Source organism: Streptomyces sp. NPDC047917, assembly GCF_043204345.1.
GTDB classification, from domain to species: Bacteria; Actinomycetota; Actinomycetes; order Streptomycetales; family Streptomycetaceae; genus Streptomyces; species Streptomyces sanglieri.
This window is the reverse complement of the sequence record NZ_JBIDCA010000001.1, coordinates 115343-173013: the sequence shown is the minus strand read 5'-3', so window position 1 is coordinate 173013 and position 57671 is coordinate 115343. Positions and strand designations below refer to the sequence as shown.

Here is a 57671-nt window from a genome sequence, read left to right as displayed (position 1 = left end):
CAGCGAGGATCAGTTTGCCGCGACGCCGGGGGCGGCGCATCCGGGGGTACTTGTCGCCCGTGATGCGGTACTTTCCGCCCATGCCGGGGGGAGTGAGCATGCTCATGGGCGCAGCGTAGTGCGGCCCGGTGATGATGCCTACTAAATGATCAATGGATCGCACCCGTCCGAGTGCGAAAGCACCCGAACGAACCCCGGTGCGGCCCGAAGGCCGCGCAAGGTCTCGTCGGTACCGGCAGAGTTGCCGGTGTTCCCGGTACTGCCGGTGCTGCCGGCAGTACCCGGCCCGTACCCGTGCCCGGTACTGCCGGTGCTGCCGGCAGTACCCGGCCCGTACCCGTGCCCGGTCCGTGGACGGGCCCGCTTCGGTCAGCCGAGTTCGAGCACGCGGGCGTGGAGAACCTGGCGCTGCTGAAGCGCGGCACGGACCGCTCGGTGCAGTCCGTCCTCCAGGTAGAGGTCGCCCTGCCACTTCACGACGTGCGCGAACAGGTCGCCGTAGAACGTCGAATCCTCGGCGAGGAGGGTTTCGAGATCCAGGTTGCCCTTGGTGGTCACCAGCTGATCGAGGCGGACCGGGCGCGGCGCGACATCCGCCCACTGCCGGGTGCTTTCCCGGCCGTGGTCGGGATAAGGCCGCCCATTTCCGATGCGCTTGAAGATCACACGGAAAGCCTACCGGGCAAGAGCCTCCGGGCGCAGCCACGGGTCCGTACTGCGATGCTGACAAGAACGCCACAAAAGCAGGCATTCCGGAATGGGGTCCCGATGGGCGACAGCGAGAGTACGGCCGAAAATGCCGGTGTGCTGCCGGAACCCGCGCGGGAGATCGCCGCCGGCTACGCCGTTTCCGGTGCCGCCCTCGATCTGGGCGCGCTGCTCTGGGACGGCGCCTGCCTGCCGGACGCGCAGATCCGCATTCCGCTGGCGATGCTCAACCGGCACGGACTCGTCGCGGGCGCCACCGGAACCGGGAAGACGAAGACCCTCCAGCTGATCGCCGAGCAGCTCTCCCAGGGCGGTGTTCCCGTCTTTCTCGCTGACATCAAGGGCGACGTCTCGGGCATCGCCGCCCCCGGCACACCGGGCGAGCGGGTCGCCGAACGGGCCGGGCAGGTGGGGCAGGAGTGGCGGGCCGAGTGCTTCCCGTGCGAGTTCTACGCGCTCGGCGGCATCGGCCCCGGCATCCCGCTGCGCGCGACGGTCACCAGCTTCGGCCCCGTGCTCCTGTCCAAGGTGCTGGAGCTCAACCAGACGCAGGAACAGTCGCTCGGCCTGATCTTCCATTACGCCGACTCCAAGGGCCTGGAGTTGGTGGATCTCAAGGATCTGCGGGCCGTGGTCGCGTTCCTCGTATCGGACACCGGAAAGGCCGAGCTCAAGGGGATCGGCGGTCTCTCCACGGCCACCGCGGGGGTGATCCTGCGGTCGCTCACCGCCTTCGAGCAGCAGGGCGCGGGCGACTTCTTCGGAGAACCGGAGTTCGACACGGCCGAGCTGCTGCGGCAGGCGCCGGACGGGCGCGGGCTCGTATCCGTACTGGAACTGGCGGCGGTGCAGGACGAGCCCCAGCTCTTCTCCACCTTCCTGATGTGGCTGCTCGCCGACCTCTTCCACGACCTGCCGGAGGTCGGCGACCTCGACCGGCCGAAGCTCGTCTTCTTCTTCGACGAGGCGCACCTGCTCTTCGACGGGGCCTCGAAGGCTTTCCTGGAATCGATCACCCGGACCGTGCGGCTGATCCGTTCCAAGGGCATCGGCATCTTCTTTGTCACGCAGACGCCCCGCGACGTGCCGGCGGAGGTGCTGGCGCAGCTCGGGAACCGGGTTCAGCACGCGTTGCGCGCTTTTACCCCGGACGATGCGAAGGCGTTGCGGTCGACGGTGAAGACATTCCCCAATTCGCCGTACGACCTGGAGGAGCTGTTGACGCGGCTGGGCATCGGCGAGGCCGTGATCACGGTGCTGAGCGAGAACGGTGCGCCGACACCGGTCGCCGCGACCCGGCTGCGGGCGCCGAGGTCGCTGATGGGGCCGTGTCCGGCGGCGGAACTCGACGCGGCCGTGAAGGGATCCGCGCTGTACGGGAGGTATGCGCAGGCGGTGGACCGGGAGTCGGCGTACGAGAAGCTGAGCGCCGGTCAGGAGGCGGAGCGGCGGGCAGCTGAGGCAGCCGAGGCGGAGGCGGCGGCCACGGCGGAGACGGCGGCCAAGGCCGTGAAAGCCGCGAAAGCTGCCAAAGCCGCGAAGGCTGCGGAGGCCGCGGACCGGGCGGCGGTGGAGGAGGCGGTTCGCGGGGAGCGGGAGCGGGAGCGAGGGCACGGGCCCGGCGGTGGAGGTGGGAAGGCGGCCGAGGAGGACGCCTCGCTGGTCGAGCAGGTGGTGCGGAGTGGGATGTTCCGGTCGCTGGCCCGGTCCGTCGGTACGCAGCTGGGCCGGGAGATCTCGCGTTCGCTCTTCGGTACGGCCCGCCGCAGGCGATAGGGGCGGGGGCGGAAGGGCGGACGGTAGGGCGGACGGGGCCGGGGTTACTTTTCGGCGGCGCGTTTGGCTGCTTTGGCCGCCTGCTTCGCGTGCTGCTTGAACGCGCGGACCTCGGCGAGTGATTCCGGGCCGGTGATGTCGGCGACCGACCGGTGCGAGCCGGCCTCCCCGTACGGACCCGCGGCCTCTCGCCAGCCCTTCGGCCGTACTCCGAACTGCTTGCCCAGCAGCGCCAGGAAGATCTGTGCCTTCTGGGTACCGAACCCGGGCAGCGCGTTCAGCCGTTCCCGCAGTTCGGAGCCATCGGGCACGTCGGCCCATACCGCGCTCGCGTCGCCGTCGTACTCCGCGACCAGGTACTGGCACAGCTGCTGGACCCGCTTGGCCATGGAGCCGGGGTAGCGGTGCAGGGCGGGCTTCGTGGTGAAGAGCTCGGCGAACGCCTCCGGGTCGTAGGCGGCGATCTCATGAGCGTCCAGATCGTCCCCGCCCATCCGCTGCGCCAGCGAGTACGGGCCGGAGAAGGCCCATTCCATCGGCACCTGCTGATCCAGCAGCATGCCCACCAGAGCGGCGAGCGGGCTGCGCGCGAGGAGCTCGTCCGCCTCCGGCTCCTGGGCGATCCGCAGGGTGATGCGCTGGTCCTTGTCGCTCTTGGTCATGCCATCGATCATCCCGACGGCGGTGGGGCGTGGCCACTCCACTGCCCGCCGGTGCAGCCGTTTGCCGTACGGACGGGGCGGGTGCCCGAAGGGGCAGCAGCGGCTGCCCCCGGCCGGCGGGGTCCGGGCTGGACGGGGCAGTGAGGCGTCGTGAAGGTGGAGTGGTGAGGTCATCACGGCGCGCCTTCGACCGGGGCGCGGGCAGGGGAGATGCGGTCAGGGGAGATGACGATGCGCGCATCGGAATGGGACCAGGAACACGACCACGACCACGATCATGAGCGGGACCATGGGCACCGGCATGAGCACGACGAGCCGGTGCACGTGTCGCGGGCGTCCGGAGGACGGGAGCCGGCGGACACCTCGCACCTCTACCGTGCGGCGGCCGCCGGGCGGCCCGATGTGGTCGGGGCCGGGGGCATGAGCGTGCTCCAACGGACGGTCGGGAACAGCGCCGTGGGGTCGATGCTCCAGCGCAAGGAGGAGGAAGAGCGCTCCCCCGTGCACGACGTGGTCTCGTCGGGCGGCGGGAAACCGCTGGACACCGACACCCGCGCCGACCTGGAGGGGCGGATGGGGGCGGACTTCTCCGACGTACGCATCCACACGGACTCCGCCGCCCACGAGTCCGCGAAGGGCGTGGGGGCGCACGCGTACACCGTCGGCAACAACGTGGTCTTCCAGCGGGACGCCTACGACCCGTCCTCTCCGCAGGGCCGCACCACGCTGGCCCATGAGCTGACCCATGTGATCCAGCAGCGCAACGGCCCGGTGGAGGGCACGGAGGCGGCGGGCGGGATCCGGGTGAGCGATCCGTCCGACCGGTTCGAGCGGGAGGCCGTCGCGAACGCCGACCGGGTGCTGTCGGATCCGGCTCCGGCGTCGGCCCCCGTTTCGGATCAGGCCCCCGCCCCGGCTTCGGCGGCGTCCGTGCAGCGGGCCGCGACGGAGGACGAGGACGAGCAACCCGCCGACGTGCAGGGCTCGTTCGTGCAGCGCGCGAAGGAAGGGGCCGAGGAGGAGGAAGAGGCTCCGCCGGAGTGAGGGACGGGGCGGGCCCCGACGCTGTTCCAGGGACGGGGCGGGCCCCGACGGTGTTCCTGGTCGGGCGGGGCTCCACCGGGAACACCGTCCCGCACGGCCCCGCCCCACCGCGTCAGTCCGCCGAGTCCGTCTTCATCGTGCCGCCCAGGAACAGCGACTCCGAGCAGCGCGAAGGCGTCGGCGCGTTCACCGGCTTGCCGACCTTCCGGCAGTCCACCGTCAGCGTGACCTGGCCGCCGCCGAGCACCAGGATCGGCGTGACGAAGTGGTAGTCGGAGTCGCGGAAGTTCTCCAGCGCCAGCCGGAGCACGGGCGCGTCCCGCCCCGAGGAGACCACGAGCGTTCCCGCGTCGCCCTGCGGGTTCTGGACCACGATGTCGGTCAGCTGGAACGTGTGACCGCCGGGCACCTGCAGGGCCGTCTCGGTGTTCGACCCGCCGCCCACCGAGTCCCTGACCTGCACCTGTGCACTGGTCGGCGCCGCGGCCGAGGCACCGGAGTCAGCGCCGGCGCTCGGTGAGGGGCTGGGCTTCGGCGAGCCCCCGTTCGCCCCGGAGGAGTCACCGCCGCCGGAGGCGCCAGCCGAGGTGCCGGCCGAGGACCCCTTCTCGGGCGCCTTGCTCTTGTCGGCCGCGGCGGCGGACCGTACCGCGTCCGGGGTGATCGCCTCCCGGGCCGCAGACTTCACGGCCGGGCGCAGCAGCGCGTACCAGAGTCCCACCAGCGCGATCAGCAGCACGGCCGCGGTGATCAGCGCGCGGGGCAGCCAGCGCGGCAGGATCGGTTCCTGCTGGTACGTGCCGTCCACGACCACCGGTGCGATCGGGGCCTGGCCCTCGGCCACGTCCGGGGTGGCGGCCAGCTGGAAGGGGTGCGTGACCGGGATGCCGCGCCACACGCGCTTGGCAGGCCGGATGCGCACCTTCCCGAAATCCGCCCGGCCGGGCGCGATCAACAGTGTGTCCTCGGCGAACGAGACCCGTGCCCGCTCCGTGCCCGACTGGGCCCCCAGCCGTACGGTGACCGGCGCGTTGCCCCGGTTGTCGACGGCGAGCTGGTGCTTGCCGCGCCAGGCCCCGTGCGAGCTGCGCGGCACCAGTTCGGCGGTCGTCTCGGTGAAGGGGAGTACGGTCACCCGCCCTTCGGGCACCACCGTGTCGCCCTGTTCGCTGGTCGGCACCACGCGTATCCCGAAGGGTGTGTCCCCCGCGAGTACGGTCGAGTCCCGGGGCGGACGCAGTACGAGGGAGACCGTCTGAGAGTCGCCCGGATACAGGGAGAGAGCCGCCGGCTCGACCGTCGACCAGGCGGCACAGGCGCCGACCACCTCGAAGCGGTACTCCTCGACGGTGCTGCCGGAGTTGAGGATCCGCAGAGGGAGGGCCGTCTCCTCGCCCGGTGCGGCAGTGACGGACGAATCGTCGAGGCTTGCCGTGAGACTCATAGGCGGCACCGTAGGTTCGCCGTTGAACGCCGACATCGGCCGTGGAGGAACACTTCCGGGCAGATTCTGTGCCCGGATCGGCCTTTTTGTTTCCCTGTAGGGATACGCGGGCATCTTTTGACCGCCTCAGACGAGTGAGGCATACGAAAACAGCCGTGTTGGTTGTGTTCGCTGCGACGCCATCGGCTGTTGCCCAGGGGGAGCATTGCCATGGAGCGCATCACTGTTGCATTACGGGCTCAGGATCCGATCTCGCAAGCGGGCGTGGCCAGTCAGTTACGGACCCGGCCCGAGGTCAGCGTGACGGAGTGGGGGGAGGGCGACGCCTCTCCCAGGATCGTGGTCGTCGTCGTGGACGCGGTCGACGAGGCGGTGTTGACGATGCTGCGTCACATCCAGCGCACCAGCACCTCACGCACCGTTCTGGTCACCACGGACATCGACGAGCAGAAGCTGGTGAGTGCCGCGGAGTGCGGTGTCGCCGGTGTGGTCAGGCGCTCCGAGGCGACTCCGGAGCATCTGGTGCAGGTCATCGGGACGGTGGCGCGGGGCGAGGGCCATCTCCCGTCCGACCTGCTGGGACGGCTGCTGGAGGAGGTGGGCCGCCTCCAGGGGCAGGTGCTCGGCCCGCGCGGTCTGCACTTCACGGGTCTCGCGGCACGCGAGGTGGATGTGCTGAGGCTGGTCGCGGAGGGGTACGACACCGCGGACATCGCGACGAAGCTGGCCTACTCCGAGCGCACCATAAAGAACGTGCTGCACTCGGTGATGACCAGGCTCCAGCTGCGCAACCGGTCGCACGCGGTGGCGTACGCGATGCGACAGGGGCTGATCTGAGCCTTTCCGCGTTGGTGGGTACGTTGCCTTGGCGGGGGCTGGGCTGAGTCTTTCCGTGGTGGTGGGTACGTCGCCTTGGCGGGGGCTGGGCTGAGTCTTTCCGCGTTGGTGGGTACGTTGCCTCGCCAGGGGCTGGGCTGAGTCTTTCCGCGGCGGTGTGTACGTCGCCTCGGTGGCCCCCGGATGCACTTTCGGGCAGCGGGGGCTTCCCGAGGGTGTGACTCCCGCACCGCTGTGCGTCCGCCGCCCGTGCAGGACCCTGACGTCCGGTGTGCCGATCGGCCTAGGGTGGGGGAGGACTTCCGTGCGCTGGTTCCAGCCGCTTCGGCGGGTGCCGTGGGTGGCGCGGGGTGCGCGGGTGCTGCGGTCGTGGCCGGCCGGGCCGGGCCGGGCGGTCCGCCCCCGTTCGTCCGCCTCGCGCCGCACCCTCACCGCGCTCCGGATCCCGGCCCTCGCCCTGCTTCTCGTGGTCAGTGGCGTGGCCCCCGGTTCAGCCGTCACGTCCGGTGCGCCGTCGGTGGCGGTGCCCGAACCCTGGGTCACTCCGGCCGAGTTCACCGACGCGGTCGACCCGGGTGGATCCACCGGCGTGGCCAAGCAGGTGCGTACGCCGGCGATCCCGCCCAGGCCGGACGTGATCCTGCTGGTGGACGGCACCGCCAGCATGGCCGACCCGATCAAGAGCGTGCAGGAGAACCTGCCCAAGATCACCGACAAGATCCTCGCGGAACAGCCCGACTCCCGGTTCGCCGTGGCCACGTTCGGTGACCAGGAGGGCGACGTCAATGCCGGTTTCAGCGTGCTCCAGGGGCTGACGGACGACCTCGAAGCGGTGCAGGCGGGTGTCGACAGACTGGACACTGCGTTGGGCGGCAAGAGCCGGGGCCCGTCCGAGGACTGGATCAACGGGCTGTGGCAGATCGCCAATGGGGCCGGTGGTCAGACGGTCTTCCGTGACGGGGCCAGTCCGGTCATCGTGTTGGTCGGCGACGCTTCCAGCCATGCCCCGAGCAATGGGCACAGCATCGACGACACGATCTTCGATCTTCAGGACCGGAGCGTCCGGGTGATCGGTGTCGATGTGGCGAGCAAGATCGGCGACGGTCTGAACGGCAATGGCGATGCCGGCGATCCCGAGTACGTGGAGGATCCGCTCACCACTCCCGACCAGGCCACCCGCATCATCAATGCCACCAACGGCCGGCTGCTGGAGGGGATCGACGGGGACAAGGTCGCGGAGGCGATCGCTGAGGGCTTCAACAACCTTCCCACCACGGTCGGTTACCGCCTGGACAATTGCGACCCGTCTCTGACCGTCGCCCTGGATCCCCCCACCCGCAGCGTGACGAGCGGCGACACCGCTTCGTTCGCGGAGAACATCGACGTGGCCGCGGATGCACCGCAAGGCACCACCCTGAACTGCACCGTTCAGTTCCTGATGGGTACCCAGGTTCCCGGAACGGACACGATCGGGCCGGCCGCGGCCGCCGATCCGGACTTCCAGGAGCAGATCCGCATCGATGTGAACGACATCGACGCGCCCGCCGTCACCGTGGATGATCTGACTGTCCGGGCCAAGGACAAGAAGGGCGCACGCGTGACATACGCCGCCACCGCCCAGGACGCCACCGACGGCACGCTCCCGGTGACCTGCACTCCTGCCTCCGGTTCGCTCTTCCCGGTCGGGCGCACCACGGTGACCTGCTCGGCGACCGACTCGGCGGGCAACACGGGGACGGACACGGCGGAGATCGAGGTCCTGGAGGCCCCCGTCCCGCCCTCGGCGGATGTGGCGATGAAGGTCGACGTCAGCCCCGACCGTACGTACACCGGCCGCCCGGCCCGTGCGCGGTTCACCGTCACCAACGCCGGTCCGGACCCGGCGACCGGAGTGGTCATCGGCTCCAGCTGGCCGAAACCGTCCAAGGGCAAGGACCGCAGCCTGCCCGCCCTGACCCGATGCACGACGGCGAAACCGTGCACCATTCCGGCCGGCGGCCGCATCGAGGTGACCCAGACCGGTACGTACCGCGCGGCGATCACCGGGGATGTACGGGCCACCGTGCGCGGCACGCTGCCGGACCGCCGGAGCACCAACAACCAGGACACCGACCGGCTGCGCGTGCTGAAGCCCTCGCTGACCGTCACTCCGCAGGTCGCCAAGCCGGGACAGCCGGTGCTGGCCCGCGGCAAGGACTATCCGCCGGGCGCGACCGTACGTTTCACGTGGAACATCGGGATCACCCCCGGCGGAGCGACGGCCACGGTGGGGCGCGACGGCACATTCGAGGTCCAGGTCCTGGTCCTGCGCAAGGACAAGCTGGGTCCGCGCGAGCTGCGAGCGGACTCGCGCGACCTCGCCCGGCTGAAGAAACCGGTCCTGGTGGTGCAGAGGAATCTCCAGCCACCGGACTTCGCGGGCCGCGCATGAGCACCGGTGGCCACAGGGCGGGTGACCGTACGGCCGGTGATCGCAGGGCGGGTGACCGTACGGCCGATGACCACACGGGAGTGATCGGGTGATCCACGAGGTCGACGACGTACTGCGGGCGTTGATCAGGGCGGAGGTACTCGAAGGCGGCCAGATCGCGGTGGTCTTCGACGCCCCGACCCGGGAATGGGCGGCGAAGGTCAACGCGCCCATGGTCAACCTGTATCTCTACGACATCCGCGAGGACATGCGCAGGCGCGAGCGGGGTCTGCACAACGACTACGACGAGCGGGGCACGATCATCGCGCGCCGCCGTCCGCCCCGTTTCTTCAAGCTGTCGTACCTGATCACGGCGTGGACGAAGCGCCCGGAGGACGAGCACCGGCTGCTCTCGTCGCTGCTCGGCTGTCTGCTGCGTTACGAGGCGCTGCCTCCGGAACGGCTGGCGGGCACCCTGGCCGAGATCGGGGCCCCGGTACCGATGTCGATCGCGCTGCCGCCGCCGGAGGACCGCTCGTTCGCCGATGTGTGGAGCGCGCTGGGCGGTGAGCTGAAGCCCTCGCTCGACCTGGTGATCAGCGTGCCGGTGACGGCCTCGCCGAGCTACGTGGTCGGCCCCCCGGTGGGGGACGAGGGGCTGCAGACCCGATTCGGGGACGTACCCGAGGGGTCCGAGCCCTTGTCCGAGACGATGCCGGGCCGCGGGGGCCTCCCGGTGTACGGCGGCCGCCCGGGACGGCCCGGCGGGAACGGCACCACCCGCGCCCCCGACACGGAACGACGGCGCGGCCTGTCCCTCCGCATCACGGAGACCCGGAGGGCCCGCACGGGCGCCGGGGAAGCCCGCGCAAGGACCGCAGAGAGCGCAAGGACCGCAGAGAGTGCGGAGACGACGGAGAGCGCAGAGACGACAGGAACCTCGGAGGCGACAGAAGCCGCGGAGGCCGCGGAGGTCGCGGAGACCGCGGAGTCCGCAGAGACCCGTACGGAGGACAGCGCCGAATGACCGACGCGGGCGACCCGAACCTGCGCCACCTTCTCGCCCGCGCGGTAGCGGTGGAGCAGCGCATCCGACGAGCGGTCGAGGCCCGGCAGCTCACCGATCCGGACCCGGACGACGCCTTCCGCGGCCTCTACCTCACGGACGAGAACATCGCCCGCCTGCTGGACGAGAGCGAGGCCCGCGCCTTCCCGAGCCCGGTGCCGGCCCCCATGCCGGAGGACTCCCTGCCGGACTCCGTGCCGGACCCCGGAGAGGCAACGGCGGAACACTCCCGACTCACGTCCCTGGCAGCCGAATTCGGACTCACCGCCCTCGACACCGAGATCCTCCTCATCGCACTCGTACCGGATCTCGACGACCGCTTCGAGGCGTTCTACGGCTACCTGAACGACGACGTCACCCGCCGCCGCCCGTCCGCCGGCCTGGCGCTGGGTCTGTGCGGGCTCTCCCCCGCCGACCAGGTGGCGCGTGGCCGGCTGTCGGCCCGTGCCCCGCTCCGCGAAGGCCGCCTCCTCCTGGTCGAGGACCTGGACCGCCCGTTCCTGAGCCGGGCACTGCGCGTTCCCGACCGGGTCACCGCGCACCTTCTGGGCGACGACACCCCCGATCCGCGACTGGCCGATCTCCTCGCCCCCTGGCACGCGGTGGCGGGCGTCGGAGACCCGGTGCCGCTCGCGGGGGCCCTCGCCCACGGCGCCCCGCTGGCCTACCTCCGCGAGGACCAGGGCGGTGCGGGCACCGCCCTCGCGGCCTCCGCGCTGACCCGTGCGGGCCACCGGGTCCTGGGCCTGGACCTGGCCCGCCTCGCCGAGGACCCGTCCCCGGCCGAGGCGGTCCGCTCCCTGGTCCGCGAGGCCCGGCTGACCGGTGCCGGCGTGGTCTGCGCCCCGATCGACGCGGTCTGCCGCGAACACCCGGAACTCCTCCGGCTGCTCACCGGCACCCCGGTCCCCACGATCCTGGTGGGCCGGGCCCCCTGGGACGCGGCCTGGTCCACCGCCCCGCCGCTCCTCCTGCACGCCCCACGCGTCGAACCCTCCACCAGGGCCGCCCTCTGGACCGACGCGTACGACGCCCCCGTCCCCGGAACCATCGACGTGGACCGCCTGCTCTCGCCGTTCCTCCTCACCCCGGAACAGATCACCCGCGCTGCCCGGGGCGCCGCCCAGACCACCCACCTGGACGGCGGCACCCTCACCCCCGACCACGTCCGCCAGGGCGCCCGCGCCCAGAACGCGGCGGGCCTGGACCGCCTGGCCCGGCGTATCGAACCCACCGTCACCTGGAACGACCTGGTGCTTCCCCCGGACACCCACGCCCAGCTCCGCGAACTGACCGCCCGCGCACGCCACCGCGACCGGGTCCTGGGGGAGTGGGGCATGCGTCCGGGCGGCGGCCGGGGCCGAGGCGTGTCCGCCCTGTTCGCCGGCGACTCCGGTACCGGCAAGACGATGTCGGCGGAGGTCATCGCCGCGGATCTGGGCCTGGACCTCTACACGGTGGATCTGGCGACGGTGATCGACAAGTACGTGGGCGAGACGGAGAAGAACCTGGAACGGATCTTCTCGGAGGCCGCGGGTGTGAACGGCGTCCTCCTCTTCGACGAGGCCGACGCGATCTTCGGCAAGCGCTCGGACGTGAAGGACGCCCACGACCGCTACGCGAACGTCGAGAGCGCCTACCTCCTCCAGCGCATGGAGTCCTTCGACGGCCTGGCCATCCTCGCCACCAACCTCCGGGCCAACCTCGACGACGCGTTCACCCGCCGCCTGGACCTGGTCATCGACTTCCCGGTCCCGGACCCCGAACAGCGCCTCGTCCTCTGGGAGCGCTGCCTGGGCCCCGTACTGCCCCGGGGCAAGGACCTGGACCTCGCCTTCTGCGCGGAGAACTTCGAGCTGGCCGGCGGCAACATCCGCTCGATCGCGGTCACGTCCGCGTACCTGGCGGCGGACACGGACGAGCCGGTGACGATGCCGACGCTGATCCACGCGATCCAGCGCGAGTACCAGAAGCTGGGCCGGCTGACGCTGGCGTCGGAGTTCGGCCCGTATCTGAAGCTGCTGGCGTGAGATGCGGCAGCTCGCAGCTACAGACGCGCAGACTTGAACTGGCGAGGAACGCTCTGCTCGCGCGCAGAGGCGGTGGCCCCACGGCCCGGTCCCCTTGTGCGGAGCGGTAGTTGGCGCGACCGTGGTCCGGGGCCGGCCGACGACGCGCTGGTCCTCTCCGTACGGCGACGGGAGTCAGCGTGACCGCATTGCCTGTTCTGCCCCACGAACTGCACGGCGACGGCCCGCACAAGGTGATCGCGGTGCACGGCTGGCTCGCGGACCGCTCCGCGTACGCCCCCGTGCTGCCGGACCTCGACCTCGGTTCGTTCCAGTACGCGGTGGTGGACCTGCGGGGATATGGCGAGGCGCGGGACGTGGCCGGCTCGTACACCACGGCCGAGGGGGCCGAGGACGTGCTCGCGCTGGCCGACCGGCTCGGCTGGGAACGGTTCTCGCTGATCGGTCACTCGATGGGCGGCTCCGTCATCCAGCGGACGCTGGCCGCCGCGCCGGAGCGGGTGCGCCGGATCGTCGGGGTCTCGCCCGTCCCCGCGTCAGGCCTGCCGCTCCCTCCCGACCAGTGGGAACTCTTCGCCGGGGCGGCACACACCCCGCAGAACCGCCGCGTCATCCTCGACACCACCACCGGGGGCCGCCGCCCCGCGGGCTGGCTGGACCGCATGGTGCGCCGCTCGGTCGACTGCAGCGACGCCAAGGCGTTCCGCGCCTGGCTGGACTCCTGGGCGGGCGAGGACTTCCACGACCGGGTCGAGGGTTCGCCGGTGCCGGCCCTGGCCGTGGTGGGCGCACTCGACCCGGCGCTATCCGCGGAGTTGCAGCGCGCCACCTGGATGCGCTGGTATCCGCGCGCCGAGCTGGTGGAGCTGCCGTCGTGCGGCCACTACGCGATGGACGAGACCCCGCTCGACCTGATCCGGGTGGTGGAGGACTTCCTGCGGGCGGACGCGGAGGCATGAGCGCGCACGCCGCCCCCGAAACGCCCGTGCCGGATGTCTTCGACCCCAGGCAGTACGGGCGTGGCGTCCCGCACGACCACTACCGCCTCCTGCGCGACCATCACCCCGTGGCATGGCAGGAGGAACCGGAGGTGCTCGGCTGGCCGGCGGGCCCGGGCTTCTGGGCGGTCACCCGGCACGAGGACGTGGTCCGGGTCCTGAAGGACTCCGCGACGTACTCCTCGTACCTGGGCGCCACCCAGATCCGCGACCCGGACCCGGCCGACCTGCCGTTCATCCGCCGCATGATGCTCAACCAGGACCCACCGCACCACCGGCGCCTGCGCGTACTCGTCAGCCGCGCTTTCACCCCGAAGCGCATCGACCGCTTCGAGACCGTCGTCCGCGAACGCGCCCGCTCCCTGCTCACCCGCGCGGTCACCGAGGCGCGGTCCGGCGACGGCACCTGCGACCTCGTCACCCAGGTCACCGACGACTACGCCCTGCTCAACCTCACCGACCTGCTCGGTGTACCGGACACCGACCGCGCGCTCCTCCTCCACTGGACCCGGCGTGTCATCGGCTACCAGGACCCCGACGAGGCCGGAGCCCCGGAGCCGGGCCCGGACGGCAGACCGCTCAACCCCCGCTCCCCGTCCGCGCTGCGCGACATGTTCGACTACGCGCACGCCCTGGCCGCCCACAAGCGCCGCCACCCCGCCGACGACGTCATGACGTCCCTGGCCACGGACCCCGAATTGACCGCCCCCGAGCTGGAGATGTTCTTCTTCCTCCTGGTGGTGGCGGGCAACGACACCGTACGCAGCGCGGCCCCCGGCGGCCTGCACCTCCTGGCGGAGCACCCCGAGGCGTACCGCCGCCTGTGCGAGGGCGAGGCGGGTCTCGCCACCACCGTCGACGAACTCCTCCGCCGCCACCCCCCGGTCCTCACGTTCCGCCGCACGGCGCGCGAGGACACGGTGCTGGCGGACACCCGCATCCGCGCCGGCGACAAGGTCGTCGTCTTCCACGCCTCCGCCAACCACGACGAACGCGTCTTCCGCGATCCGTACGCCTTGGACCTCACCCGATCCCCGAACCCCCATGTCTCCTTCGGCGACGGCCCGCATGTCTGCCTGGGCGCGCATTTCGCGCGCCTTCAGCTCCGGGTCCTGTACGAGGAGACGTGCCGTGTTCTTCCGGCACCGCCCGAACCTGTGGGTTCACCGAGGCGCCTGGTGTCGAACTTCATCAATGGGCTGAAGTCGCTGCCGGTGCGGGTGGCCGATGTCTGACGATCAGGTAGAAGTCGGACGCACGGCACGGTGACAACTACAGGCGCAATGCAGGTGTTCGACAGGAGCCTCGCCGGGCCTGACACGGATGACCTGCTCGCCGTGGCACAGCCGGTGTCCCTCAAGCCATTCGATGCCTGAGGTCCTGCACTCGGGGGATCTGTACGCGGCATGCGAGCCCAGTCGGGGCGCGGAACCGCTCATGGCCGACTGGTGCCTGAGATCCGCCCTGGCACGCCAAGGCGAGGTTTGTCTGCACTAGAGATGGTGAACGGCGCACATTCGGGATGGGCGTGGACATCAGGTCGTGCCCCGCTCATCGAGAAGCCGTCGCCAACTACCTCGGCCGCGCCTTCGATGAGTTCCTGGCAGTAGAAACAGATCTTCATGACGCCGCTCGCTTTCCGCAGGTGCTGCAGCAACGGGGGAACCAGACACCGGTGCCATCGCGGTTGTGCCGACCCCTCGGGCCGAGGTCGACCGCTGTGCTCGGGGTCAGGGCGACGTCACACCACACGCAGTGTGCGCCGCGTTGCTGGGGCTGCGAGAGGAAGTCAGGATCTGGAAGCATTCTGGATCCGTGCGCGTTGCAGTTCGCGTTGTAGGTGTCCACGCACTGACGGTCCCAAGCGTGGGAGCCTGATGGGAGACGACAACCTATGACACGGAGTTGATCATGCACGCCGTGGCGATCACGGGCACCAGGTCCACGGACCACCGCCCGCGAGACGAGTACATGGAGCTCTTCGCCACGTACCTCGGGGCATTCGCCCACAGCGCCTTCTACGTAGGCGGTGCGAAGGGCATTGATTCATTGACTCTGCTCTGGTTGGCGGACAGCACGCACGCGGACGTCACTGTCGTTGTTCCGGGCACGGTTGCCCAGCAACCGGAAGAGGCTCGGCAGGCCATCTCCCATGCCCGCAGCCTGAAGCGCATCAAGGAGATCGTCGAACTCGGAGTTCCTGATCTGTCCGCCGAGGCATACCACGCACGCAACCGTTGGATGGTCGATCGTTCCGCGTTGGTGATCGGGTTCCCGCACAGCGCTGTCCCGTCATCAGGTACGTGGCAAACCATCGGCTATGCAGCAGATCAGGGGAAGCCGCGGCTGATCGTCCCCGTGTAGCGCTGGTCTGCGTCACGATGACGGGATGGACAGCTCAACTGCGGGTGCGGCGGCGCTGAAGAGGCTGAGGACTCGACGCGGTCTGTCTCTGGCCGACACGGCACGCGCCTTGACACAGATCGCCCAGGAGCTGGGGATGCCCAGGCTGCCGCAGGTCGCGAGTGTCCAGCGCTCCATCGCACGCTGGGAGTCCAAGTCGGCAACGATGCCGGACGAGCGGTACCAACTCCTGCTCGCCCATCTGTACGCGACCACGCCTGGAGGAAGCCGTTCGCTCGGAGCGGGGTCGGACTTCGCGCAGTATCTCGATGCGCTGGGGGAACTCGGGGAGAGCGACCGTCGGATCGCGGAGTTGCGGAACACGCTGGTGCGGGCGGTGACGGATGACGGCGACGGTCTGCTGGCACTGCTCGCGCCCCAAGCCGGTGTCGGCTTGGCCCAGGCACTTGCCGAGGCGTCGCTCCTGGACGCGGAGACCGTCGCAGGACTCGCCTCAGTTGTTGCAGACGTCAACGCGCAGGTCGGAAGCCTCCCGTTCGTACGCCTGCAACTGATGCTCGCGCCTGCGTTGGAAGCGTGCCGTCGGCTGATGGCCGGTGGGCCGCCGGAGCCGGTGCGTGAGTGCTTGCGGAGTACCTGGGTGGAGGCAGCGGTGCTGGCCGGCCGTCTTGCGTTCGAGACGCGAGACGATGCCGCCAGTCGGGCTCTGTACGAGCAGGCGACCAGGGAAGCCGCCTGCTCGGGGCAACCTTGGCGACAGGCCTCGGTACACCTGAGCCATGCCCTCACCGTCCTCTATGCGTCGCCCGATATCGCGGACGCGGCTGCACTCGTTGGGAAGGCGGTCCGAGCAGCTGGTGGTGGGGAAAGCCGTCTGGTCCGCGCGCGAGCGCATGCACTGCAGGCGGAAGTCGCTGCTCGGTCGGGTCAGAGTCGGCAATCCGGCGCTGCGCTTGATCTGGCCCGGTACGACATTGAGCGGCATTCCCCCGACGACGACCCCCTCCCCGGCGCGTTCGCTGCGGAGTACTTGCGCGGCTTCGAGGGGGTGTGCCAGCTGTACGTGGGTGATCCGGCACTCGCACACGATCAGTTCGCGTCCTCGGCCAGATCACTCGGAGCGCCTCGGCAAAGGGTGCAGCGCATCATCGTCACGACGGATCAGGCACTGGCGAGGATTCAGCTCGGCGAACCACGTGCGGCGGCTGACCTGCTGCACGAATGCGTCATGGAGGCGGCTGCGACGGGCGGAAGGGTGCCATTGATCCGCTTGCGGAGAGCTCACTCGGAGCTTCGACCGTGGCGTCAGGAGGTCTTCGTGGCGGATTTGGAAGACCATCTCGTGGGTGTGCTTGGTCGGTAGCGTTGGGTATTGGATGCCGCTACGCACAGAGGACCTGGCTGATTAGCATCGACGTTCCAACCCGCCCCATCTACCTCATATCGAGCCAGGCTCCCCACAACTTGTGGCGAAATCGCAAGCAGACTTTCTCTATTGGCCATTCTGGTGATTGGGGCCGGAATAGCGTTTCTCTAGTTGCGTAAAAGCTATTGACCACCAGGATTCCGGGTCAGAAAATGCGTGCGCATCGATTTTTGTCAGCTTTCGTCTGAGATGTGTGATTCTTCTGGCCCCATCCATTCGATCAGTGTTGGCGTCGGAGAAATTCTTCAGGTGTGTCAGAAATTCAACGAATGTGAGCAGCGATGAGTTAACGCGTTCAATGGCAGGATCGTCGAGACTCAAGAGTGCCACGCCGCCGTCAGCCATATCAAGGCAGAAAAGAAGCCCGTTGTCGTGTGGTGCCGCCCCCAAGGTGACCAAATGTGAGGCATCCTCTTTGCCAACCTTGATTTCGATCAGACTGAATGACTTTGCTGGACCGTCAGTGCGCGTGGTGAAAACAGAAGGGAGTTCTGCTGGTACGGCGCCGCCCGGTGAAAGCAGACTGGCGTCGAACTTCGAAAATCGCCGATATTTTTCCAGCGGGATGTACACCAGCCCCTCTGAACCCCAACTGCTCGCCAAGTCGTGGTGATCGAGCAAGGTAACCCCCCTTAGTTGTTCTGGTTGAGGCTGCTAATAAACTCGTACCAGCGATCGCTCCTGCGTGACAAAATAAGATAGTCATCGCCCAGTGCGTATCTGGTGAAGAACTCGGGGACGCTCTCGCTCAGGCATTCGAGGCGATCGCTGATGCGCCATTCCTGCACGGGGTGCGGGAATTGGTAGACGTGCCCTGAAGTGCTTTCGATGAGAAGGGGGTTGTCCTCTACATGTCCGAAGCAGAACCACTTGTCGGCACCTCCTTCAAACTCTTCGCACAAGTACTGAATTCCTTGGACGAAGTCTGAGGGATAGATCATGATTGCCTGACAGCGTGGGCCGTCCGATGCCTCCAACAGTGCATCGAGGTTTCCGGGAAGCGAATTTCCAGAGGCAAGGTCGCGCCGTGCTCCGGGGGGAAAATCTGCGAACGCGATTCCGTCCGGGAGCTGATCCAGTCGCTCCCTGATGGATTCGATCTCGGTCTGCAATGCTGATTTCATTCGATTATCCTAATCTTTATTGGTGTGCCGTCCGGCAAGTCTTTAATCTGTAGCCGTATTTGCTGTGTACCTATGTGCCAGTTGGTGAACGTGTCTAAGAATTTGAGATTAGTTTTGACGTCGAGGCCGCCGAGCTGCAACTCGTGAACGTGGTCAGGTTGCATTCGGGTGGTAATCCGCCTGATGAGGCGTTTCGAGAATTCTGAATTGCGTTTCGAGAATTGTTTGTGAATGCGGTCTATCAGGTCTTGTCGATAGTCGCTCGCCGCGGAGCCGCGAGTAGGGCTTTTTGATTTGAAAAGCTTCCCCTGGTCTCCCAATTCCTTAAGTGCTGCCGCCTTGCGCCTGAATTCATGTTTCGGCATCGTGTGATATGTGCCGGGGGTTTTTTTATACTCGTAGTTCTCTATGTATCGGATTTCAATGGTGACTGCGGGGAGTGTAGCATTCTGCTCGTCCTCCGTACCTGAAATGTACCCTTCCGCCTCGCTGACGAGGGCCTCGTCTTGCGGGCTGCTCGGGATCGGTTCGGATCCCTCGGCCAGTGCGTCAGTGGCCCGTGTCCCTTCCGGATTGATTTTCCCTTTTACGCTCCATTTCTCTTCGGTCTTCAATGGTTTCAGTTCGGTCAGCCCGTATCGGATCCGAATGGCCGATAGGATAGAGCTGATAATTTGGCTGGAAATTGTGCGGCCGCGATATTTGTTGACGGCTCGAACCCCGGCTTCGAGCCCTTTGTTGAGCCTTTCTTGCTTTGCTTCTGGTGAGTCTCTATTGCCGCCCTTGTTCTTTCCGAGCTTCGCCCAGAGTTTCTTGCCTGCTTTGGCGATGAATCCGACGATTTTGTCGATGGCCCGGTTGACGGGTCTGGCGACGGCGTGGAAGACGGATTTGACCTTGTTGGCGAGGGAGCCGATGCCGAGGAGGGAGGCGAGGAAGCCGATCAGTAGCGGGACGCTGGCGGCGAGGGCGGTTTCGACCATCTTGGGGACGCCTGCCGAGCCGCCGTTGGCTATGGCGATGACCGCGTCCAGTACCGCGTTGACGAAATCGACTATCTGGGCGCCCTGGTTCACGATGAACGTGACGATGTCGATGATTCCCTTGACCGCGCGGACGAATGCGGAGGCGGGGTTGAGGAGGGAGATGATCCAGGTGATCCCGGCGATGATGACGGTGGGGATCAGGTAGCTGGTGAGTTTTTCGAGGATGGTGGCCTTGAGGTCGCCGGCCTCCTCGGTGATTTCCTTGATGGCGCCTGCGGGGCCCTCGGCGGCGAGTTTCTTCGCGACGGGGACGGAGGATTCGACGGCGGTCATGGCCTGGTCGGGGATGCCCTTGCGGGTGATGCGGGCGCGGATGTTGGCCCAGGTCAGGCCGAGGAGGGAGCCGATGAGCTGGATGATGCCCTTGAGGTCGAACTTCTGGGGGAGTTCGAGGCCGGCCTTGACGGCGGTGCCGAGGAGCCAGGAGACGACGCCGGTCTTCAGGTGTTCGGCGATGTTGGTGATGAAGAGGTTGAGGCCGGCGCCGACTGCCTTGACGAGATTGCCGAGGAACCCGATGGGGTCCTTGATGATCTTCATGATCGCGGAGGCGGCCTTGGCGAGGATGCCGAGGAGGAGGTTCTTCAGCTCGTTGATCGTCTTGATGACGCCGACGATCGCGTCCTTCGCCTTGTCCACCAGGCCCTTGTTGGCCTCCTGGAGCTTCTTGATCTCCTCGTCGACCTTGTTCAGGGCAGCGGTGTACTTCTGGGCGAGGTCCTGGACGAGCTGCTCGGACTTCTCGTTGACCGTCGTTTCCAGGTCGTCGAACTTGCCCGCGAAGTCGGTGGCGGCCTCCTGGCCGAACTCGCGGAGGTCTGCGGGGAGTCGGTCGACCTCGGCCTTGAGTTCTGTCCGGCCCTTGGCTATGCGGGCCTTCGCCCTGCCGAGTTCGGTGCCGATGATGTCGGCGACGGATGAGATGACCGTCTGCATCTTCGCGACGTAGAGCTTGCGGGCCTCCTGGAAGAGGTCGTTGGCCTCCTTCGGCATGCCCATGAGCTTGTCCTTGGCCCACTTCGCCGGGCCGAACATGCCTGAGTAGCGCTTGTCCTTGTACTTCTTCATGCGGCGCTTGTGATCAGCGGTGAAGGCGTCCCGGGCCGCCTTCTCGCCCTGTGTGAACGCGGTGTCGACCTTCTTGTCCAGGTCGGAGAGGGTGGTCTCGACGTCCTTCTTCGTGCCGTCGTAGACCTTCTGGAGCTTGGCCGTGACCTCGGCGCGCTTCTTCTCGTCCTTGGACTTCGTCTCGCCCTTGCCGCCGTCGACCTGTTTCCCGGCGGAGGAGCGGGTGGCGGTGAGGGTGTTCATGGCCTGTGCGCCGGAGGCCGCCGCTCCCGCCTTGGCCGTGGAGAGCTGCTGGGCCTCGGCCGCCCTGCCCTTTGCGGGGGCCTTCGCGGAGTCCGCTTCTGCGGTCTTCTTCGTGGACAGGGCCTGGTCGAACTCGGGCTCGTTGCCCTTGGCGAGCTGGTCCTCGGTGACCTCGGCGTCCGCCATCGCCTGATCATTGGCGGCCGGGCCCTGCGAGAAGTCCGTGACCGCCGCCGGCTGTTTCTCCGGTACCGCGTCGGCTGCCGGAGGGGCGCCGGGGTTGGCGGGTGGCTGGTCCGGGGACATCGGGGTGACCGGCTTGTCCTTGGCCGCCGATGTGTCCGGCGGGGCCTTCGTCGCCGTGTCGATGTCCTTGGCCGAGGAGTCCTTGCCGTCCTTGACCTTGCCGTCGACCTCGTCCTTGATCTTGTCGGCCTTGCCGGACTTGGAGAACTTGTCCGCCTGGTCGAGGTTCTTCGGGGCCTGGGCGTCGATCGCCTTGTTCACCGCGTCGATGAACGCCTGTTTGTTGAACTCGCCTGGCTTGGCGGCGTTCATCTTCTCGGCGTTGGCCGCCTTGCCCTGGGCCTCCTTGTCGTCGGGCGGGGCGACCGCCGCGTCCTGCGCCGACTTCGACTCGGTGGCCGCAGGCGCGTGATGCGCCAGGCGGATCCTCTTCGCCGCCACGTCGGACTTGACCTTGCGGAAGCCGGGGGCCTGGGCGGGGGACGGCTTCACCGGGGCCGTGTAGCGCTGCGCGACCAGGCGGGAGACGGCGCTGTTCCCCGCCGCGCGTTGCAGGCGTTGCAGGGTGCGGGGATCAGGGGCCGGGCGGTCTCCGGACGGCCGGTCGACGGGTGCGCGGTCCCCGGGCGGCCGGTTCCCGGGTGCGTGGTCCCCGGACGGGCGGTCGACGGGTGGCCGGTCGACGGACGGCCGGTCGACGGGTGGGCGTTCCGGTGCCGTCGTCGTACGGGAGACGTCTGTACGGGCAGCGGCGGGGTCCTTCTCCGGAACCGCCTTCATCCATCCGCCCTCCCCCGACCGCGCATGGCCCCGACCGCGCACGCTCCCGACCGCGCATGGCCCCGCCCCGGCATGGCCCCGGCCGCGCACGCTCCCGACCGCACACGTTCCCGGCCACGCATGGCCCCGGTCGCACACGCTCCCGGCCGCGCATGGCCCTGTCGCCGTCCCAGGGTGTGTGCGGGGGCCGCGCGGTACGCAGGGCAGGCGCACCGCGGTCGGGGGCAGCGCACGGCGGTACGTACAGCGCTGCGGCGTTGCCTGATCGGGCAGGGGCCGGTGCACGGGTGGGCGGCCGTGTGTCCGTTCCCGGTGATCGCCGGTCTCGCGAGAATTGCGGGCGTTCCCCGGCCAAGGAGAGACTCACATGCCGTCGTACCTGTCCCCGGGCGTCTACGTCGAAGAGATCGAGTCCGGATCCCGGCCGATCGAAGGGGTGGGCACCTCGGTCGCCGCCTTCGTCGGCTTCGCCCGCAAGGGCCCGTTCGACGAGCCGACGCTGATCACCAACTGGAGCCAGTTCGCCGGTACGTTCGGTGACTTCGTCGACGGTACGTATCTGGCGTCGGCCGTGTACGGGTTCTTCGCCAACGGCGGCGGCGTCTGTTACGTGGTGCGCATCGACGACGGCACCGAGCCGCAGGCAGAGGGGGACGACGGACGGAGCACCGGGCAGCTGCCCGCCGGTTCGGAGACGCAGCTCGGGCCGTACGCGGTGAAGCCCCGCCCCGGGGCGGCCGGCGAGATCACGGTCGAGGTCACCGAGGTGGAGGGGGACGATCCGCCCTCCGACGTCTTCCAGCTGATCGTGAAGCGGGACGGGCAGGTCGCGGAGACGTACCCGAGCGTGACGACCAAGCGCAGCAAGGAGAACGTCGCCACCCGGGTCAACGCCAAGTCCGAGCTCATCGAGATCCGCGAGACCGGGCGCGGCGCCGCCCCGGCCAGGCCCGGGCCGCAGAGCGTGACGCTGGCCCCCGCCGCGCCCGCCTCGCCCGACGCCGGGCCGCTGACCCCCGAGCTGTACGTGGGCGACCCCGACCGCCGCACCGGGCTCGGCGGGCTCGAAGCGGTCGAAGAGGTCACGACCATCGCCGTGCCGGACCTGATGAGCGCGTACGAACGCGGGCTGCTGGACCTGGAGTCGGTGATCGCCGTGCAGCAGGGGCTCATCAGCCACTGCGAGTTGATGGGCGACCGGGTGGCCATTCTCGACCCGCCGCCGGGACTCAGCCCGCAGCAGATCCGCGCCTGGCGCACCGACCGGGCCAACTTCGACTCCAAGTACGCCACGCTCTACTACCCCTGGATCCGGGTCGCCGACCCCTCGTCCGGGCGCGCCCGGCTCGTCCCGCCGAGCGGCCACATCGCGGGCGTCTGGGCCCGCAACGACGAGTCGCGCGGGGTGCACAAGGCCCCCGCCAACGAGGTCGTACGCGGTGCGGTCGCCCTGCAGACCCAGCTGACCAAGGGCGAACACGATCTGCTCAACCCGATCGGGCTGAACTGCATCCGGTCCTTCCCCGGGCGCGGCATCCGGGTCTGGGGCGCGCGCACGCTGGCCTCCGACCCGGCCTGGCGCTATCTGAACGTCCGGCGCCTCTTCAACTACCTGGAGGAGTCGATCCTCACCGGTACCCAGTGGGTCGTCTTCGAGCCGAACGACGACGCCCTGTGGGCCCGTATCCGGCGCACGGTGTCGGCGTTCCTGGTCAACGAGTGGCGCAAGGGGGCGCTGTTCGGGCTCACCCCGGAAGAGGCGTTCTACGTCAAGTGCGACCGCGAGACCAACCCACCGGAGAGCATCGACGCAGGTCAGGTCATCTGCGAGATCGGGGTGGCACCGGTCAGGCCGGCCGAGTTCGTCGTCTTCCGCCTCTCCCAGCTGACCGGGGGCACCGGCGGCGTCGACGAGTAGCGCGGCCCGGTCCCCTAGGTCCACCAAGCGGTAAGAGCCGTAAAGGAGCCTGTTGTGCCACTTCCCGATCTCGACAGCACCGTCGGGGCCTCCTTCGGCCTCGAATTCGACAGCGTCGTCATCAAGCAGATCACCGAGGTCAGTGGTCTGAAGATGGAGCAGGACGTCATCGAGCTGAAGCAGAACACCGCCGACGGCCGCTACGCCATCAAGAAGCTCCCCGGCAGGCCGAAGGCCGGTGAGGTGACCGTGACCCGCGGTCTCACCGAGGACAACAGCTTCGAACGGTGGATCAAGGACTCCCGGTTCGGCCGGATGACCGCGGCCCGCCGCAACGGCGCGGTCATCGTGTACGACCACGAGGGCATCGCCATCAAGCGCTACAAGCTCATCAACGCCTGGCCGAAGTCCCTGGAGATCGGCACCCTCAAGGCCGGTGACACCTCGGTCCTCACGGAGAAGCTCGCGATCACGTACGAGAGCATGGAACTCGACTGATGCGGCGTACGACATCGGCGGACGCCCCCGAGCGGCCGGATCCGGACGTCCCGGCCGCCGGGTCCGGGCGGACCGGTCGACGGGAGCCGCTGCGCACCGAGTTCACCTTCGAGCTGCCGCGCGGGTACGTCGACGAGACGGGTGCCGTGCACCACACGGGCGTCATGCGGCTCGCGACCGCGCGCGACGAACTCGTGCCGCTGCGGGACGACCGGGTGCGTGAGAACTCCGCGTACCTCTCGGTCGTGCTCATCGCCAGGGTCGTCACCCGGATCGGCACGATCGACGACATCCACCCCGGCGTCATCGAGGACCTCTTCGCCTCCGACCTGGCCTTCCTCCAGGACTTCTACCGGCGGATCAACGCCGAGGGACACACCCGCGCCGCCGTCTCCTGCCCGGCCTGCAAAGAGGAGTTCGCGGTGAATCTCGCCGGTGGCCGCCTGGGGGAATCGTGACGTACGCGGCCGACCTGCTCTACGAGGAGGTCGCGTACCTCGCCTATCACTTCCACTGGCCGCTCGATGAGCTGCTGGACCTGGAACACCCGGAACGACTGAGGTTCGTCGCACAGATCGCTCGCCTCAACGGGCAGTAGCGAACAGCGCGGGGAGGGCGGGAGAACCCATGGGCCTGATGTCCTGGCTGCGCGGCGGCAGCGGGCGTACGGAGACGAGTACGGGTACGGGGGCGAGTACGGGTACGGGGGCGGGCGGCACTGGAACCGCTCCGGCGGTGGCGCCGCGCGAGCGGCTCGATCCGGCCGAACTTCCGCCCATCCAGCGGATGCTGGGTGCCCAGGATCTGGTCATCGACCCGTCCGGCTTCCAGGGGTCGCTCGCCACCCGGCAGGACACCTCGCTCGGCACGCCCCTCGGGCATCTGGTCAGCCCGGACGCGCCCACCGGACTGGTGCACGGGATCACCGCCCCGGCTCCGGCGGAGCGCCCGTCGCCGGTGCAGCGGTCCGTGGAGCGGCCGGCACAGGCGCCGGTCCGGACCGGGTACGTGCCCCTGTCCGTGCCGATGCCCGTGGCCGTGCAGCGTGCCGCCGCGAGCGGTGCGCCCGCGATGACGTCGGCCGGGGAGTCGGCCGTGGCGGGGCTGCCGGTACGGCAGTTGGTGGGCGAACAGCCGCTCGTAGCGGCCTCGGCGCCAAAACCGGGGCCGGTGGCGGAGGCGCCCTCCGGCCCGCCTGTACAGCGTGCGGCGCTGCCGACCTCCCCTGACCGGCCCCGGCGGGTGCCCGGTCTCGGGGCGCCCATGTCCGCGCTGCCGCCCACCGCACAGCGGCAGGCCGCCCCCTCCACCCCGGAGGCGGAGGGGGCAGCGGGGGATGTTGCGGCCCCCGAGGTGCCCGGGGACTCCGAGGTGCCCGGGGACTCCGGGGTGTCCGAGGCGCCCGGGGACTCCAGGGTGTCCGGGGTTCCGGATTCCGTGCCCGACACCACTGGGTCCACCGCGCCGCTGCTCGGAGACTCCCCACTGCTCCCCGCCGCGTCGGAGCCCGTACCGGCGGCTCCCGCGCCGGCGGTGCAGCGGTCCGCCGCCGTGTCCTTTCCGGGTCCGCTCGCGCCTCCCCGGACAGCCGGTCCGGTCGCGCCGCTGCTCGCCGAGCGGCCCGTGGCGCTCCGGGCCGGGCCGGGCGGCGGTGCGGGCGCCGTACAGCGTTCGGCCGTGGACGGAGCGGAGGCGGCGGCAGCGGTTCCGTCGGCCGGTGCGGTTCCGTCGGCCGGTACGGGGGCGGTGCCCGGTCCGCCGTCGTACGCGCCGTCGTCCGTCTCACCAACCGCTCCGCCGGATTCCGTTCCGGTGCGCTGGACCTCGGACCGGGCGGGCATGCCCACGGTGACGCCGTCCGCATCCCTGCCGGCGGCTCTGCAACGTACGGCCACAGCCACGGCCACGGCTATGGCCACAGCTTCGGGGGAGGCGGCGCGTACGTCGTACCCGGCTCGTCCCGCCTTGCAACGTCGGGCAGTTGGCGGGCCGCCGGTGCCGCGTTCGTCGCCGGGTTCCGGTAGTCGTTCCGCACCGGTCACCGCTTCCGCCCCTGCCGTGACCTCCACCTCCTTCACCACGGCCGGTTCGGCCGCCGTGGCCGCCGGAGTGGCTCAGCGGATGGCGGACGGCAGCGTCGTCTTCGGGTCACCGCCGCCCTCGTACCCGGCGCGCGTCGTCCAGCGCGAGACGGAGAGCGAGGAGCCGCCGCCTCCGGATCCGCCCCAGGACACCGCGACGGAACCCGAGCCGGAACCGGAACCCGGGCCCACGGCCGAGGCCCACGGCGCGCCCGGCGCCTCCGGGGCCGCCCCCGCCCACGGGGGAGCGCCCGTCGTCACCGACGAACTGGTACGCGCCCTGTACACGCCGCTCAGCAGGCTCTTCAAGGCGGATCTGCGACTCGAACGCGAACGAGCGGGCTTCCTCATCAACACCAGGCACTGAAAGCCGGACAAGACCAGGCACTGAGATCGAGAGGTACGGACCATGGCCACCGCCCAGGAGAACGATCCCGCCGTCAGTGTCTGCTTCGTCGTCACGATCGACGACATCGAGCTCGGATCGTTCAACACATGCGACGGGCTGGGCTGCGAAGTGGTGCTCGAAACCCGTGAGGAGGGCGGCAACAACGGGCATCTGTGGCAGCTGCCGACCCGGCTGAAGTACTCGAACGTCAAGCTGTCCCGGCCGCTCACCAAGGAGACCGAGAAGGTGGCGCGCTGGTTCGCCACCATGACGACCGGGTTCAGCCGCAAGACGGCGCACATCGAGGCGCGGACCGGGGACGGGCAGAAGGTGGCCCAGTGGGGGCTGCTGGAGGTCGTCCCGGTCCGCTGGACCGGGCCCTCCTTCACCCCCGAATCGCCCAAGGTCGCGATGGAGACGATCGAGATCGCCCATCACGGCTATGTGATGGAGGGCTGAGCGTCGTGAGCGGTGCCGGTCCCATCGCCTTCAGCGCCGCCGGTACGTCCGGGGCGGCCGGAGCGAAGCCGGGCAGGGGCGGTTCGGCCCGGCCCAAGCTGGAGCACGCCTATCTGGAGCTGCGGACCCCGCCGACCGGCGGCGGACTCACCCCCGGTGGCCCGTGCGGGCGGATCGACTTCCAGTTCAACCCCAAGGAGCTGAGCCTCACCAAGGCCGCTTCCTGGAAACGGAGTCCGGCCAAGGGCGCGAAGAGCTCCGGCCCGCCGGAGTACCAGGGCTCGCAGCCCAGCAAGCTCACCGTGGAGATGTTCTTCGACGCCAGCGACACCCAGGACACCCGGGTGGTGACCTCCGTGGAGCAGCTCTTCGCCTGCTGCGTGCCGACGAACGAGACCCGTCAGCAGCAGCGGTCCTCGCCGCCGTGGGTGGTCTTCCACTGGGGCGGGCTGACCGGGTTCCCCGGCTACGTGAGCCAGGTGCAGGCGAAGTACACCCTGTTCACCACGTCGGGCGTGCCGATCAGGGCCGTCTGCCAGGTGACGATGGAGGAGATCAGCGGCGACACCCCGGGCCAGAACCCGACCTCGGGCGCCCTCGCCGCCCGCCGGGTGCACCAGCTGGGTGCCGGGGACTCGCTGCCCTCGCTCGCCCAGCGCGAGTACGGCGACCCGGCGGCCTGGCGGGTGATCGCCGAGGCGAACGGGATCGACGACCCGCTGCGGCTGGCCCCCGGACGGCAGCTGCTGCTCCCCGCGCTCGACGAGCTGAACCGGCTCCGAGAGGCCGAGCGCGGAGGGCGGTCCTGATGGCGCAGCCGGGCGTCGCGACGGCGCTGGTGGTGGAGTTCGGCGGCAGTCCGCTGCCGGCGAAGTTCGTGAACACCCTGGTCGAGGGGTACGTCGACGACAGCCGTACGCTGCCCGACCTGTTCCTCCTGCGCTTCCGCGACCCGGACCGGGTGCTGCTGGAGCAGACCGGGCTGAAGATCGGCAGCGAGGCCCGGCTGCTGGCCCGCGCGGGCGGTGACTCGGAGCCGAAACCGCTGCTCAAGGGGGTCGTCACCGCTCTGGAGGTGGAGCTCGACGAGACCGGCACGTTCACCGTCGTACGCGGGCTCGACGAGTCGCACCGGCTGTTCCGGGGGCGCCGGGTGGCCAGCTACCAGAACATGACGCTCGCCGACATCTGCGCCCAGGTCGCCCAGCGCGCCGGACTCAGGCCGGGCACCGTCGACGTGGCCGGTCCGGTGCTCGAACACATCGCCCAGCCCAACGTCACGGACTGGGAGTTCATCCGGGACCTGGCCGAGGAGGCGGGTGCCCAGGCGTACGTGCTCGACGGCCGGCTGCACATCACCCGGCCCGCGGAGGCGAGCGGCGCCCCCGACGGTTCGGCGCGGGCCGACCGCGACCCGCTGGTCCTGGAGATGGGCAGCAACCTGCTGCGCTGCCGGGCCGGGGTGTCCTCGGCCGAGCAGGTCTCCGAGGTCGAGGTGCGCGGCTGGGACGTCAAGGCCAAGCGGCCGCTGGTCGGGCGGGCGCCCGCCGGGAAGTCGGCGACGCTGGAGCTGGGGGTGAGCGCGGCCGAGGTGTCCGCCCCGTTCGGCGAGGCGCGCTTCGTGGTCACCGACGCGGCGTACGGGGCACAGGCGCAGGTGGACCAGGCGGCGAAGGCCCTGGCGGAGCGGATCGCCGGGTCGTTCGCGGAGCTGGAGGCGGCGATCCGGGGGAACCCGGAGGTGCGGGCCGGCAGCGCGGTGGCGCTCAACGCGGTGGGGGCGCCGTTCGAGGGGCGGTACACGGTCACGTCGTCCCGGCATGTCTTCGACCCGGTGCGCGGCTACGAGACCTGGCTCACCGTCTCCGGGCAGCAGGAGCGTTCGCTGTTCGGGCTGACCGGCGGCGGGCCGGGGGCGGGCGGCTCCGGTGGCGGTTCACGGTGCGTGGGGCTGGTCAGCGGGACGGTCACGGACACCCATGACCCGGAGGGCTCGGGCCGGGTCAAGGTGCGGTTCCCCTGGCTGTCGGACGAGTACGCCAGCGACTGGGCGCGTACGGCCCAGTCGGGCGGGACGAGCGGCGGCGAGGCGTTCATCCCCGAGGTCGGGGACGAGGTGCTGGTGGGGTTCGAGCACGGCCATCTGGACCGTCCGTACGTCCTCGCCGGTCTGTACAACGGGAAGGACCGGCCGTCACAGGGCAGCGGCGGCGGTGGCGGAGGCGGTGCCGGCTCTCCGGCGGGCGTGGCCGGTGCTGTGGCCGGTGCCGTGACCGGCAGCCCGGACACCTCGGGGTCCGCCCAGGGCTCCGCCCCGGGCGCCCCGCTCGTCGACCCGACCAGCGGGGCCGTCAACCGGCGTTCGATCGCCTCCAAGAGCGGCAACCAGCTGGAACTCCTGGACGACGCCAACGGTCCGCAGGGCGTACGCCTGCTCACCGGCGACGGAAAGCTGAAGATCGATCTGGACCGCAAGGGCACCGTGATCGTGATCAACAGCGACGGCAGCGTGAACATCGAGGCCAAGCAGCAGGTGTCCATCAGGGCCGACCGCGGCGTCACGCTGGACGGCGGGCAGGGGACGCTCGAACTGAGCGGCGACAGCGTCACGTTGAAGTCCCGCGGCGGGGTGAGCGTCGACGGCGGGACCGGCGAGGTCAAGCTCTCCACCGGCGGCACGGTGGCCGTGCGGGGCGGTCAGGTCACGGTCGACGGAACGCAGCGCACCGACATCAGGAGCGGCGGCTCCCTGGCCGTCAACGCACCCATGGTGAAGATCAATTGACGGCGCGGACGCCCGGAGCGAGAGGAACGGACTGCCATGTCAGCAGCCGCACGGGTCGGTGACCCCACCGGCCACCCCGGCACGGTCGGGCCCCCCGGCGTTCCGACCGTGCTGATCGGCGGGCTCCCCGCCGCCACGGTCGGCACCCCGCACCTGTGCGCGATGCCGCCGCCCGCGGTCCACGCCCCGTCCGTGATCGTCCCGCCCGGCAGCACCACGGTGCTGATCGGCGGCCGCCCCGCCGCCCGGGTCGGGGACCGGGCCGGCTGCGGCGCGCCGATCGTGTCCGGGTGCCCGACCGTGCTGATCGGAGGCTGAGCGGCCATGGGACAGGAGTTCATCGGCGCGGGCTGGGCCTTCCCGCCGCGCACCGACGCCACCGGCTCCATCGCCCTGGTGCGCGGTGAGCACGAGCTGGAGGAGTCGATCCGGCTGATCCTCGCGACGTCGCCGGGCGAGCGGCCGATGCGTCCGGAGTTCGGCTGCGCCGTCAACGACTACGTGTTCGCCCCGGCGGACGCGGGCACGGCCGGGCAGCTCGCCTACGAGGTGCGGCTCGCGCTGGACCGGTGGGAGCCCCGGATCGAGGTCACCGAGGTCGTCGTCCGGTTCGACGAGGCGGACAACGGCGTCCTGTACATCGACATCGGCTACACCGTGCGGGGCGCCAACGACCCCCGGAACCTGGTCTTCCCGTTCTATGTGATCCCGCAGCACGAAGAGGTGGACGGCGCGTGACACTGCCCAGCCCGTACCTGGACGACCGTCACTTCCAGGGCCTGGTCGACGAGGCGAAACGGCTCGTCCAGCAGCGCTGCCCCGAGTGGACCGACCACAATGTGTCGGACCCCGGAGTGACCCTCATCGAGGCCTTCGCGACCATGGTCGACCAGCTCGTCTACCGGGTGAACCGCGTACCGGAGAAGAGCTATCTGACCTTTCTCGACCTGATCGGGGTCCGGCTCCACCAGCCCACGGCCGCCCGCACCGATGTGACGTTCCGGCTCTCGGCGCCACAGCCAGAGCCGGTACGGGTGCGGGCCGGCACGGAGGTCGCGACCGTACGCACCGAGACCGAGGAAGCGGTGGTCTTCACGACCGACGGCGAACTGTCCGTAGTTCCCTGCGAGTTCGCCCATCTCGCCACCTGGCCGACGTCCGGCGACACCCTGGACCGTACCGAGGAACTCGCGCTGGGCCGTCCCGTCCCCTGCTTCGGCACCACGCCCGCGCCCGGCGACGCCCTCTACGTCGGTCTGTCCGCGGCCGTCCCCTCGGGCGTCGTCGTGCTCCGGCTGGACTGCGCCGTCGAGGGCGTCGGAGTGGACCCGCTGCGTCCGCCGCTGGTCTGGGAGGCGTGGGACGGCGCCGCCTGGACGGCCTGCGAGGTCGAGAAGGACGACACCGGCGGCTTCAACCGGTCCGGGGAACTGATCCTGCACCTCCCCAAGGGCCACACCCCCAACGTCGTCGTGCGCCGGACCGGCGGCTGGCTGCGCTGCCGGCTGGTGGAGGCCGCCCCGGGACAGCCCACCTACATGGCGCCCCCGGTGGTCCGCCGGATCACCGCGTTCACGATCGGTGCGACCGTCGCCGCCGTGCACGCCGAGACCGTGACCGACGAGGTGCTCGGCCCCGCCGAGGGCGTACCCGGCCAGACCTTCACGATCAGCCGCCCACCCGTCGTACCCGGCGACTTCGTCGTCGAGGTCGCGGACCCGTCGGGCGGCCCGCAGGGCACGGAGTGGACCCGGGTCGACGACTTCGCGCACTCCGGCCCCGAGGACCGGCACATCACGCTCGACCCCAACTCGGGGCGGGTCGAGTTCGGCCCGGCGGTACGGGAGCGGGACGGTTCCATCCGCTACTACGGGAAGGTGCCGCCGAAGGGCGCCACCGTACGCGTGCGCTCGTACCGCACCGGCGGCGGCCTGCGCGGCAACGTCGCCCGCTCCACCCTCCGGGTGCTGCGCAGCGCCATCCCGTACGTGGCCCGGGTGGAGAACCGGGGTGCGGCGCTGGGCGGGGTGGACGGGGAGACGGTGGAGAGCGCACGGGTGCGCGGGCCGATGACGCTGCGGACCCTGCACCGGGCCGTCGTGCCGCACGACTACGAGCTGCTGGCCCGCGAGGTCGCGCCGGACGCGGCCCGGGTGCAGTGCATCCCGGCAGGCGAGGACTCGGCCGTCGAGGCGGGCGGGGTGCGGCTGCTCGTCGTACCGGCCGGGCGCAGCGACGAGCAGGGCCGGATCCGGTTCGACGAGCTGATCCCGCCGCAGCAGACCCTCGCGCTGATCGCGGGCCATCTGGACGAACGCAGGCCGATCGGCGCCCGGTTGGTGGTCGAGCGGCCCTTCTACCAGGGCGTCACGGTGGTCGCCACGGTCCAGGCCCGCAGAGGTGTCGTGCTGGAGAAGGTGCGGGAGGAGGCGCTGACCGCCCTCTACAGCTACTTCAACCCGCTGAGCGGTGGACCGGGCCGGGACGGCTGGCCGTTCGGCCGGCCGATCCAGTCGGGCGAGGCGTTCGCCGTGCTCCAGCAGGTGGCGGGCGTGGACCTGGTGGAGGACGTACGCCTCTTCCCCGCGGACCCCGTGAACGGGCAGCGCGGCGAACCCACCACCAAGATCGCGCTGGACCGGCACGCGCTGGTCTTCAGCTACGAGCACCAGCTCCGGGTACGGGAGGCCTGACCACCATGCGCACAGCCGTGACCGGCCTGCCGACGCCGCACCCGTTGATCGAACAGCTCCCGGCGGTCTACCTGGAGCAGGACTTCCTGCAACGGTTCCTCGCGGCGCTGGACGACGTACTCGCCCCGGTCCTGCTCTCCATCGACAACCTGCCCGCCCACCTCGACCCGCGCAGCGCGCCGGAGGACTTCCTCGACTGGCTGGCCCAGTGGGTGGCCGTCGACACCCGCACGGACCAACCGGTCGGGCAGCGGCGGGCGACGGTGCGCGGCGCGGTCGAGCGGCACAGCCGGCGGGGCACCCGGCGCGGTCTCGCGGAGGCGGTGCTGCTGGAGACCGGGATCGAGCCGGAGATCGTGGAGAGCGGCGGCACGGCGTGGTCGACGATGCCGCACACCCGGTTCCCGGGCGGCCCGCGGCCCTGGGTGACGGTCCGGGTCCGGGCCACGCAGCCGTACCAGGTCGACCGGGTGCGGCTGGAGGAGCTGATCCGTACGGAGATACCGGCGCACGTGGGCTTCGACCTGGAGGTGCTGTGATCTGCGAGTCGTGCGGGCAGAACAACGCGCCGGGGACGCAGTTCTGTACGTCGTGCCAGGCGTTCCTGGAATGGGAGGAGCCGCCGGGCGGAACCCCGGCGCCCTCCACCACCCGGCCGCCCCGGGCGCACTGGGATCCCCACGTCCCTCCGGCCGCCCCCGCGCCGCGGCCGGATCCTGAGCCGCACCCCGTCCCCCTGCCGCAGCCGCAGCCGCAACCGTCGCCCCGGCCCTCCCCGCGGCCCCCCGTCGCCCCGACCGCCGCCCCGCGCCGCCCCGGCGAGGAGACGGACGAGCCGGTGCCGGGGCCCGAGGCGCTGCCCGACGTACCGCCCGGCCCGGCGCGCACACCCCCGGGTCCGCCGCCCGCCCCGCCCGTCCGCTGTCCCAACTGCCGTACGGAGAACGCCCCGGACCGAACCCTGTGCATCCGCTGCGCACTGCTCCTGAACCCGGGACCACCGCCCGAGGTGCGGCCTGTCTGGTGGCGCCGGATCTTCCGGCGGCGGCCGCGTCAGGCGCCCACCGCGGGCACCCGGCCCAAGCGCCGGCTGTGGCGCCGCCCCGGTCTGGCGCTGCCGGTCGTGCTGATCGTGCTGGCGTGCGGGGTCTGGTTCGCGCTTCCGCACGTGCCCGGCTGGTTCGGCTTCGCCAAGGACGAGACCGGGACGCCGGAGGCGGTGCCGCCGACCCGGTTCCGGGCCTCCAGCAGGGCTCCGGGGCACCCGGCGGGCGCGGCGTTCGACGGCTTCAACAACCGCTACTGGGCCCCCTCGGCCGCCGGGACCGACACCGGAGTGGGGCAGTACCTGGAGTGCGACTTCGAGCAGCCGGTGCGCGTGCTGAAGCTGGTGGTCTTCTCGGGCACGTCGGCCAAGATGGACGAGTTCCTCACCCAGGCCCGCCCGGCGAGGATCACCGTGCTGCTGACCTCCGCCGACGGAACCAGCGTCAGCAGGAAGCTGCGGGTCAAGGACCAGCCGGGCCAGCAGACCTTCGACCTGCGCGGCTCGGAGATCGTCAGGGCCCGGCTCACCACCGACACCACGTACGGAGCGGGCCCCGACCGCCGTCTCGCCGTCGCCGAGATCGAGTTCTTCGGCCGCAGGACCTGACCGGGGAAAGGTCCACCGCGAGGGGCTGGAGTTCGTGGCCCCCGGGCTGGTGTCCGGCCCCGAGTGGTACAAGGACACCCCGGCGCCGGAGTACGAGCCCAACGGCGTGTACGCGGGAGTGGCGCGGGTCCGCGGAGAACGGGGGCGCGGCGCCCGGGGGTTCCGGGGCAGTCACGCCCTGCGCAGCTCCACCAGCGCCTCCGCCTGCGCGAGACCGCTCTCCTCGACGACCTCGCGCACGCTCTGCGCCTCGCGCACCAGCGCGAACCGCACCCGCCCGCCGGCGTCGGTGCGGTAGCCGTACACCGCGGGCCGGGGCAGCGAGTTGTACGAGAAGTGCGAGGAGAAGTAGTACGCGCCGGTGTCGTGGAGGGCGACCACGTCGCCGGGCTCGATGGCGGGCAGCCAGACCCCGGTCGCGGTGAGGTCCCCGGCGAAGCAGCAGGGGCCCGCGATGTCGACGACCTGGGCCGGTCCCCGCTTCGGGCGGCCCGCGGCGTCGAAGACCCCGACGCGCAGCGGCCAGGATCCGGGCATGAACACCGTACGGGTGGCGACCTGGGCGCCCGCGTGCGTGACCGCGATCCGCCGGCCGCCTGCCGACTTGGTGTACTCGACGACGGTGCCGATCGTTCCACTCTTGGCCAGCAGCGAGCGGCCGAACTCGGTGACGAGGGTGTAGCGCCCGTCGAAGAGCCCCGGTGCGGCTTCGCGGAGTTCGGCGACGTGGTCGGCGTACGTGGGCCGGTCGTCCTCGTCGGTGAAGTTGACGGGCAGGCCGCCGCCGATGTCGATCCCGGTGATCCGGGCGTGGCCCAGCCGGTCGTTGATCCGCTCGGCCAGCTCGTACGCCACGCGGATGCCCTCGGCGATGAGCGGCAGCGGGCAGCCCTGGGAACCGACGTGCGCGTGCAGCCGGTTGAGCCAGGGGCGGCGCTCGAACGCCTCGGTCACCGCGTCCACGGCACCCGGATCACGTAGCGCGACGCCGAACTTCGAGGTCGCGGTCGCGGTGCTCATCGCGCCGATGGCCCCGGCCCCGACCTGCGGGTTCACCCGGAGCCCGATGGGTCCGGCGGCCTCCCGGCCGGCCAGCAGGCGGTCCACCCGGGCCAGCTCCTGGAAGTTGTCCAGGTTGATCGCGATGCCGTGGGCCAGCGCGAACTCCAGCTCCCCGACGGTCTTCGCGGGGCTGTCGAAGACCAGCCGGTCGTACGGGAACCCGGCCGCGAGGGCCTGCTCCAGCTCGCCGGGCGAGGCGACCTCGCACCCCATACCCGCGTCCGCGAGCAGCCGCAGCACCGGCACCAGACCGCACGCCTTGGCCGCGAACGTGTGCTGCACCGGCGCGGGCCCCGCGAACGCCTCGTTCAGCGCGTCCACCGCGGCGAGCACACCGTCCACGTCGAGGAGACCGACCACGGGGGAGTGCGGACCGAGCAGCCCGTCCTCCACCGCACGCGCCAGCGCCGCCGTGCGGCGGTCGCCGCGCTGCCGGGACGCCGAACCGGAAGTCGTGCGAGTCATAGGAACACCCCTTCGTCCGCCAGGTCCGCCACAGGGAGCAGCCCTTGATCGTTCCGCTGTCCGCCACAGCCGCCCTGCCTGTCGTACGGACAGCATCGGCGCGCGGGGGACGGCGCGTCTTCGACCGACACGACGACACCCGCCCGGTTCCTTTGCCGTACCGGACAGCGGAACGATCAAGGGCTTCCGGCCCGGTGCGACCGGCGGGCCGCGAGCCGCAGCCCGATCTCCACGAGCAGCCGCACCGCGGGGTCGGCCGGATCGACGCCGAACAGCTCCCGGGCCCGGCGCAGCCGGTACCGCAGGGTGTTGGGGTGCACATTGAGGCGCCGCGCGGCCGTACCCGTGTCGCAGGACGCGTCGAGGTAGGCGGTGACCGAGTCGCCGTACGCCGAACCGTGCGCCCGGTCGTGCTCGACCATCGCGTGCACCGGCCCCGACAGCGACCCCCACAACGGCTCCACCCGGTCGAGCAGCCGGAGCACCGTCGCCTCGGGGACCACCTCGTCGTACGCCGCCACCGCCGACCGCGCCTCCCCGGCCGGCAGCCTCGCGGCCCGCTCCCGCAGCACCCGCACCACCAGCTCCGCGGCCTCCCGCGAGGCGGGCAGCCCGGCCGGCCCGGCCGCCACCGGACCGGCGCCCGCGAGGACCACCTCGCGCGGCACCGAGCGCGCGCTCGCCAGCAGTGCGCGCGCGGGATCCGCCTCCCCGTCCCCGGCCGGGACCAGCACGTACAGCCGCCGCCCGGACCGCGCGGTCACACACCCCGGCCGGTACGCGGCGGCCTGGAGCGCGAGCACGTCCAGCACCCGCCGCCCGGCACTCCCCGCGTCCTGCGCGTCGTACGCCCCGGCTCCCCGCCCGTCGCCTCCCCGCCCGTCGTAGGCCTCGCCTCCCCGCCCGTCGTACGCCTCCGCGACCACCACCGTGTACGGCCGGTCCGCCGTGACCCCGGCCTCTCGCGCGGACCGGACGTCCCCCCTCAGCAGCGCGTGCACGGCTCCTTCCCGCGCCCTGGCGGCCGCCCGGCCCCAGGTCTGATGGTGCGACAGATGGGGAACGGCGGCCCGTGCCGCGGTGCGCAGCGCGGCCGCCGCGTCCTCGGCGAGCGGCCGGCCGTCGGCGGCGGCCCAGATGGACCCGAGCACCTCGGAGCCGTGGCGCACCGCGATGGCCAGCCGCTCGGCGTACCGGTCGTCGGCGGGCAGCCGCACCACGTCCTCGGTGCTCCACAGCGTCCGGAAGAAGCCGCTCGCCCGGAGTTCGTCGACCCGCCAGCGGGGGACCTCCTGGCCGAGGATGGTCAGCCGGCGCATCGGGTCGGGTTCGTGGTCCAGTCGCGAATAGGCCAGCACCCGCGACTGCGGATCCTCGATCGTGATGGCGCCGCCGACCAGGTCCGCCACCGTATTGGCCAGCCCGGAGAGGTCGCCGGGCCGCAGCCCCGCCACCCCGGCGGTTCCGGCCGGGCCGCTGTGCACCAGGGCGGTCCGCAACCGGCCGAGCACCTCCGTCCACCCCTGCCCCGGCCGCCGGGTCAGCAGCGCCGTGCGGCCCCGGCCCGCCGCCTCCACCAGTTCGGCGCGCGGCCCCCGGGCGCCGGGCCGCATCACCACGGCCGCCGCCCCGGCCCGGTCGGCGGCGCGCAGTACGTCGAGCGCCTCGGGCGAGGCGGCCTCCACACCGACCGCGAGCAGGATCAGCCCGGCCGCCGCCCGCGCGCCGTCGTCCTCCCGCTCCTCGCCGGGGTCGTGCAGCACCACATCGGTCACCGGCACACCGGTACCGCGCGGTGCCACGACGACATCGAGCATCCCGGGGTCGATCAGCCCGAGGATCCGTTCCAGCGAGGGCCCGGTCTCGCGCCGGTCCGGTTCGTGCGTCGGCATCCGTCCATCATCGTCGGCCAGGCCCCGCGCGTGCAGGTGCCGGACCGGACTCAGCCGCGCAGGCCGTCGAACGCGACGTTCAGATGGCGGGGCCCGCGCAGCACGGCGTTCTGCCGGTACGGGGGCGGGTCGTCCACCAGCCGGGGGCCGTCGAGGCGGTGGGCCAGTGCGGTCAGGGCGAGTTGGGCCTCCAGCCGGGCGAGGGGCGCGCCGAAGCAGTTGTGGATGCCGCTGCCGAAGCCGAGATGCTGGATGTCCGGCCGGTCGGGGTCGAAGCGGTCGGGGTCGGGGAACCGTTTCGGGTCCCGGTTGCCGGACGCCAGGACGAGCCAGACGGAGGCGCCCTTGGGGATGGTGGTGCCGGCGATGTCGATGTCCGCGAGTGTGGTGCGCTGCGGGAGCAGTTGCACGGGCGGCTCGAAGCGCAGCAGCTCCTCCACCAGCGGGACGGCCAACCCGGCGTCCTCACGCAGCCGTTCGAGCACATCGGGGTTGCGCAGCAGGGTGAGCGTCCCGTTGGTGATGAGGTTGACCGTGGTCTCGTGGCCGGCGATCAGGAGCAGCGCCGAGGTGCTGAGCACTTCCATCCGGGTCATCTGCCCGTCCGGGCCCTGCTGGGTGGCCAGTGCGGAGAGCATGTCGTCGCCGGGGGCACCGCTGCGTTCGTCGATGAGCCCGGACAGGTACGCCCCCAGTTCGGTGCGGGCCTCGTGGGTGGCGCGGCGCTGCGCACCGGGATCCCCGCTCGGGTCCGGGTCGAGGCCGGCGGCGATGGTGTCGGCCCAGGAGTGGAAGCGTGCCTCGTCCTCGCGCGGAACGCCCAGCAGCCGGCAGATCACGGTGACGGGGAAGGGGTAGGCGAAGTCGTCGACGATGTCGACCTCCTTCCGGTCCCCGAACCCGTCGATGAGGCCGTCGACGACGCGGGCCAGTTCGCCGCGCATGTTGTGCACGCGCCGGGGTGTCTCCGGCGGGCCGAAGGGGCGCATCGTCATCCGGCGCAGCCGGTCGTGCTCGGGCGGGTCCAGCCGCAGGAAGGCGGGCGGCAGCGGCGAGGCCTCCTCCTCCTGGAGCAGGGTGCCCGCGGCGCCGGGGGAGAGGTTGCGCGCGTCGGAGCTGATCCGGGGATCGTGCAGCAGGCTCTTGATCTCCCAGTACGTGCTGACGACGAACAGATCGTCGCCCTCCTGACGCACCGGTTTCTTCCGGAGTTCGGCGTAGAGCGGGTACGGGTCGGCGCGGTTGGCGTAGTCGATGATCTGCCGCAGGAGCGTGTCTTGCGTCATGGTGGCGGGATCCTTGCTGGGGTCAGGCCCGGGCGGGGCTGAAGGTGATCCGCTGGTCGGTGGGTGAGTAGCCGCTGACGGTGACGGACGGCCCGTGGGTGGGCAGGGAGGGGTCCGGGAAGTCGGCCGGTACCGGCCGCAGGCCTTCGGGGCGGCGGTCCACCGAGGAGTACTCCGGGGGGAACGGCGCGGCGGTCTCGATCTGCCGCTGGTAGAACTCCAGCCACTTCGTCTGGTCGAAGGAGACCGCGGCGATGACCCGGCCCTGGTACCCGTACACCCCGGTGAAGCGGTGGTCGGCGAGCGAGCCCTGGGCGACGATGATCTCCTCGCCCAGCGAGGGGACGCCGACCGACTTGATGTTGACCCCGAACTGGGACGACCAGAAGGCCGGCACCCACAGGTGGGGGCGGCGCTCGGAACTGCTGCTGATCATGTTGTGCGCCGCGGTCTCGGCCTGCGCGACGGCGTTCCCCCAGTGCTCCAGGGAGAGGAACTGGTAACCGAAGATCGCGTGCGGGGACCGGGCGACATCACCGGCGACGAAGACGTCGTCGGTCACGATGCCGCGTACGTCGAAGGCCCGGCACCCCGCGTCGCAGGCGATTCCGCGCGGACCGGCGCCGAGCCCGGACCCGGCCAGCCACTCGGTGTTCCGCGTCGCGCCGAGCGAGACGACGGCGACATCCGTGTCGAGGGCGGTGCCGTCGGACAGATGGGCCCGTCGCAGCCGGCCCGCCGAGTCGCCCTCCAGACCGGTGACCATGATTCCGCAGCGCAGGTCCACCCCGTGCGCGCGCTGGAGCTCCGCGGCCACCTGGCCGACCACCCCGCCGAGTGCGCCCACGAGGGGCGCCGCCCCGCGTTCGGCGACGGTCACCGGCAGCCCGCGCTCACGGCAGGCCGAGGCGATCTCGGAGCCGGTGAAGCCCGCGCCGATGACCAGCACCCGGCGGGGCGACGCCGCCAGCCGCCGGTGCAGCCGGGCCGCGTCGTCGCGGGTGCGCAGGACGAAGACCCCTTCCAGCTCGGCCTCCGTCCGGTGCGGCCAGGGCCGGGCCCGTACTCCGGTGGCGATCAGCAGCCGGTCGTACTCCACCTCGTCGCCGTCGGCCAGCCGCACCCGCCGGGCCGCCATGTCCAGCCCGGTGGCGGCGACCCCGAGCCGCCACCGGGCGTCGAGCCCGTGCCGCCGGGGCAGCTCGGTGCGATCGGCGGACGCGTGGCCCAGCAGGACCTGTTTCGACAGCGGGGGACGGTCGTACGGCTCGTGGGGCTCGTCACCGATCAGCGTGAGCGAACCGGTGAAGCCCTCCTTCCGCAGGGTCTCCGCGGCCCGGAGGCCGGCCAGGGAGGCGCCGACGATCACGATCCGCCCCTCGCGCCTCAGCCGCTCCAGAGCACCGTCACCGGACACCGGACAGCCCCTCTCCCACGCCGGCCGGTGCCTCGTCCGGGTCCTCCACCAGGATGGCCTGCACCGGACACGCGGTGGCGGCACGCATCACCTGCTCACGCTGCGCCTCGTCGGCGTGCGGGTTGTACAACAGGGATTCCTCGCCGTGCATGGCGAAGACATCGGGTGCCAGGAACGCGCACTGTGCGTACCCCTGGCACCGGTTGAGATCGACGACAAGCCTCATCAAGGGGCCGCCCTTTCGCGTAGTACTCCGAGCACTCCCGCATCAGCGTGCGAGGGCCGTTCCGGATCCGCGAGCACAGGCGGACCGATGGAGTCACGGGGCGACCGATGGAGTCACTGGGTGACCGGTGGGGTCACGGGGCGGCCGGTGGGGATGGGGTCACCGCCGGACCGGTGGATCAGCCGCACCGGCCACGATGATGTGGATGCCGACGGCCAGGGCCCACACGGGGAACACCAGCTCGGACCAGGCGACGCTGCCCGCCGCGAAGAGCAGGGTCAGGCCCACGAGGGCGCCGAGAACCGTGAGCGGACGTGGCAGGACGCCGAGCCGGTGCGCGATGCCGGAGGTCGAGAAGACGAACACCGCGGCCATGCGCATCGAGTAGGTGGTCAGCAGGCCGTACGTGAAGTCCCCGCCGAACGACCACAGCTGACCCCCGGGTTCGGCCCCCTTCGTCGACAGCAGGCTGCCGGCCGCCGCCGTGGCCCCGAAGAGGGTCGCGACGAAGACCAGGCCGCTGCCCAGGAAGACGGTGGCGAGGAACTTGTCCTCGGCGTCCCCGATGCGTGCGCGCACGGCTCCCATGAACCACAGGAAGGAGATGCCCGCGAACGGGACGAGTTCGAGCGCCGTCCGTACCGTGCGCCGGCGCGAGGGATCGGTGAGCCACTCGCCGGAGCTCCTGCCCGGTTCGGACGGGATCGCCAGCCGGGTCAGGACGATGGCGGCGGCGAGCAGCAGGGCGAAGACGACCCCGGCCGTTCCCGCGGCCCGCGGAGTGCGCAGAGCCCGGCCCCGGGTGTCCGGTCGCGTCTTCCGTCGCGGTTCCATGGGCGGACGTTCGCCTCCTCCGGCTCCGGGGCCGTCGCCGGCCCGACGCCCCCGGGACCAGCAAGCCCCTGCACGGCGCCGGGTGCCACCCGGGCCGGGCGGGAGGGTGAGCCGCGGCCCTCGGCCCCGCGGCCCCCCGCAGACTTCCGCAGCCCCCCGCAGCCCCCCGCAGTCTTCCGCAGTCTTCCGCGGCCGTCCCGGGCGTCCGAGCCGGCCTACCTGTTCGACCTGGACCTGTTCCAGGACGTGAAGGCCGGAAAGCCGGAAAGCCGGAAGGCCGGACAGACCGGAAGGCCGGACAGACCGGGTTCCGCGACCGGATGATCAGCGCCTGGGTGGGCTTCGCCGGGTCGGGACGGCCCGACCCGGCCCTCCCCGCACGGTTCAGCCGGCCCACCGTCCGGAGAGGAACGTGACGGCGACGACCGTCGTCAGCGGCGCCCCGACGGTGAGGCAGACCGTCCTGACGCGCGGGTTCCGCAGGCTCCAGGCGGCGAGCCCGGTCCACAGGGGCCACCACAGCAGGGTCGCCCGGGGCATGGAGGTGTACCAGTAGGACGTGCCCAGTGCCCACAGGCTGAGCGCGATGTACACCGCCTCCGCCCAGCGCCGCCGCCGCAGCAGCAGGCCGCACAGCACCAGGCCGACGACCATGGTGAGGAGTTCGGCCTGGCACATCAGGGCGTACCCGGTGCTCTGGGAGTGCCCGAACGCGGCGTGCCAGGTGTTCTTCCACGCCTCCCAGGGGGCGTGGAAGTCGCGGTACCAGCCGCGCTCCTCGGCGTGCTTCCAGGCCATCCAGTCACCGGTGTGCGCGTGCAGGTACCAGCTGTGGAGCAGTGGCGGCAGGGCGGGCAGCGCCAGCCAGGGGAGACGGCGCCAGGGCGCGGAGCTGCGGGCGGTCACCAGGAAGTGCACCGCGATCGCCCCGGCGAGGAAGAGCCCGCTGACCCGGACGGTGGTGGCCAGGCAGGCGAGGAGGGCCGCCAGCGGCCAGTTGAGCCGCTGGGCGGCCAGCCAGGCCGGCAGGGCGAAGGCGAGGAAGAGCGCCTCGGTGTAGCCGGCGGCGAGGAAGACCGCGCACGGGGAGAGCAGGAAGAACAACGCGGCGCGGGGCCCCGCGCCCTCCTGCGGCAGATGCAGCCGGGCGATCCGGGCCAGGGCCAGTACGGCGACCCCACCGGCCACGAACGAGATCAGCGCCCCGGCGGCGGACCAGCTGGGGACGACCGTGTGGACGGCCCGCAGCAGGAACGGGAAGCCGGGGAAGAACGCCTCCCTGTTGTCCCAGTCGGCCGTCCAGGGACCGGTCCCGTCCGGGAAGTAACCGGACTGGGCTATGTGCAGGTAGTGCCACCAGTCCCACCGCTGCCACGACGAGAAGAACGAACCGGAGTGGCGGGCCCGCCCGTCGTCGGGGAACAGCCACCGGGTGCAGTACGCGGTGGTCCAGATCCCGGCCCGGGTCAGCAGATACAGCCACAGCACCTCGCGGTCGGCGGCCCCGATCCGCGGCAGCCGCCGACGGGCGGGCACCGGCTGCGGCGCGCGCCGGGGAGCGGTGACTCCGGTGCCGGACGCGTCCGGACGTTCCCGCTGCCTCTCGGCCTGCCGCTGCGGAGCGGAAGTACTCACGACATTCTCTCCCGATCTTTCCGTCTCACTTCTTCTCTCTCCGCCGAGCTCATCGGCCTCACCCGGATCAGGGAGGCGGCAGAGTGAGGCTCCGGCTGGGCGCGGTGTACGCCCCGGAGGGGCTCTCGCTCTCGCTCTCGCTGGAGGAGGGCGTATGCATGGGCGGCAGGCTGGTCCTGGGCGAACCGGGCGACGGCGTGGACGACGAGGACGTGGCCGGCGAGGGTGAGATCCGGGGCGACGGAACGGGCGACGGGGTGGTGGCGGGCACGGTGGTGCTCCTGCTGTCCGGCAGGAGCGTGGCCACGGCCGCACCCGTACCGGAGAAGACCAGACAGGCCCCCACGGCCATCGCGACCATCCGCCGCCTGCGCAGGCGTTCGCCGCGCTCGGCGATGTACGACGGCGGCGCGGAACGCGCGCGCGACTGACCGACCGCCGCGGCTTCCTTGAACAAGGACCCCAACGGGTCTCGGGGTTCAGACACAGGGCCCCTCCTCGGTACGCGGATCCTGCAGACGGTGCGAGAGCGTGGTCCGGCCCCTGGCCAGATGTGTCTTGACGGTGCTGGCCGCCAGGCCGGTCTCCGCGGCGATCTGTTCGACGGTCAGATCACAGACGTAGTGCAGCGCCAGCGTGCGACGCTGTTTGGCCGGCAACTCCCGCAACGCCCCCACCAGCGCCACCGTCTCCGGCCCCGGTGCCTCGGTATGGGGCGGCGCGCCACTGCGCTGCCAGGCGTCGGCCGCCCGCCGCCGTCCCCGCCACCGGCTCACCGCCAGCCGCCAGGCGACCGTACGGATCCATGCCTCGGGCTGCCCGTCGCGGTCGAGTTGACGCCGCCGGCTCCACCCTTTGACGAAAGCTTCCTGCACCACGTCCTGCGCTTCGTGCTGGTCGCCGAGCATCACGAACAACTGCCCCGTCAGCCGGGCAGCCGTCAGCGCGTAGAACTCTTCGAACTCCTCGACGGTCAACAAACAACTCCTGGATCTCCTCGGTCTCATCCGGCATACGCCCGGCACCCCTCATCCGGACGACACGGAATCCGAAGAGATCGGGTGACGGTGATCACACGGCTCCGGAGCGGGGTGCGCCGCCGGAGCGGGTGGTGCCGGAAGCCCCTGATCACCGGCATCAGGGCATACCGGAGAAAGAGTTATCAAACCTCTTGACCAGCGAGAAATTGGGAGGAGAATCGTCAATACACCAGAAAACCAGAGCGAGCCGCACCGCCGGCGGAGACGTCCCGCCGACCCGAGTGACCCCCTCGTCGGCTCTGGCCAGGCCCCCGGCAGCTCCTCCGGATCCGGAGCTTTCAGCGACGGTTGGAAGCCCCAGTACCGAGAAGGACTACCGGGGACTGCATGTGTGCCCCCACGACCGCGTGATCACGCCGTGGAAAAGACGCCGTGGAAAAGACGCCGTGGAAACCAGACCGTCAGCGAAGAGCCGAGTAAACCAGACCGTCGGCGGAAACCTGACCGACAGCCGTCGCAGCCGTCGCAGCCGTCGCAGCTGTCACGGCTGTCACAGTCGTCGCAGTCGCCACGGCCGCTCGGTCGCTCAGCCGCCACAGCCACTCAGCCCGTGAAGCCGGGGACCATCAGGCCGGACTCGTACGCGATCACCACCGCGTGGGTCCGGTTCTGCGCGCCGAGCTTGGTCAGTACGTTTCCGACGTGGGTCTTGACCGTCTCCAGGCTCACCGTGAGGGACTCCGCGATCTCCGGATTGGACAGCCCGGTGGACATCAGGCGCAGCACCTGCTCCTCCCGCCCGGTCAGGTCGGCCTGCGGCAGGGCCTCGGCGGAGCCCAGCGGACGGGCGGCGACCATGCGGCCCAGTGCGGCCGGGAAGAGGACCGCTTCGCCCGCCGCCACGACCCGGACCGCCTCGGCGATCCGGCGGACCGGGAGGCGCTTGAGGACGAAGCCGCTGGCGCCCGCGCTGAGGGCGGCGGTGACGTAGCCGTCGTTCTCGAAGGTGGTGATCACCACGACCTTCGGCGGGTCGGCCGCTTCGGCCAGCAGTTGGCGGGTGGCCTCGATCCCGTTGCACCGCGGCATCCGGACGTCCATCAGGACGACGTCCGGCCGCAGGCTCCGCGCCCGTTCGACCGCCTCGACGCCGTCGGCGGCCTCGCCGACCACCGTGATCCCCGGCTGCGCGGAGAGCAACATGCCCAGGCCGCTGCGGGTCACCTCGTCGTCGTCGGCGATCAGGAGGCTGACAGCGGGTTCGGTGACGGCGGGGAGGACCGGGGCCGTGTCCTCGCCCGTGCCCGACGTGCTCACGCCGACGCCCACGCCGGACGTGCCCGCGCCGGACGTGCCCGCGCCCGACGTGCCCGCGCCCGACGTACTCACGCCCGACGTACTCACGCCGACGCCCGCACCGGGAGCCGGACGGCCAGCCGCCAGTGCTGCGTACCGTCCGGGCCGGACCGGAACTCACCGTGCAGCAGCCGGACGCGTTCGGCCAGTCCGGACAGACCGTGGCCGGAGGTCGGGAAGGCCCCCGGGCGCGCGCCCGGGTCCGTACGTGCTTCGGTCCGGTTGACCACCGTGAGGTCCAGCGCGTCGGGCCCGGCCACCACCTCGATGCCGATCGGGCCGCCCGCCCCGTGGCGCAGGGCGTTCGTCAGCCCCTCCTGGAGGATCCGGTAGGCAGCCCGGGACAGCGTCCCCTGTACCTTCGCCAGATCGCCCGACAGCTCCGGTTCCACCACCGCACCCGCGTGCCGCAGACGGTCCAGCAGCCCGGGGAGGTCGGCCAGGGTCCGGGTGGGCGCCGTCCCCGACTCTTCCTCGCGCAGCACTCCGAGTACGTAGTCCAGATCCTCCAGCGCCGCCCGCGTCGACTCCTCGATGCTGCGCATCGCGGCCCGCGCCGCCACCGGGTCGGCGGCGAGCATCTCGCCCGCCACCGCAGCCTGGATGGTGGCCGCCGTCAGTGTGTGGCCGATCGAGTCGTGCAACTCGTGGGCGATCCGGTTGCGTTCGGCCAGCAGCATCTCCCGCTCGGCGGCCAGCGCGAGCCGTTCGGCCGCCGACGGCCCCAGCAGCCGCGGCGCGGACCACCGCAGGAGCTTCGCCACCAGTACGCAGATGGTCACCGCCAGCACGATGAACACTGCTCCCACCACCCAGCTCCACACGCCCGTGGCCTGGAGCGACGAACCGAACAGGCTCAGCCGCGCCTCGCCGCCGATCCAGTTCCCCGGCAGTGCGATGCCCATGATGAACAGCGTTCCGCCGGCCATCACCCCCATCCACCCGACGGCCGCGTGCAGCACCAGCCAGAGCGGGGTCCGCCAGCGGTCGAGGCCGGGTGAACCGGAGACCCGGCCGCCGGCCACCGGATCCGGCAGCGGTACCCGCAGCAGCCGGCGGGCGGATGCGACCAGCGCCCGCCGCACGGGGCGCACCAGTCCGGCCGAGCCGACCAGTACCGCCCAGACGAGCAGGACCAGGACGATCCGCACACTCTCGGGCCCGGACGACCACAACACCGCGGGCAGCAGGGCGAAGGGCAGCAGCGGAAGGCTCGCCAGCGCGCCGCAGTAGGCGAACAGCACACCCGAATACGTGGAGCCGCGCAGCAGCGGCCCGATTCCCCTGATCATGGGCGCCAGTATCACCGGGCGGCCCACCGGTGGCCTCCCCCGATCGGGGGAGCGATATCTCCCGCCTTGCCGCGATGTGGTCGAGGGGCCCCGGAAGCCAAGATCGTGCCCCGACCAAACGATGTCCCCGGCCCAGGAGTTGACTCATGCGTACTCGGACCCAGCAGGGCCCCCGATCCTCGACCCGGCAGCAGGGCGGCAGGCGGCGACGAACCGTATCGGCCGCGGCCGCGACGGCTATCGGCGTCATGACGCTGGCCGCCCTCACCCCACCCGACTCTTCCGCTGCCTCCGCTGCCTCCTCCGTCTCCGCTGCGGCCGCCGTCGCCCGGCCGGACGCCGTCCAGCAGGCCCTGAACACGTTGGTGCGCGACGACGGAATGCCCGCCGCGACGGCGAACGTCAAGGGCCGTGACGGCCGCACCCGCACCTATACCGCGGGAGTCGGCGACCTGGCCACCGGCTCGAAGGTGCCCAGGGGCGGGCAGGTGCGGATCGGGAGCAACACCAAGTCGTTCACGGCGGTCGTGGTGCTGCAACTGGTCGGCGAAGGGAAGATCGCCCTCGGCGCCGACGTCGACACCTACCTGCCCGGTCTCGTCCGGGGTAGGGGGATCGACGGGCGCCGCATCACCGTCCGCCAGCTCCTCCAGCACACCAGCGGACTCCCCGATTACGGCATGCACATCGACGACGACGAGCTCAGGGACCGGTACTTCGAGCCGCGCGAACTGCTCGACATCGCCCTCCGGTACAAGGCCGACGCGGCTCCGGGCAAGACGTGGGGATACAGCAACACCAACTACCTCCTGGCCGGCCTGATAGTCCAGAAGGTCACCGGCCGCCCCCTGGCCGAGGAGATCGACCGGCGCATCATCAAGCGCGTCGGGCTCCGCCACACCTACTTCCCCGCCCCCGGCGACAAGACCATCCGGGAGCCGCACCCCCATGGCTACCACCGCAACCCGGCGGACGGACCGCTGCGCGACTTCACGGAGATCGATCCCTCCGCGGGCTGGGCGGCAGGCCAGCTGATCTCCACCGACTCCGACCTCAACCGCTTCTTCGGCGCACTCCTGGCCGGCCGCCTCCTCCCGGCGGCCCAGCTCGCCGAGATGCGCACGACCGTCCCCGCCGGTGACTCCGGGCTGCGCTACGGACTGGGGCTCACGAGCAGGCCGCTGTCGTGCGGCGGCGTCTACTGGGGCCACGGCGGCGACATCCCGGGTTACGAGACCCGGGGCGGCGTCACCGACGAAGGCCGCGCCGTCAACGTCACGGTCACCAGCATCCCGACGGACGAGACGGCCGTGCAGCACGTGAAGGACGCCGTGGACAGCGCCCTGTGCGGATGAACCACGCACATTGCCACCCCACACCCACAACCCACCCCCCTCGAACAACACCTCAACGCCCCAACGCCCAACGCCTCACCCCCCAACACACCAAAGCCCCAACGATCCAAATATCCCCAGGAGTTGAATCATGCGTGGGCAGACACGACAAGGGCTTCGCGAACCGGTCCGCGAACCGGTCCGCGAGCAAGGCCGTGAGCAAGGCCGCAAGCAGGGCCGTCGTCCGGACACCCGGCGAAAGACCCTGTCCGCCGCGGCCGCGATGGCCCTCGGAGTCATGACCCTGGCCGCCCTAGCCCCACCCGCCTCGGCAACCAGCCCGGACGCCGCCTCCCTCTCCTCCTCCGCCTTCCCCTCCCCCTTCCCCTCCCCCTCCGTCGGTCCGGACGTCGTCCGGCAGAGCCTGAACGCGCTGGTGCGCGAGGGCGGAATGCCCGCCGCGCTGGCGAGCGTCAAGGGTCGTGACGGCCGCACCCGCACCTACACCGCGGGAGTCGGCGACCTGGCCACCCACGCGCCGGTGCCCGTGGACGGGCAGGTGCGGATCGGGAGCAACACCAAGTCGTTCACGGCGGTCGTGGTGCTGCAACTGGTCGGTGAAGGGAAGATCGCCCTGGACGCCGACGTCGACACCTACCTGCCGGGTCTCGTCCGGGGGAAGCGGATCGACGGACGCCGCATCACCGTCCGCCAGCTCCTCCAGCAGACCAGCGGACTCCCAAACTACACCAACTACCTCGGGGACGACGTCCGTTACTACACCCCCCGTGAACTGCTCGCCACCGCCCTCCGGCACCCGGCCGACTTCGCCCCCGGGAAGAAATGGGCGTACAGCAACACGAACTACGTCGTGGCCGGCCTGATCGTCCAGAAGGTCACCGGCCACCCCCTGGCCGAGGAGATCGACCGGCGCATCATCAAGTGCGTAGGGCTGCGCCACACCTACTTCCCGGCCCCCGGTGACGCGAGCATCCGGGAGCCCCACCCCCACGGCTACTACCGGGAAACGGCGGACGGACCGCTGCGCGACATCACGGAGATCGACCCCTCGTGGGGCTGGGCGGCAGGCCAGTTGATCTCCACCGACTCCGACCTCAACCGCTTCTTCGGCGCGCTCCTGGCCGGCCGCCTCCTGCCCCCGGCCCAGCTTGCCCAGATGCGCTCCACCGTCCCCGCCGAAGCGACCTTCGGCCCCGGCGCCCGCTACGGACTCGGCCTCGTCAGCAGACCGCTGCCGTGCGGCGGCCTCTCCTGGGGCCACGGCGGCAGCTTCCCCGGATACGAGACCCGGAGCGGCGCCACCGACGACGGCCGCGCCGCCAGTGTCGCGGTCACCACGCAGCTCGACGACGAGGCGAGCCGGCGCACCCTCGAACGCGCCGTGGACACCGCCCTGTGCCGCTGAACCCCACCGAGGACCACGGACGCCGAAGGGCCCCGCAGCGAACTGCGGGGCCCTTCGGCGTACTGCCCGGTGGGAGCAGGCCGTTCAGGAGAAGTCCGGGCGGTGCTCCCCGGCGTCATCGGCGCCGCTGATCCGGCGCAGAACCTCGTCACCCTGCGGCACCCCCACATCGCTGAGGACGCGAGCCATGTTGGCGCCGACGAAGCTCCGGTCCTCCGGAGTCAGCGACCGGAGCGCCGCCGCGAGGGTGTTCTCCCAGCTGTCCTGGCCGGAGAGGAGGCTGCGGTGGTTCACCGTCCAGTCGAGCACGTCCCTCGCCTGCTCCGGCTGCTGCAGCAGCCAGAAGGCCGCCAGCCCGACCGGACCGCCCGCGACGACCTCCCGGTAGAAGCGGTACGCCTCGCGGTGGGCCTCGCCGAAGCCGGGCGGAAGCGTCGGCCCCGCGCCGGTGCCGGGCGTCGGCCGGAGCGCGGCCGGCGGGTCCAGGAACCAGTACGTGATGCCGGAGCCGTCGATCACCTGCGGACGGCCGGGCGGCACCACCTCGGTCGTACCGAGGTGGGGTGGCGGCGACCGCAACGGGTCGGCGGCGCCGGGCAGGGTGGCGTTCTCGTTGATGTGAGCGACGACCAGCTGCCCGGCCTGTTCCTCGGTGAGCTGTTCCCTCGCCGCGACGACCGGATTGCTGATCTTCCAGACGACTCCGTAGCGGGCCGGGGGTTTCGGCGGCCGGCGCGGGATGTCGACCGAGAGCCGCCGATCCGCGAGCGAGACCCACACGACGTCGAAGAAGTCGCCCTCACGCACCTCGTGCCGGGTGGGCCGCGGATAGCCCCAGTAGTCGCCCTCCCGGGGCGGCACCATCGCGTCCCGCCCGTCGTGCGCGAGGAACACCAGGGCCCGGCCCTCCGGGGCACCGAAGCGCAGACGGAACAACTGCCAGGCTGCCGAGGAGTCCAGCGGGGAGATGAGCGGGCCGGTCATGACGCGTGCCTTTCCGTCGAGGAGGCCGTACGGGAGCGGTGGCGGCGCAGGACGTAGCGCAGGACGCCGCGGTGGTTCTGGGCCATCGCGGCGAGCGCGGCGAGGAGATGTGGGAAGCCGGTCCGCCGCCGTAGTTCCCGGTCGCCCTCGATCAGGAACAGGCCGTCCGCCATCGCTTCGTGGGTGGCGGGGTCGTCCAGGGCCGTGACCACGAGACCGCGGGCCCGATCCGGGTGCTCGGCGAGCAGATCGGCGAGCCGCACCCGCCGTTCGCCCGGAGCGCCGGACCGGGGGAACGACGCCCGGCTCATCGATTCGACGGCGTACACGGCCAGGTCGTGGCGCCGGGTGCCCGGATCGGCCGTCTGCCATGCCCGGAGCAGGTCCAGGACGGGAACATGGTTGGTGTCCTCGGAGAGAAGGGCGCTGAGCGCGAAGGACACCGCGGTGCGCAACGGGCCTTCCAGCGACTTGTCCGGCCCGTCGAGCACGTTGTCCAGGAGCTTCAGCGCGGCGGCGGGGCGGGCCAGGCCGTAGCTGCCCGCACAGGTCTCGGCCACGGTGCAGCGGAGAGGCACGGGGGCGGCCCCGCTCCACTGCCGCAACTGCTCCCGGACCGCTCCGGTGAGGGTGGGGTGCTGGACCATCTCACCGAGTGCGTAGGCCACCAGACGGCGGCGCCAGCGCTTGTCCGACGCGGCGAACGGGTACAGCTGGCGCAGGGTGTCCGGTCCGGTGGCGTGGGCCAGCACCCTTCCGATCCGCTCGCCCGCCGCGAGTTCGATGCCGGGGTGGTGGGAAACCTCGTCCAGGCTCTTCCACAGCAGCTCCGCCATGCCTTCGTACTCCAGCCACAGGGACCGGAGCAGGGAGTCGGACCGGTGCCGGCCGGAGAAGTCGACCGGCTGGACCGGATAGCGCGGCGTCGCTTCGAACCGGGGCGGCAGCAGACGCGCGCCGACGGCCGCCAGCCGGTCCTCGAAGGCCGGTCCGAGCACGTCGTGCCCTGCCGACGGCTCCCCGGGCGGCCCCTGGGCACCGGTGTGCTCCGGCCCGGGACGGCCACGACCGTCGAGGTGGGGGCGCAGCACCGCGCTGTACCGCTCGACGACCGTACGGTCCTGCCCGGGCAGCAACGAGATCGCCGCCATCAGCGAGATCCGGTCCGCCCGGTGGCGGGCCTCCGCGAGCGCCGCTCGGGCCGCGGCGGGGCTGCCGGTCCGCAGGTCGTCGAGCAGGGTCTCGGCGGACCCGCCCGTCAGGACGAGACCGCGCAGCCCTTCCGCCACCGCGACACCGTCCCCCGGCAGCGAGTGGGCGTCCAGGTAGCCGACGAAGGCCGGCGAGGCGAGGTGCCGCAGCGCGTCGGCCTCCTGGCCGGAGGTGAGTTCACCCTCCTCGGCCATGGCGGCCAGGTGTTTCGCGGCCACCTCGGCGGGCGGCGGCGGGCGGTGCGTGACCTGCCGGGGCACCGTGTCACGGGGCAGCGCCGTCTCCACGCGTACGGTCACGACCAGATGGGCGCCCGCGTCGCGCAGCAGCGAGCCCAGTGCGGTGATCCGGACCTCGCCGAGCGTGGCGGCGGCCGTCGGGGAAAGCCCTTGGAGCAGATACCCGCGCCGCTCCTTGGGCTGCCACCGGGACAGGTCGGTGGACGAGTCCAGACCGGTGATGCCCTCGGCCCCGTACCGCTCCGTCAACAGCGCGAACGCTGCCGTGCCCGCCCCCGTGCCGCTCCCGGCCCTCAGCACCAGGACGTGGCCGTCCAGCACTTTCCGGCACTGTGCGTGGGTGGGCGGTTCGACGAACCCGCGCAGACGGGCGCGGACGTCGTCCGCGGGGTAAGGGCCCTCCCGCAGGCGGGGTTTGACGATGCGGTCGCTGACATCCGCGTCGGGAGGGATGCCGATGAACACATTGGCATCGCCCCCGATGGCACCCATGACCGCCACACCCTGATCGACGCGCTGCCGGTTGTCACGGTAGGACGAGTCCCCCGGGCCAGGACCGTCTCCGCCGTCCGGTGCGCGAGGGCCGGGAACGTCTCTGCCGTCCGGTGCGTGAGGGCCGGGAACGTCTCTGCCGTCCGGTGCGCGAGGGCCGGGAACGTCTCTGCCGTCCGGTGCGCGAGGGCCGGGAACGTCTCTGCCGTCCGGTGCGCGAGGGCCGGGACCGTCGTCCGCGCCCGCGCTCACCGGCCGTCTCCGGCTCCGCCGGTCCGCTTGTCGCCCGCCACGTTGTCGCCGCTGCCCCAGTGCTGGTTGGTGCCGCGGTACTCGTTGGATCGGCCGGTGTACGTGAAGTCTCCTCCGACCCCACCCAACACGGCGGCGCCCTCGCCCACGTGCTGCGTGTTGCCGCTGTACTGCGTTTTGGGGGACGTCACCGGGGCCTGTTCCCGGTCGGCGGAGGCGTCGGCCGGCGCCACGGCTTCCTCCCGGGGCCGCACCCCGGCCTGCACGAGGTTCCCGGACGGAGAGGGGACGTACAGCCAGGCCCGCTGCGCAAATACCTTCCCCTCCACGGTGGCCGGGACCTCCACGCAGCGGTCGGGGTGCAGCCCGGTGTACCCGCCGAGCACGACGTCCTCGTGGACACGCTGGGAGATGACCGCCGCGAGATGGGTGACCTCCTCGCTCGCCGCGGTCAGGATGGCCTTGACCGGGCGGGAGTCGAGCAGCCGGTGGGTGTCGTTGCGGGCGGTGCCGTTGCCGTCCGCGTCCGGCAGCGGTCCGACGTGGACGCTGGCCCGCAGCCGGATGCGGGGACCGACGCTCTGCCTGTTGTACGCGCCGAGCGTGTCGTCCAGCACGTTCAGGAACGGCCAGAGGACGAAGGGCAGCAACGCCGGATCGAAGCCGAACACCACACCGTCCCCGGTGTTGGCCGGAAACCGCTTGGAGTCGCGCAGCTCATGGAGCCCCGCCCGCTCCAGCGCCTGGTCGACGAGTTCCGGGATCAACCGGCTCACCGGGCCGTGCTGAAGGGCGGCAAGACCGGTGAAGTCCTTGGCGTCGACGGCGAACAGGGCACGGTAGGGAGGCAGCGGACGGCTCTCGGTGTTCGGCGCCGGCACGGACGTGGCCGTGTGCGTCTCGGCGTACGGGGCGGGAACGGACGTGGCCGTGTGCGTCTCGGCGTACGGGTGGGGAACGGGCCTGGACATGCGTGAACTCCTCGTGGGCGGCGGGACGGATACGGAGCCGGTGACCGGCTGATTCGAGATTCCGTCGGTTCCGCCCGCCCGACTGCACAGCACAGGGCAGTTCGCGGGTGTCCCACGTCACAGCATGGGTGCGCTCATCGGGCCGGGGGCGTCGGGAAGGCAGGCACCGGCAACGTCACCGGTCCGGCCGCCGCCCAGTGGCGCAGCGCCTGCATGTCCTTGACGACGATCACCCTGCGGGCGGTCTCCACCGCGCCGGACTCCCGCAGCCGCTGCAGCCCGGTGATGACCGCGTTGCGGGTCACTCCGGTCGCCTGGGCGATCTCCTCCTGGCTCAGGCCGGTCAGCCGTACGACCTCCGATCCGCGGCCGGGCGCGGTGAGTTCGACCAGCCTGAGCAGTGTCCGGGCCAGCCGGGCGACCAGCGGAAGGGTCAGCAGCTCGGTGCGGTGCGCGTCGGACTCCCGGAGCCGGGACAGGGCCTGGCGCATCAAGTCCATGACGAGCCCGCGCTGTTCGATGAACCGGCGGAACCGCTCCGCCTCCAGCACGACGGCCGTGCAGGGGGTGAGCGCGACCACTTCCGCCGTACGCGTGGTGCCGTGGAAGACGGACACCTCGCCCAGCAGGTCACCCGGCCCCCGGAACGCCAGCCAGGTCACCACCCCGCCCGGCTCCCGGCACACGACCTTGGCGAGCCCGTCGGTGAGGGCGAGCAGATGCGTTCCGGGCGAACCCTGACGCAACATCACGCTGCGCTCACGGAAGGTACGGATCGCCCCCTGCCCCCGCAGCTCACGCCATGCCTCGCCCGACAGCACCCGTCACCTTCCCCGTCCGCCCCGTACGAGGCATCGCCCTGCCCGCACCCCATGAGTTCTACGCCGCCCCGCCCGCCCCCGCCGCGATTCGGGTGACCTTGTCCGATAACGACCGCCACCCGGACGACGGTCGGCGGGACCGAGCCCGCCCGCTCCGCTCTTCGACGCATTGCCCGGCTGCCGGCCGACCGGTGCTCTTCACCCGCTGCATCAACCAGCCGGACAGCCCCTACGAGCGCTTCTTCCAGTGGCACCGGCTCCGGCAACCGCCCGGGACGGACCTCGTCGCTGTGTTCTGAAGTCCGCCACCGATGCCTTCGAGTACGACTGCGCCCCCTGGATTGCCACCGACGCCTGCGCCACCGATGCCGGCCCCGACAATCACGGAGCCGGGCTCGTCGTCGCCCGCCGACTGATCGGAACTGGCCAACCTGTCTCCAGCGAACACGTGCTGGGTCAGCTCACTGCGAACGCCGGGGCGGCGGTGCTGGAATTGCCCCATGGCCGACACACCGCCCCGCACCGGTTCACCCACCATCCACGACGCTGACTTGATCATCGTCGGCGGTGGTCCGGCCGGCTGCGCCGCCGCCCGCATGGCCGCCAGCGTCGGCATGCGTTCGATTCTGGTCGAGCCGGACCGGCTGTGCCGCAATCTCTACCGGATCCCGGCCCTGAACAACGTCCTCGGCGGCTACACCAGCGGCCCCGAACTGGCCGACTCCATCGTCGCGGAGCTGAAGAGCACGGCGCTGTGCCACCTCGAACTCGGCCGACACGTCACCGAACTCCACGCCGGCAAGGACCACGTGACCGTCACGGTCGACACCGGCGCCCGGCTCACGGCTCGGTACGTCGTCGTCGCCACCGGCGTCGGCCCCCTCCAGCCACGCGACATCGCATGGATCACCGCCCCCGACGGCCTGACCCTGCCTCCGCTCTGGCAGGCCGGGGCGGACGACGCCGAAGGCCGCACCCTCCTCGTCCTCGGCGGCGACCGCCCGATCGGCACCTTCCTGCGCGCCAACCCGACCACCGACACCCGCCTGCTCGTGGCGTACCCGGAGTCCGACGCGTACAAGATCGAGGAGATCCGCGAAGATGCCGGAGTTGTGCTCCTCCCCGTCGAGCACCTGACGCTGAGCTGGAGGGAAGACGCCCCGGTGTCGGCGGAAGTGATGGGCCGGAACGGCGAACGGCAGACGATCACGGCGGACGCCGCCTACCTCAGCATCGGGAACGCCCCCACCGCCCCGCCCGGCGACCTGGTCCGCGGCGCGGACGGATACTGCCCGCCGACCGAACAGCACCCCCGCGTCATCGTGGCCGGCGACCTGCGCTCCGCCCGCTTCCAACGGATCATGACCGCCCTGGGGTCCGGCAGCGAGGCCGCACTGCACGCCTACTACGCAACCAGGGACCTGCTCGCCGAAGGCTGACGGAGAGAGCCCCCGATGCGGCAGAGCGCGGACGAAGCCATCCAGAGAGTTCCTGTCCATCTTCAAAGGGATGACGACCAGGGTTCCATTGGTGAGGTCCAGGTCCTGTACCCGGAGGTTGAGGAGTTCTTCCGACCTGAGTCCTTCGGTGAGCACGCGCATAATCGCGTGATCACGGATGCTCTGGAAGTTCTTCACCCGGGGGTTCCCGTTACCGGTCGCCTTGAGCATGTCTTCCACAAACTCTGACGACAGAGTCTTGGGCTTCCCCAGAGGAGGTGTGGCGTACTTCTGGAGCTTGGGATCCAGGTACGGGTTCGGGTGGTCGTACTCCTCAGCCAGGTAGGAGAACAGGGCCCGAAGGTTTCTCTGCACCGTATTGGTGCCCCCCGGTGTAACCGCCCTTGCCGTCCTGGGACTTGGGGACGTCATGCTCCTGGTAGTACCACCGGAAGAACTGGTTCATGACCCTGGTGTCACAGGTGGTGAAATCCCCTTCCGCTCCGCTGGCAGTCATCCAGTTGTGGAGCTGAACTGCTGCGAACCGGTAGGCGTTCACTGTCCGCCTCTGGTAGGGCCTGCCTCTCCGGTTGGTGGTGGTGGACAGGTGAAGCTCAAGCTCAGAGATCAGGGCTGTACGGGCATCCCCGTGCCCATTGAGGGCACGGAGGGGAACAGGGGCCAGGGGTGTGCTGGCAGGAGCTGAGACACGAACCTGTGCCCTCAAGGGGCTCTTGAACTGCCTGGCTGCGGTGGCCATGGGTTGGACCCTCTCTGGTGGCCGCTAACCAAGTCCCGGTTACCTGGGCGTCTTGGCCAACAGCGTCTGGTGTGAGAGTCGCAGCACCAACAGGAAGGGCCCCAACCTACGTAGTCGCAGGTCAGGGCCCATCTGGCGGAGGATACGAGATTCGAACTCGTGAGGGGTTGCCCCCAACACGCTTTCCAAGTCTTCGTCCGGGAGGTCTGAGGTGTGCAGGGGTGTTCTGACCTGCAGTGGAGGCGGGGTTGATGGGGCTGGTGAACGGTCCCGGACGTACGTGAATGAGACCAGAACTGAGACCATGGAGCTGCGCGGTTCGGCCTACTCAGAAGCCTTGTCCGCTGTGTGGGCATGCCTCAGTACTCGGCGCAGGTCTGGCATCGCCGTACGGCGATGCGGTCTGTGTTCCCGTACGTGGCTCGGAGCGGACGTTCCTCGGAGATGAGCTGCCACTCGTCCGGGGCGGGGTCGGTGACCCAGCCGAACTTGGCTGCACGGATCTCGCTGTCGGATAGGTGGTTGCAGCCGGGATAATGGGCGTTCTCGGCTTCCGAGATGATGATGGTGTTCTGCGACCAGCCGGCCTGTATCGCTTGGGACACGGAGCCGGGTTGTGCGACTCGTGGTGGGGATCTGTTTGGTGGCCAGGAACAGCCCGCTCCGACGATCAGTTCGCATCGCTCGCAGCGTGTATCTCCCATGGATACCTTCTCATCTTCGTTCAGCTTGTCCTGGCTGCGCGTATTGCGGCTCCGGAACCTTCGGACGCCAGCTGTGGGCAGGTCGAGCGGACGGGGTCGGACCCGCCGGTGGCGAGACCAACAGGGGAAGGTATAGGCAAATCGACCGTCACGCGCCGTCCCGTCAAACGTTGGACAGGCTATGACCGTCATGCTTCACGCTGGGGCCGCGTCCTACGGCGGGCCCTCCATCTGTCTAAGCCCCCTGCGTGCCGTGCCCTTCACCCGGCATTGGGCACTTGAGGTACCAGCGCTGGAACTTGTATCGCTAGCTGCCGAAGCAGGTGACCCCCACCGACTGCGGGCGAGGCGGGGATACCTGAACGACAGCAGTCGCACGCTTGCTCTGGCGCAATTGCTGAAGACGGCTCCGCGGGACTTCGGCGCCGTTGGCACGATCGTCCTCGGCGCCGACAGCGTCAGCCCGGTACCCGGACCAGCTCACTTCTCGGCACAACTGCGGTTGAACGGAGTCGAGTGCATCGACGGCCTGCAGCGTCTGCGGATCATCGGCGAAGCCATGGAATCATGCCAGATGGATCTGCTCGAAGAGTCGGTCTTCCGCATCGATGTTTTCACTGAGACCGAGCGAGCGCGCGCGCGTCGGCTGCACGACCGAGCCGACCAGTTCGTCAACGACAGGACTGCGCAGGACCGTCTGCTGTCCTGCCCCAACATCACGCGGTTGATGGACGCCAACTGGGAGCGGGGGAGCTTCAACCCTCTCCGCGGTGTCTCCAGTGGCCCGCACGCCATCCAGTACACAATGGCCGAGGTCACCATGGCTCTGGCGTGCATCTCAGGA

At 70.8% G+C, this 57671-nt stretch carries 50 protein-coding genes (2 of these 50 running past the window's edge); 28 read left to right on the top strand and 22 right to left on the bottom strand.

Annotation, left to right across the window (positions count from 1 at the left end; all coding sequences use genetic code 11):
• Together ACGF8B_RS00715 and ACGF8B_RS00710 are read right to left on the bottom strand one after the other, a co-directional pair.
• Positions 1-82 carry the start of a LytR C-terminal domain-containing protein gene (locus ACGF8B_RS00715; RefSeq protein ID WP_392734421.1) on the bottom strand. Its footprint begins 512 nt before the window's first position, so 82 of the gene's 594 nt are visible here — the first part of the coding sequence; its start codon is at positions 80-82; the stop codon falls past the left edge of the window.
• Positions 83-369: 287 nt separating this feature from the next.
• Positions 370-666 carry a type II toxin-antitoxin system VapB family antitoxin gene (locus ACGF8B_RS00710; RefSeq protein WP_072488263.1) on the bottom strand — a complete coding sequence of 99 codons (297 nt, stop codon included), beginning with the start codon at positions 664-666 and terminating at the stop codon, positions 370-372.
• Positions 667-768: 102 nt separating this feature from the next.
• Here ACGF8B_RS00710 and ACGF8B_RS00705 point away from each other — a divergent pair, with 102 nt between their 5' ends.
• Positions 769-2484 carry a helicase HerA-like domain-containing protein gene (locus ACGF8B_RS00705; protein WP_392733514.1) on the top strand — a complete coding sequence of 572 codons (1716 nt, stop codon included), beginning with the start codon at positions 769-771 and terminating at the stop codon, positions 2482-2484.
• A 44-nt stretch (positions 2485-2528) separates the two neighbouring features.
• On the opposite strand, the gene ACGF8B_RS00700 is transcribed toward ACGF8B_RS00705, so the two are convergent.
• Entirely contained in the window at positions 2529-3146 is a 618-nt protein-coding gene (locus tag ACGF8B_RS00700; protein ID WP_392733512.1) for an HhH-GPD-type base excision DNA repair protein, read from the bottom strand.
• A 225-nt stretch (positions 3147-3371) separates the two neighbouring features.
• Here ACGF8B_RS00700 and ACGF8B_RS00695 point away from each other — a divergent pair, with 225 nt between their 5' ends.
• A complete protein-coding gene (locus tag ACGF8B_RS00695) occupies positions 3372-4190 on the top strand; it encodes a DUF4157 domain-containing protein (protein WP_392733510.1) in 819 nt (272 codons plus the stop codon).
• A gap of 112 nt (positions 4191-4302) precedes the next feature.
• On the opposite strand, the gene ACGF8B_RS00690 is transcribed toward ACGF8B_RS00695, so the two are convergent.
• Positions 4303-5634, bottom strand: coding sequence for a hypothetical protein (locus tag ACGF8B_RS00690; protein WP_392733508.1), 1332 nt, complete (start codon positions 5632-5634; stop codon positions 4303-4305).
• 210 nt (positions 5635-5844) lie between these two features.
• On the opposite strand from ACGF8B_RS00690, the gene ACGF8B_RS00685 reads away from it, so the two are divergent.
• The 8 genes from ACGF8B_RS00685 (at position 5845) to ACGF8B_RS00650 (ending at position 16702) form a co-directional block, all read left to right on the top strand.
• Positions 5845-6471, top strand: coding sequence for a response regulator transcription factor (locus tag ACGF8B_RS00685; protein WP_384748872.1), 627 nt, complete (start codon positions 5845-5847; stop codon positions 6469-6471).
• 304 nt (positions 6472-6775) lie between these two features.
• Positions 6776-8902, top strand: a complete 2127-nt coding sequence (locus ACGF8B_RS00680) for an HYR domain-containing protein (protein ID WP_392733506.1) — start codon at positions 6776-6778, stop codon at positions 8900-8902.
• 88 nt (positions 8903-8990) lie between these two features.
• Positions 8991-9908, top strand: coding sequence for a DUF4255 domain-containing protein (locus ACGF8B_RS00675; protein ID WP_392733504.1), 918 nt, complete (start codon positions 8991-8993; stop codon positions 9906-9908).
• Positions 9905-11977, top strand: a complete 2073-nt coding sequence (locus tag ACGF8B_RS00670) for an ATP-binding protein (protein ID WP_392733502.1) — start codon at positions 9905-9907, stop codon at positions 11975-11977. The genes ACGF8B_RS00675 and ACGF8B_RS00670 overlap by 4 nt, the downstream gene beginning before the upstream one ends.
• Before the next feature lie 179 nt (positions 11978-12156).
• Positions 12157-12936: an alpha/beta fold hydrolase gene (locus ACGF8B_RS00665; RefSeq protein ID WP_392733500.1), complete on the top strand. Its 780-nt coding sequence runs from the start codon at positions 12157-12159 to the stop codon at positions 12934-12936.
• Positions 12933-14210, top strand: coding sequence for a cytochrome P450 (locus ACGF8B_RS00660; RefSeq protein WP_392733499.1), 1278 nt, complete (start codon positions 12933-12935; stop codon positions 14208-14210). The genes ACGF8B_RS00665 and ACGF8B_RS00660 overlap by 4 nt, the downstream gene beginning before the upstream one ends.
• Positions 14211-14886: 676 nt before the next feature.
• Positions 14887-15339 (top strand): hypothetical protein, encoded by a 453-nt coding sequence (locus ACGF8B_RS00655; protein WP_392733497.1) that lies wholly within the window; start codon positions 14887-14889, stop codon positions 15337-15339.
• Between the two features lie 25 nt (positions 15340-15364).
• Positions 15365-16702 carry a hypothetical protein gene (locus ACGF8B_RS00650; protein ID WP_392733495.1) on the top strand — a complete coding sequence of 446 codons (1338 nt, stop codon included), beginning with the start codon at positions 15365-15367 and terminating at the stop codon, positions 16700-16702.
• A gap of 129 nt (positions 16703-16831) precedes the next feature.
• Here the strand turns inward: ACGF8B_RS00650 and ACGF8B_RS00645 are convergent, their stop codons facing one another.
• The 3 genes from ACGF8B_RS00645 to ACGF8B_RS00635 are packed head-to-tail and all read right to left on the bottom strand — an operon-like array spanning position 16832 to position 21272.
• The gene (locus ACGF8B_RS00645) at positions 16832-17386 is read right to left on the bottom strand and encodes an SUKH-4 family immunity protein (protein ID WP_392733493.1); all 555 of its coding nucleotides are present in this window, start codon (positions 17384-17386) and stop codon (positions 16832-16834) included.
• 11 nt (positions 17387-17397) lie between these two features.
• Entirely contained in the window at positions 17398-17889 is a 492-nt protein-coding gene (locus ACGF8B_RS00640) for a hypothetical protein (RefSeq protein WP_392733491.1), read from the bottom strand.
• Positions 17886-21272 carry a hypothetical protein gene (locus tag ACGF8B_RS00635; RefSeq protein ID WP_392733489.1) on the bottom strand — a complete coding sequence of 1129 codons (3387 nt, stop codon included), beginning with the start codon at positions 21270-21272 and terminating at the stop codon, positions 17886-17888. The genes ACGF8B_RS00640 and ACGF8B_RS00635 overlap by 4 nt, the downstream gene beginning before the upstream one ends.
• 367 nt (positions 21273-21639) lie before the next feature.
• Here ACGF8B_RS00635 and ACGF8B_RS00630 point away from each other — a divergent pair, with 367 nt between their 5' ends.
• The 13 genes from ACGF8B_RS00630 to ACGF8B_RS00570 all read left to right on the top strand — a co-directional run bounded on the left by ACGF8B_RS00630 (position 21640) and on the right by ACGF8B_RS00570 (position 33748).
• Positions 21640-23190 (top strand): phage tail sheath family protein, encoded by a 1551-nt coding sequence (locus ACGF8B_RS00630; protein WP_392733487.1) that lies wholly within the window; start codon positions 21640-21642, stop codon positions 23188-23190.
• A gap of 54 nt (positions 23191-23244) precedes the next feature.
• Positions 23245-23688, top strand: a complete 444-nt coding sequence (locus ACGF8B_RS00625; protein ID WP_072488539.1) for a phage tail protein — start codon at positions 23245-23247, stop codon at positions 23686-23688.
• Positions 23688-24146: a hypothetical protein gene (locus ACGF8B_RS00620; RefSeq protein ID WP_392733485.1), complete on the top strand. Its 459-nt coding sequence runs from the start codon at positions 23688-23690 to the stop codon at positions 24144-24146. The genes ACGF8B_RS00625 and ACGF8B_RS00620 overlap by 1 nt, the downstream gene beginning before the upstream one ends.
• On the top strand, positions 24143-24286 hold the full coding sequence (locus tag ACGF8B_RS00615; protein WP_093896703.1) for a DUF6760 family protein: 144 nt from the start codon (positions 24143-24145) through the stop codon (positions 24284-24286). Before ACGF8B_RS00620 ends, ACGF8B_RS00615 begins: the two co-directional genes overlap by 4 nt.
• Positions 24287-24315: 29 nt before the next feature.
• A complete protein-coding gene (locus tag ACGF8B_RS00610; protein ID WP_392733482.1) occupies positions 24316-26136 on the top strand; it encodes a hypothetical protein in 1821 nt (606 codons plus the stop codon).
• Between the two features lie 42 nt (positions 26137-26178).
• Positions 26179-26616: a phage tail protein gene (locus ACGF8B_RS00605; RefSeq protein ID WP_072488542.1), complete on the top strand. Its 438-nt coding sequence runs from the start codon at positions 26179-26181 to the stop codon at positions 26614-26616.
• A 5-nt stretch (positions 26617-26621) separates the two neighbouring features.
• Positions 26622-27425 (top strand): peptidase M23, encoded by an 804-nt coding sequence (locus tag ACGF8B_RS00600; RefSeq protein ID WP_392733480.1) that lies wholly within the window; start codon positions 26622-26624, stop codon positions 27423-27425.
• Entirely contained in the window at positions 27425-29401 is a 1977-nt protein-coding gene (locus ACGF8B_RS00595) for a VgrG-related protein (protein ID WP_392733478.1), read from the top strand. Before ACGF8B_RS00600 ends, ACGF8B_RS00595 begins: the two co-directional genes overlap by 1 nt.
• A 36-nt stretch (positions 29402-29437) precedes the next feature.
• Positions 29438-29719 (top strand): PAAR domain-containing protein, encoded by a 282-nt coding sequence (locus ACGF8B_RS00590; RefSeq protein WP_392733476.1) that lies wholly within the window; start codon positions 29438-29440, stop codon positions 29717-29719.
• A 6-nt stretch (positions 29720-29725) separates the two neighbouring features.
• Complete coding sequence (locus ACGF8B_RS00585; protein ID WP_124720016.1) at positions 29726-30139, top strand: GPW/gp25 family protein; 414 nt, start codon at positions 29726-29728, stop codon at positions 30137-30139.
• Positions 30136-32094 carry a putative baseplate assembly protein gene (locus ACGF8B_RS00580; RefSeq protein WP_392733474.1) on the top strand — a complete coding sequence of 653 codons (1959 nt, stop codon included), beginning with the start codon at positions 30136-30138 and terminating at the stop codon, positions 32092-32094. Before ACGF8B_RS00585 ends, ACGF8B_RS00580 begins: the two co-directional genes overlap by 4 nt.
• Positions 32095-32099: 5 nt before the next feature.
• Entirely contained in the window at positions 32100-32633 is a 534-nt protein-coding gene (locus ACGF8B_RS00575; protein ID WP_392733472.1) for a phage tail protein, read from the top strand.
• Between the two features lie 299 nt (positions 32634-32932).
• Positions 32933-33748, top strand: a complete 816-nt coding sequence (locus ACGF8B_RS00570; RefSeq protein WP_392733471.1) for a discoidin domain-containing protein — start codon at positions 32933-32935, stop codon at positions 33746-33748.
• 171 nt (positions 33749-33919) lie between these two features.
• Here ACGF8B_RS00570 and ACGF8B_RS00565 read toward each other — a convergent pair whose 3' ends face one another.
• The 7 genes from ACGF8B_RS00565 to ACGF8B_RS00535 form a co-directional block, all read right to left on the bottom strand.
• Entirely contained in the window at positions 33920-35275 is a 1356-nt protein-coding gene (locus ACGF8B_RS00565; RefSeq protein ID WP_392733469.1) for a diaminopimelate decarboxylase, read from the bottom strand.
• A gap of 176 nt (positions 35276-35451) precedes the next feature.
• Positions 35452-37167 (bottom strand): PucR family transcriptional regulator, encoded by a 1716-nt coding sequence (locus ACGF8B_RS00560; RefSeq protein WP_392733467.1) that lies wholly within the window; start codon positions 37165-37167, stop codon positions 35452-35454.
• Positions 37168-37217: 50 nt separating this feature from the next.
• Entirely contained in the window at positions 37218-38453 is a 1236-nt protein-coding gene (locus ACGF8B_RS00555) for a cytochrome P450 (RefSeq protein WP_392733465.1), read from the bottom strand.
• Positions 38454-38475: 22 nt separating this feature from the next.
• Positions 38476-39870, bottom strand: a complete 1395-nt coding sequence (locus ACGF8B_RS00550; protein WP_392733463.1) for an NAD(P)/FAD-dependent oxidoreductase — start codon at positions 39868-39870, stop codon at positions 38476-38478.
• Positions 39860-40096, bottom strand: coding sequence for a ferredoxin (locus ACGF8B_RS00545; RefSeq protein ID WP_392733461.1), 237 nt, complete (start codon positions 40094-40096; stop codon positions 39860-39862). The genes ACGF8B_RS00550 and ACGF8B_RS00545 overlap by 11 nt, the downstream gene beginning before the upstream one ends.
• Positions 40097-40255: 159 nt before the next feature.
• Positions 40256-40930 (bottom strand): hypothetical protein, encoded by a 675-nt coding sequence (locus ACGF8B_RS00540; RefSeq protein WP_392733459.1) that lies wholly within the window; start codon positions 40928-40930, stop codon positions 40256-40258.
• A gap of 384 nt (positions 40931-41314) precedes the next feature.
• Positions 41315-42565, bottom strand: a complete 1251-nt coding sequence (locus ACGF8B_RS00535; protein WP_392733457.1) for a mannosyltransferase family protein — start codon at positions 42563-42565, stop codon at positions 41315-41317.
• A gap of 83 nt (positions 42566-42648) precedes the next feature.
• Between ACGF8B_RS00535 and ACGF8B_RS00530 the strand changes: the two genes are divergently transcribed.
• Positions 42649-42996 (top strand): hypothetical protein, encoded by a 348-nt coding sequence (locus tag ACGF8B_RS00530; RefSeq protein WP_392733455.1) that lies wholly within the window; start codon positions 42649-42651, stop codon positions 42994-42996.
• A gap of 48 nt (positions 42997-43044) precedes the next feature.
• Here ACGF8B_RS00530 and ACGF8B_RS00525 read toward each other — a convergent pair whose 3' ends face one another.
• The 3 genes from ACGF8B_RS00525 to ACGF8B_RS00515 all read right to left on the bottom strand — a co-directional run bounded on the left by ACGF8B_RS00525 (position 43045) and on the right by ACGF8B_RS00515 (position 46193).
• Positions 43045-43572, bottom strand: coding sequence for a SigE family RNA polymerase sigma factor (locus ACGF8B_RS00525; protein WP_392733453.1), 528 nt, complete (start codon positions 43570-43572; stop codon positions 43045-43047).
• A gap of 576 nt (positions 43573-44148) precedes the next feature.
• Entirely contained in the window at positions 44149-44862 is a 714-nt protein-coding gene (locus ACGF8B_RS00520) for a response regulator (protein ID WP_392734419.1), read from the bottom strand.
• Positions 44863-44945: 83 nt separating this feature from the next.
• Positions 44946-46193 carry a sensor histidine kinase gene (locus ACGF8B_RS00515; protein ID WP_392733451.1) on the bottom strand — a complete coding sequence of 416 codons (1248 nt, stop codon included), beginning with the start codon at positions 46191-46193 and terminating at the stop codon, positions 44946-44948.
• A gap of 146 nt (positions 46194-46339) precedes the next feature.
• On the opposite strand from ACGF8B_RS00515, the gene ACGF8B_RS00510 reads away from it, so the two are divergent.
• Positions 46340-47548 (top strand): serine hydrolase domain-containing protein, encoded by a 1209-nt coding sequence (locus ACGF8B_RS00510; protein WP_392733449.1) that lies wholly within the window; start codon positions 46340-46342, stop codon positions 47546-47548.
• A gap of 130 nt (positions 47549-47678) precedes the next feature.
• Positions 47679-48953: a serine hydrolase domain-containing protein gene (locus ACGF8B_RS00505; RefSeq protein WP_392733447.1), complete on the top strand. Its 1275-nt coding sequence runs from the start codon at positions 47679-47681 to the stop codon at positions 48951-48953.
• A gap of 84 nt (positions 48954-49037) precedes the next feature.
• Here ACGF8B_RS00505 and ACGF8B_RS00500 read toward each other — a convergent pair whose 3' ends face one another.
• The 4 genes from ACGF8B_RS00500 to ACGF8B_RS00485 form a co-directional block, all read right to left on the bottom strand.
• A complete protein-coding gene (locus ACGF8B_RS00500; RefSeq protein WP_392733445.1) occupies positions 49038-49937 on the bottom strand; it encodes a hypothetical protein in 900 nt (299 codons plus the stop codon).
• A complete protein-coding gene (locus ACGF8B_RS00495; protein ID WP_392733443.1) occupies positions 49934-51880 on the bottom strand; it encodes a hypothetical protein in 1947 nt (648 codons plus the stop codon). Before ACGF8B_RS00495 ends, ACGF8B_RS00500 begins: the two co-directional genes overlap by 4 nt.
• A gap of 248 nt (positions 51881-52128) precedes the next feature.
• Positions 52129-53013: a hypothetical protein gene (locus ACGF8B_RS00490; RefSeq protein WP_392734416.1), complete on the bottom strand. Its 885-nt coding sequence runs from the start codon at positions 53011-53013 to the stop codon at positions 52129-52131.
• Positions 53014-53237: 224 nt separating this feature from the next.
• The gene (locus ACGF8B_RS00485; protein ID WP_392733441.1) at positions 53238-53924 is read right to left on the bottom strand and encodes a Crp/Fnr family transcriptional regulator; all 687 of its coding nucleotides are present in this window, start codon (positions 53922-53924) and stop codon (positions 53238-53240) included.
• A gap of 500 nt (positions 53925-54424) precedes the next feature.
• Between ACGF8B_RS00485 and ACGF8B_RS00480 the strand changes: the two genes are divergently transcribed.
• The gene (locus ACGF8B_RS00480; RefSeq protein ID WP_392733439.1) at positions 54425-55363 is read left to right on the top strand and encodes an FAD-dependent oxidoreductase; all 939 of its coding nucleotides are present in this window, start codon (positions 54425-54427) and stop codon (positions 55361-55363) included.
• 1119 nt (positions 55364-56482) lie between these two features.
• Here ACGF8B_RS00480 and ACGF8B_RS00475 read toward each other — a convergent pair.
• Positions 56483-56728 carry a hypothetical protein gene (locus tag ACGF8B_RS00475; RefSeq protein ID WP_392733437.1) on the bottom strand — a complete coding sequence of 82 codons (246 nt, stop codon included), beginning with the start codon at positions 56726-56728 and terminating at the stop codon, positions 56483-56485.
• Between the two features lie 493 nt (positions 56729-57221).
• Between ACGF8B_RS00475 and ACGF8B_RS00470 the strand changes: the two genes are divergently transcribed.
• On the top strand, positions 57222-57671 hold the 5' portion of the coding sequence (locus ACGF8B_RS00470) for a hypothetical protein (protein ID WP_392733435.1). Its footprint extends 444 nt past the window's final position; only the first 450 of its 894 coding nucleotides appear in the window; the start codon lies at positions 57222-57224; its stop codon lies off the right edge, out of view.

Excerpts from the sequence above, each read along its gene's own strand:
- ACGF8B_RS00510 (WP_392733449.1), top strand. The coding sequence starts at position 46,340 with ATGCGTACTCGGACCCAGCAGGGCCCCCGATCCTCGACCCGGCAGCAG.
- ACGF8B_RS00525 (WP_392733453.1), bottom strand. The coding sequence starts at position 43,572 with ATGAGACCGAGGAGATCCAGGAGTTGTTTGTTGACCGTCGAGGAGTTC.
- ACGF8B_RS00620 (WP_392733485.1), top strand. The coding sequence starts at position 23,688 with ATGCGGCGTACGACATCGGCGGACGCCCCCGAGCGGCCGGATCCGGAC.
- ACGF8B_RS00585 (WP_124720016.1), top strand. The coding sequence starts at position 29,726 with ATGGGACAGGAGTTCATCGGCGCGGGCTGGGCCTTCCCGCCGCGCACC.
- ACGF8B_RS00590 (WP_392733476.1), top strand. The coding sequence starts at position 29,438 with ATGTCAGCAGCCGCACGGGTCGGTGACCCCACCGGCCACCCCGGCACG.
- ACGF8B_RS00505 (WP_392733447.1), top strand. The coding sequence starts at position 47,679 with ATGCGTGGGCAGACACGACAAGGGCTTCGCGAACCGGTCCGCGAACCG.
- ACGF8B_RS00560 (WP_392733467.1), bottom strand. The coding sequence starts at position 37,167 with ATGCCGACGCACGAACCGGACCGGCGCGAGACCGGGCCCTCGCTGGAA.
- ACGF8B_RS00630 (WP_392733487.1), top strand. The coding sequence starts at position 21,640 with ATGCCGTCGTACCTGTCCCCGGGCGTCTACGTCGAAGAGATCGAGTCC.
- ACGF8B_RS00685 (WP_384748872.1), top strand. The coding sequence starts at position 5,845 with ATGGAGCGCATCACTGTTGCATTACGGGCTCAGGATCCGATCTCGCAA.
- ACGF8B_RS00640 (WP_392733491.1), bottom strand. The coding sequence starts at position 17,889 with ATGAAATCAGCATTGCAGACCGAGATCGAATCCATCAGGGAGCGACTG.
- ACGF8B_RS00690 (WP_392733508.1), bottom strand. The coding sequence starts at position 5,634 with ATGAGTCTCACGGCAAGCCTCGACGATTCGTCCGTCACTGCCGCACCG.
- ACGF8B_RS00555 (WP_392733465.1), bottom strand. The coding sequence starts at position 38,453 with ATGACGCAAGACACGCTCCTGCGGCAGATCATCGACTACGCCAACCGC.
- ACGF8B_RS00495 (WP_392733443.1), bottom strand. The coding sequence starts at position 51,880 with ATGGGTGCCATCGGGGGCGATGCCAATGTGTTCATCGGCATCCCTCCC.
- ACGF8B_RS00660 (WP_392733499.1), top strand. The coding sequence starts at position 12,933 with ATGAGCGCGCACGCCGCCCCCGAAACGCCCGTGCCGGATGTCTTCGAC.
- ACGF8B_RS00545 (WP_392733461.1), bottom strand. The coding sequence starts at position 40,096 with ATGAGGCTTGTCGTCGATCTCAACCGGTGCCAGGGGTACGCACAGTGC.
- ACGF8B_RS00500 (WP_392733445.1), bottom strand. The coding sequence starts at position 49,937 with ATGACCGGCCCGCTCATCTCCCCGCTGGACTCCTCGGCAGCCTGGCAG.
- ACGF8B_RS00610 (WP_392733482.1), top strand. The coding sequence starts at position 24,316 with ATGGGCCTGATGTCCTGGCTGCGCGGCGGCAGCGGGCGTACGGAGACG.
- ACGF8B_RS00670 (WP_392733502.1), top strand. The coding sequence starts at position 9,905 with ATGACCGACGCGGGCGACCCGAACCTGCGCCACCTTCTCGCCCGCGCG.
- ACGF8B_RS00565 (WP_392733469.1), bottom strand. The coding sequence starts at position 35,275 with ATGACTCGCACGACTTCCGGTTCGGCGTCCCGGCAGCGCGGCGACCGC.
- ACGF8B_RS00695 (WP_392733510.1), top strand. The coding sequence starts at position 3,372 with ATGACGATGCGCGCATCGGAATGGGACCAGGAACACGACCACGACCAC.
- ACGF8B_RS00595 (WP_392733478.1), top strand. The coding sequence starts at position 27,425 with ATGGCGCAGCCGGGCGTCGCGACGGCGCTGGTGGTGGAGTTCGGCGGC.
- ACGF8B_RS00705 (WP_392733514.1), top strand. The coding sequence starts at position 769 with ATGGGCGACAGCGAGAGTACGGCCGAAAATGCCGGTGTGCTGCCGGAA.
- ACGF8B_RS00655 (WP_392733497.1), top strand. The coding sequence starts at position 14,887 with ATGCACGCCGTGGCGATCACGGGCACCAGGTCCACGGACCACCGCCCG.
- ACGF8B_RS00480 (WP_392733439.1), top strand. The coding sequence starts at position 54,425 with ATGGCCGACACACCGCCCCGCACCGGTTCACCCACCATCCACGACGCT.
- ACGF8B_RS00540 (WP_392733459.1), bottom strand. The coding sequence starts at position 40,930 with ATGGAACCGCGACGGAAGACGCGACCGGACACCCGGGGCCGGGCTCTG.
- ACGF8B_RS00635 (WP_392733489.1), bottom strand. The coding sequence starts at position 21,272 with ATGAAGGCGGTTCCGGAGAAGGACCCCGCCGCTGCCCGTACAGACGTC.
- ACGF8B_RS00575 (WP_392733472.1), top strand. The coding sequence starts at position 32,100 with ATGCGCACAGCCGTGACCGGCCTGCCGACGCCGCACCCGTTGATCGAA.
- ACGF8B_RS00650 (WP_392733495.1), top strand. The coding sequence starts at position 15,365 with ATGGACAGCTCAACTGCGGGTGCGGCGGCGCTGAAGAGGCTGAGGACT.
- ACGF8B_RS00700 (WP_392733512.1), bottom strand. The coding sequence starts at position 3,146 with ATGACCAAGAGCGACAAGGACCAGCGCATCACCCTGCGGATCGCCCAG.
- ACGF8B_RS00515 (WP_392733451.1), bottom strand. The coding sequence starts at position 46,193 with ATGATCAGGGGAATCGGGCCGCTGCTGCGCGGCTCCACGTATTCGGGT.
- ACGF8B_RS00605 (WP_072488542.1), top strand. The coding sequence starts at position 26,179 with ATGGCCACCGCCCAGGAGAACGATCCCGCCGTCAGTGTCTGCTTCGTC.